Source organism: Bacteroides sp. 4_1_36, from assembly GCF_003466325.1.
GTDB classification, from domain to species: Bacteria; Bacteroidota; Bacteroidia; order Bacteroidales; family Bacteroidaceae; genus Bacteroides; species Bacteroides uniformis.
In genome coordinates, this window is sequence record NZ_QSOX01000025.1 from 1 (window position 1) to 57,671 (window position 57,671).

Below are 57,671 nucleotides of genomic sequence, written 5' to 3' on the forward strand. Positions count from 1 at the left end.
TTTATAAGCTGCGACGATGATAATGAACAGACAAATGAATTAACCCCCGAAGCACTTTATCAGACTTCATGGCGTGGAACAGGGCATTGTGAGGCTTGGACAGTACAAAATATGGGGGTCGGTATGCAATTTGTAGATACTCGGAAAGGGAAAGTAAATTGGGAAGGTTACGATGAAATTGATATTACTTATACAATAGAAGGGAAATATATCACATTTAATAGCAATGCTTTATATTTGGGTGGAGCCCCTTGGATTATCAAAAGCTATACCCAAAAACATATAACCATTATACAGAATGAAATTAGTCCAGATAAAGAGAAAGTAGCTACAATTGAATTAGAGAAAATAGATTAAACTGAATCATGGGAACATTAAGTTGCATAAATGTATGCTACAACAGAACAATGAGAACCGTGAGATTTGCAAATTGAGCAAAGAAAGTCATAAATACCTTGTAAATAAAGGAAAAAATGCAGATTCATCTAATATTCCTTTATGTGCTATTATCGGGCTGGTCTATGGGCTGAAACACAAGGAAAAGAGATTCACCTTGTTCTTTTGTATAGGATTGGTTATTGGGTTAGGATGAGCAATTTATATGCTACTGCTAATAAGGTCAATGTAAATCAAAGGAATATGAAACTGAAATATATATTGAATGCTATACTATTTGTTTTGGCATTATCTTTTTTGTCTATGTGTATATTTAAGACTACAGAGTTAAGTTTAAAATGTATGCATTTTGCTGTATCTATCTCTTGTATAGGAGCAATGATTTCTACAAAAAGATATAGATACATATTTGCATCTATTGCTTTAATCATTATAGGAATATCTTTTTCACTTTAAATGTCCATAATAACGATAATGATTTGATTATTGAATGGTATAATAATAGTCCAGTCTACAGATAGCGACTAAAAACGGGGGCAAGGGATGCCCGAATTTGTCCTGCGGAGCTTGAAATTATCCGGGTGCGGTAAATCTCCAACTGTTGGTTGGAGATTTAAAACGGGTACAGACCGAAGTTAATCGCTTGCTTTAAACGAGCCATTTGTGAGCCATTTGTATATATTGTTTTCGGCTTATAATCAACAGTTTTACAAAAATCGCATTATACTTGTGAGCCATTTGTGAAGCGTTTATGAAGCGTATGGCAAGCCTTTGATTGAGTTTCCGTTATTCTCCTATTATCAGGTGACACGACAAAAAGAAAACATCTTCGGCAAAATCTTTGTTATGTTTTTGCAGGTGATTACATAATATACTATCTTTGCAGATAGAAACAAAGGACATAAATATGGCTTCATTCAGGAAAGAGATACTTGGGCAGATTGAACGGATAGATACCGGGCGTATATTCACGTTCCGGGATTTGTCGTTTGAAACGGAAAAGACCGCCAATGTTGCGGTGCTACTTTCCGAACAGAGCCGCAAAGGGGTACTGGTACGGGTTGAAAAGGGGGCGTACTACCGTCCCAAGAAATCAGTGCTGGGGCTGGGAAAGCTGCCTGTCTATCAGGATGAACAGTTCCGCTACCTGACTGAAAAACTGAACGGCTATATCACGGGGGCTTACATCTATAACAAAATGGGGCTGACCGAACAGGTAGCCACAACCATAACGATAGCCACTCCTAACCCGGTTCGCCGTTTCCGTTTCAAGAACTTGGATATAGAGTGCGTGAAAGCCTACTGCATGGTCTATCCGGATGAAAGCCTTGTCCCGTACTTGCGGCTGCTCGATGCGATAAAGGACATGAAGCGCATACCCGGAACAACCGGGCAGGACATCTACAACCGGGTCAAAAGCCAATATTTCAACGGGTACAGCCTGCCGGAACTGGAAAAAATCGTATCTTTGGCGAAAAGTTACCCGCCACGTGTCAGAAAGGTGGTGGCGGATATACTGGGCGACATCAGACAAACCGTATTGCAAACGGAAATGGCAAAGACCATTCTTCCCACGACACGGTTCAACTTGGATTATAAAACAGCATAGGACAGAAATATGAATTTACATTCGGACAAGGAAGCGTTCAAGGAAATCATCGCACTGGCGGCTGACCATTTCGGCTACGAGCAGTCGCACGTGGAAAAGGATTACTGGGTATCGAAGATACTGCGGGATATTTCCATGTCCGAATATGCGGATAAGACCTACTTCAAAGGCGGAACTTCACTTTCCAAAGCCTACGGGCTGATAGAACGTTTCTCGGAAGATTTGGACTTGTTCGTGTTCACGGGTGATAAAGGTGCGTCCAAGCAGGCAGAAAAGACATTGAACAAGAAACTTTCCAAATACATAGCCGAACTCAATAGCGACATATACAAGGAAGATTTGTCGGAAACGGGCGGTAATTACCGTAAACTGTATTTCTCGTATGACAATGTATTTCAAGGCGTGGGACTGAAAGAACATTTGGAAGTAGAGATAAAATCCTGTGACCTGCCGGACAAAAAACTGATGTTCTACCCGGCGGACAAGCGGGTTATCAAACCGATTGTGACCGCCTTTCTTGAAAGCATCGGGCAAGAGGAACTGATAAGCACCTACGGGCTGGAAAGTTTTGAAACGCAGTGTATCAACCCCCGAAAGACTATCTGCGACAAGGTTTCAAGGCTGGTAAAGCTGTCTTACAATGAGGATGCAGCCGCACTGTTGGCAAAGCATATCCGTGACGTTTACGACTTGTCGGCACTCTACCACAATCAGGAATATAACGATTACCTACATTCGGAAGATTTCTTGGATGCCATGTACCGGGTGACGATAGAGGACGGACTAAATAAAAACTCCCGTTCGCACTTGTCGCTGGCTGATGCACCGATATTCAAGGATGCCGAAGCGGTCATGGCGTTACCCGAAGTGGCTACGGCGTACACTACCGATTTGAAGAAACTGACTTTCGACAAAAGCAAGATGCCGCCGATAGGCAAGGCTGTGGAAGCATTGAAGAACCTGCACGAAATATTAGTGCGTTTTGAAGCCTACCGCACCAAAAAGCAAAATGAAGAACAACCGTAAAGCTACATCGGCTGTTCTTCACTCCATACATTATTATATATAGCTATTCTTCCTCCTTAATCAAGTGGCATAACTCCGGGTCGTTCTTAATCCGGGTTATCTCGTCCTCGACTATCTGCCTGACTTCCTGACGGATGCGGTCATAGTTGGCTTGTATCTCCTCCTGCATCCGGTCGTTGCCGTCCTTGTCGGTGAAGTCGATAATCTGCGGCAACTTCACGTAACGGGCGGTTTCCCGCTTCACCTTTTCATTGTCCACCACGATTTCACAGTGGAAAATCTTCTGCTCTATCCGTTCATCGAAATTGTCCGCTATTGCCCCCACGAACATACCTTGCGTGAGGTTGGATATTTTGCTGGCGGGTATCAGGCTGTCCATTTGGGTGCTTATCGAGGTGGATTTTTCCCGTTGGTTGATTGTCATGCTCTGCCGTTTCTGCAACACCTTTCCGAAACGCTCGGAAAGGATTTTCGCCGTTTCACCGACTACCTGACCGCTGAACACGTTGCCCACAGTATTTTGGATTACCCGGCTTTCCTTGTCCCCGTAGTCACGGGTAAGCTGGCTGTAATCCTGAAAGCCCAGCAGAACCGCTACCTTGTTGCTTCGTGCCGTAGCAATCAAATTGTCAAGTCCACGAAAATAAATCGTTGGCAACTCGTCTATAATCACCGAACTTTTAAGCTGACCTTTCTTGTTTATCAGCTTCACGATACGGGAATTATACAGTCCCAATGCTGCCGAGTAGATATTTTGGCGGTCAGGATTGTTGCCGACAACCAAGATTTTAGGCTCTTTCGGGTTGTTGATGTCCAGTGAAAAATCATCACCTGTCATAACCCAGTAAAGGGCGGGTGAAATCATCCTTGAAAGCGGGATTTTCGCACTGGCAATCTGCCCCTGCAACTGTTCTTGGGCGTCCGATTCCCAAGCATCTACGAACGGGGAAAGGTAATTTTCCAGTTCGGGGTAGCTGCGCAAAATGGTGAATACATCGGCGTATTTCTTGTTCAACAGTTCTATGGCATGGGGGAACGTGCAATACTTACCGCCTTGATAGATACGGAGATACCAAATTATAGCCGCCAAAAGGATAATCGGACTTTCCACGAAGAAATCGCCCTGCTTGCTTATCCAACTTCGATTGAGGTTAAGCATTATCGTGTAGCTTGCTTCGTAGGCATCCGCAATGTCCGACATGAAGCTGGCATTTATCGGGTTGCATCGGTGGCTCTTGCGTGGGTCGTCAAAATTGATAACGTAAAATTTCGGCTTAACCTTGTAGCCGTCCAAGTGGTTAAGTAAATGATTGTAAGCGATTTCCGAAAGGTCAGGAAACTTATAATCATACAGGTAGAGCGCAAAACCTTTCTCGATTTGCTGTTTTATGTAATTATTTACTACTGCGTATGACTTCCCGCTGCCCGGCGTTCCTAACACGATGCTCGCACGAAAAACGTTTACAACGTTAATATAGCCATTGTTCCACTTCTTCTTATAGTAGAACCGGGTAGGCAGATTTACCGAATACTCGTTCTCGATAAGCCTTGTTTCCTGCTGGAAACTTTCGTTCTCGGTATTAAAGACATCATCCATGAGGTTGTTTTTCAACAACCGGGACATCCACGTACCCGCCATGAGCATACAGATATAGCCCACCGAAAGCGTGGCGATATAAAACACGGCATCCGCCGTATGTGGCAGCGGAAGTTCCAGCAGCCACCAGTTCAGGAAAAACAACACGACACCCGCCGCAAGGCTGCAATGTATCTTCGTCCACGTTATCTTTTCCTCTTTCACGCCCTTAGTGCCGATGCACGACAGGGCGAGGAACACCACCGCAAAAAGTTTTGTCCAAAGAACGGACGAGAACAGCCCGGTGGTGCGCTGGAAGTTCCACAGTATCTTGTCTATCACTTCAAAGGTCACTCCCCATTCTTTCAGGGTGGAGTAACAGAACCAGTACACGTTTATTCCCACGAATAGAATACTGACAGCCCGCATAAAGTCCATGACCCTTGCAAGCCCTCTCAAATCATCCTCTTGCTGCATAATTGTATGTTTTTAAGTTAGTCGATGTGCCTTGTGCGCTTCTTTTTCTTCTTTCTCTTTTGGCGGGCGGTGTCCTGCGGCTCGTCACCGCCTGATGCACCGCCGCCCAGCAAACCGCCGAAAGCACCCAGCACGGAAGCCACGCCCGAAACGATGTCGGCTTTCGGCGTGAAGCCCTGCTGTTCCTGATGCGTGGGCTGGTCTTGCTGCGGTGCTGCCACTTCGGGCTGGTGTATCTTTCCGGTTTCGCCCGAAAAACGTTCGTTGAACACGTTCGCCGAATACTCCTTGCCCAAGCGTGAACCGTTCAGCACCACCCGGCTGTCATGGTCGATGAACGTAACGCCATAGATGCGCCCGCTGTCGTTCTGACGGAATACCACGTCAATGCCCCGCTTCCTTAGCTGCTGTTCCAGTTCCTTGCGGCTGTGGGCGGTCTGCATGGCATTGGCTACAATCTTCCGGGTGCGTTCTTTCAATTTCCCGTTCTTGATTGCTTCGCCCGATTTCTCCATTCTGCGCTGCACCGCTTCATAACCTACCGACTTGCCGATGCGGGAAGCCTTTACCGGGTTGCCTGTCTTTTCGCCCTTGTCGTTCATGGCGGAATAGACAATGCCCTGATAGGGCTTGCCGTTTATCTCGCCTTTGACTTCCTCGGCGCACACGTTGTAAGCGGCAAGCAAAGCCTTATATTCCCCGAACGACTGGAAGCGGTAGCCGTAACAAGCCGCTTTCACGGTGTTGCCGATTTGGTGCTTCACGTCCCCGGCGGCATAGTCCACCTTTTTAAGTTCCGGACGTTCGGCACGTTCCTTTCGCTCTGCCGGGTGCAGCCCGTATTTCTTTTCCAGTTCACGGGTGATTTGCTTGCTGCGCCGATGCTCGAACCTGTCATTCAGCGGTCTGCCGTTCTCGTCCACCCGCAACCCCACGATGTGGATATGGTGGCGGTCGATGTCGGTATGCTTGTACACCAAATAAGGCTGGTCGCCATAGCCCAACTTCCGCATATACTCCCGTGCGATGTCGGAAAGCTGCTGGTCGGTCAGCACGTCTTCCGGGTGCGGGTTTATGGAAATATGAAGTATCGGCTTCTTGGTGGAAAGCTGGACGGGCATCTGCATTTCAAAGCTGCGCATACACTCGCCGATAGAGAAATTCCCGTCCTCGCTCAACAGCATTTTGTTGGAAAAAAGCACCTTTGCTTCCTCGCTGTCCACCTTGTTTTGGTTGTACGCCAGTGCGCCGAACATATTGCCGCCAGTGCTTATTTTGGCAACCATAGTTCCTTGCACTCGTTTGTCAGGTCGATAACCTGACGGTTTAACATAGATAATTCAGTGGTCGCCTTTTCCAGTTTATAGAGAAAAGCCAGTGCCTTTTTCTCCGAAAAATTGCTATGCAACGCCTTTACAACTTGGTTATAATTGACCGCCACGGCTCTGAACTGGGCGTAAAATTCGGTCAGCCGGGCGCAATACTCGACCGCCGACTTATCCACTTTCACCACCCGGAACGGCTCGCCGAATAGTCGGGCAGCGATGAACCGGGACTTGCTCGTGACGCCCGACTGCTCCCACTGCGAGAGGAAACGGGCGTTCTCCCGGTCGTTCAGGTAAAGGACATGGCGATGCTTCGCCGGGTCTGCGAGGGCGGGGCGACCGCCCTTGTTGGTTCTTCTTGTTTCCATGCTTCTTTGGATTAAAAAATTACGACTTCGGAGTGATTTTTACCCCCGCAAGGGGCAAGGCGTTTTCAGGCACGGAAAACGGTTTTGTATGCTACAAAACACACCTTGCTATTTTCTGACGAAAATCGAAATCCGTCACGGACGGATTGGGGTTAGCGTGGAACGGTAAGCCCTGCCGTTCACCAGCCCTGTTTTACACCTGCGCCCCCTGCGGTTCGTTACTCCGCTGCAAAGTAACGGTGATTTATAATGCTGTAAAATAGGTGGTTGGTGGACAAAACGGGACAGCGCAGGACAAATCGGGACAAGGTTTTCAGGGGACGTTTTTTCTCCCTTTTTTTGCATCGGATTTCAATATTGAAAGCAAGATTGAAAGAAATATTCCAATCAGGAAAGAATGATTGAAAGCAGGATTTCAATAAAACATGATTGCAGGATTTCAATATTTCAAGAAAGAATGAAAGCAGGAAAACAAGATTGAAATAAAACAATCTTTCAATATTTCAAGATTGCAATATGGAATGAATGATTGAAAGCAATAAACAAATCTATCAACCAATAATGAACGGAAGCAATATGGAAAACGAGAAAACACCCCTTTATGTCGCCTTTTCCACCCAAAAGGGCGGGGTCGGCAAAACCACCTTTACCGTGCTGGCGGCGAGTTACCTATACTACCTCAAAGGCTACGATGTGGCGGTGGTCGATTGCGACTACCCGCAACACTCCATTGCCGGGATGCGCAAGCGGGATGCCGAGCAGGTCGGGGCGGATGAAGATTACAAGCGAATGGCGTATGAGCAGTTCACCCGGCTGGGGAAGAAAGCCTACCCGGTATTGTGCAGTTCACCTGAAAAGGCGATTGCAACGGCTGACGAACATATAGCCGCCGGACACGTGCCGGATATAGTGTTTTTCGACCTGCCCGGCACGGTGAACAGCGAGGGCGTGATAAACTCCCTTGCGGGCATGGACTACATTTTCACCCCCATTTCAGCCGACAAGGTGGTGCTGGAAAGCAGCCTGTCGTTCGCAATGGCTATCCAAAAGCTATTGGTGAGGAATGAAGCCTGCCGACTTGCCGGGCTGTACCTCTTTTGGAACATGGTGGACGGTAGGGAGAAAACAGACCTTTACACCGCCTACGACAAGACCATTAAGGAACTGGAACTGCCGCTGATGAAAACCTTTATCCCCGATACCAAACGCTACAAAAAGGAACTGGTGGCGGATAAAAAGGCGGTGTTCCGCTCCACGCTCTTTCCCGCCAGCCGCCCGCTGGTAAGGGGAAGCAACTTGGAAGAACTGATAACCGAAATAGTGTACTACATCAAATTAAAATGATATGGCAAAGCAAAGCGGCGGGATGCCGAAGATAGACGAGGATTTCATGAAAGAGCTTATCTCGCAGGGTGTTCCCAGTAAACAAGATAATAATAAGACGAATGATGTACCGCAAGAAACACAAACAGAAACGGTGCAAGTAGAGAAACCGACACCCCGCAAGCGCAAGGGCGGTTCGGGCGACTACCGGGAAACCTACTTTCAGAAAGTGGAACTGGCAGACCGACAGCCCTTATACGTGAGCCGTACCACGCACGAGAAGCTGATGCGTATCGTGACGGTGATAGGCGGGCGCAAGGTGACGGTAAGCAGCTACGTGGAAAACATTCTGCTGCGGCACTTCGAGCAGTACCAAGACGAGATAAACACCCTGTACGAAAGCCACTTCCAAAAGCCTGTCTGACTATGATAATCTATTGCATACTTACCGGGCTTTTGGTGTACTATATCGCCCTATGGCTGTGGTATCGCTACACGGACAGCCGGACATCAACGGGCAGAACGGATGATGCGCCACTCCCACGAAACGAGGTTTCAGGCTACACGCTGATAGGTGAAAGCCGATACAAGGGCGGACTAATCGGGACAGCGGCGGACAAATCGGGACACCTCCCGCAAGCGGCTGAAAATGATACTATTTTTGCGCCGCAGGCTGACGGACAGCCGGAAGAAAACATTCCGGAAACAGCAGCCGAAGCGGAAGAAACGCCCGGTTACGAGAATGACGAACCCGACTACGAGGACGAGGAAATAGCCGGGTACATGGACGGTGACGATGATACCGGGCGGGCTACGGGCGTGAGCTTCGATGAACTGGGCGAAGCGGTACGCACGGCGAACGCCGACAACCCCACCGAAGCGGAGAAACGGCAAACCGCCGGGACACTGGCAAGCATTGAGGGGACGAACCTCTACGATGCGGTGGTGGAGAACATCAACGGCGGGCTGGCAAAGGTGGCGGAACTGCTGGGACGCAACGAAGCGGAACGGGCTACGGCTGCTGTCCCTGCCGGAACTGGCGATACAAGCGAGGAACACGAAGCGTTCGACATGAACGATTTCCTATAATATAATAATGTATAAGCCTGACAGTATGAAACAACGGGATTACGGTTGATTGGCAACCTGAAAACAAACAGACAAACGGGACTATCCCCGACCACTAAAATTTCAAATTATTCACCAGCCGGGAAAGGCGGACTATCCACCCGCCGCCCCGGCATTAAAAACAAATCACAATGAGAAAGAAAATCTTCTTGTCGGCGGCTATACTTGCCGCCGTGGTAAGTGCCTACGCACAAGGAAACGGGCAGGCGGGCATCACCGAAGCCACGAACCTAATCACCGGGTATTTTGACCCCGGAACAAAACTGGTGTACGCAATCGGGGCGGTCTGCGGCTTGATTGGCGGGGTAAAAGTATATAACAAGTTTTCAAGCGGCGACCCCGACACCTCAAAGACCGCCGCCAGTTGGTTCGGGGCGTGCATCTTCCTGATTGTCGCCGCCACTATCCTGCGTTCGTTCTTCCTCTAAAAAGGCGGCAATGTCTGAATATCCGGTAAACAGGGGTATCGGGAAGTCGGTAGAGTTCAAGGGGCTGAAAAGCCAGTACCTCTTTATCTTTTGCGGCGGCTTGCTCGCCGTCTTCGTGGTGTTCATCGTCCTGTTCATGGCAGGCGTGAACCAGTGGCTATGTATCGGTTTCATCGTGTCGGCTTCGCTGCTGCTCGTGTGGCAGACGTTCCGGCTCAACGCCAAGTACGGCACGCACGGGCTGATGAAAGCAGCCGCACGCAAAAGACACCCACGCTTCATTATCAGCCGAAAGGCGATACCCCGGCTGTTCAACTACAAAAGAAGAAAGGAAGAAAGAACATGAGGAATATGTTAAAGGCTACCACGCTGGAAAGGAAATTTCCCCTTTTGGCGGTGGAGAACGGCTGCATCATTTCAAAGGATGCGGACATAACGGTGGCTTTCAGGGTGGAACTGCCCGAACTGTTCACCGTCACCAGTGCCGAGTACGAAGCCATACATTCGGCGTGGTACAAGGCGGTCAAGGTGCTGCCCGACTACTCCATAGTACACAAGCAGGACTTCTTCATCAAGGAGAACTACCAGCCCGACACCGAAAGGGACGAGCTTAGTTTTTTAAGCCGCTCCTTTGAACGGCACTTCAATGAACGCCCGTTCCTGAACCATTACTGCTACCTGTTCCTGACGAAAACGACAAGGGAGAGAAGCCGCCGACAGAGCGACTTCTCCACCCTTTGCCGGGGCAGGATTGTTCCGCAGGAGATAGCCGACAAGGAAGCGGCGGCAAAGTTCATCGAAGCGGTCGGGCAGTTTGAAAGGATTATGAACGACAGCGGTTTTGTCACCCTTACCCGGCTGGCGGCATCGGAAATCACCGGGCAGGACGGAAAGGCGGGCATCATCGAGAAATACTTCTCGCTCTCACAAACCGACACTACTTGCCTGAAAGACATCGGGCTGTACCCGGAAGAAATGCGGGTCGGGGACGATATACTGTGCCTGCACACGCTTTCGGACGTGGAAGATTTGCCCGGAAAGGTCGGGACGGACTGCCGATTTGAGAAGCTGTCCACAGACAGAAGCGATTGCAGGTTAAGTTTTGCCGCCCCGGTGGGCGTACTGTTGTCGTGTAACCACGTCTATAACCAGTTCATCTTCATAGACGACCACGCCGAAAACCTGAAGAACTTCGAGCAGACCGCCCGGAACATGCAATCGCTCTCCCGTTACTCCCGTGCCAACCAAGTGAACAAGGAGTGGATAGACGAGTACCTGAACGAAGCGCACAGTAAGGGGCTTATTTCGGTACGCTGCCACTGCAACGTCATGGCATGGAGTGACGATAGGGACGAACTCAAACGCATACGCAACGATGTGGGAAGCCAGCTTGCACTAATGGAGTGCAAGCCACGCCACAACACCACCGACACGCCCACGCTCTTTTGGGCGGGCATACCCGGCAACGAAGCCGACTTCCCCGCAGAGGAAAGTTTCTACACGTTCTTGGGGCAGGCTCTCTGCCTGTTCGTGGAAGAAACGAACTACAAGAGTTCGCTTTCGCCGTTCGGCATCAAAATGGTGGACAGGGTAAGCGGTCGCCCGCTGCACATCGACATATCGGATTTGCCCATGAAGAAAGGCATCACGACCAACAGAAACAAGTTCATACTTGGGCCGAGCGGGTCGGGTAAGTCCTTCTTCACCAACCACATGGTGCGCCAGTATTACGAGCAGGGTGCGCACGTGCTGCTGGTCGATACGGGTAACAGTTACTTGGGGCTGTCCCAGCTTATCCACAACCGCACGCACGGCGAGGACGGGATTTATTTCACCTACACCAACGAGAACCCGATAGCGTTCAACCCGTTCTATGTCGAGGACGGGGTATTTGACATCGAGAAGAAAGAGAGTATCAAGACCCTGATACTCACCCTGTGGAAGCGGGACGATGAAGCCCCCAAACGGTCGGAAGAAGTGGCGTTGTCCAATGCGGTAAGTGCCTATATCGAACTGATAGGCAAAGACCGTTCGGTAACGCCCTGCTTCAACACGTTCTACGAGTTTGTCCGGGATGATTACCGCCAACAGCTTGAACAGAAGAACGTCAGGGAAAAGGATTTTGACATTGACAATTTCCTGAACGTGCTTGAACCGTACTATCGTGGCGGTGAGTACGACTACCTGCTGAACTCCGACAAAGAGCTGGATTTGCTGCATAAACGCTTTATTGTCTTTGAATTGGATAATATCAAAGACCACAAGATTTTATTCCCGGTAACGACTATCATCATCATGGAAGCCTTTATAAACAAAATGCGCAAGTTAAAGGGGATAAGGAAGTTAATACTAATCGAGGAAGCGTGGAAAGCGATTGCATCGGCGAACATGGCGGACTATATCCGCTACCTCTACAAAACAGTCCGTAAATATTTCGGGGAAGCGATTGTAGTCACGCAAGAGATTGAGGATATTATTTCTTCCCCTATCGTGAAAGAGAGTATCATCAATAACTCGGACTGCAAAATATTGTTAGACCAGCGAAAATACCTTAACAAGTTCGACAGTATACAAAACCTGCTGGGGCTGACCGACAAGGAGCGTTCGCAGATATTGTCTATCAACATGGCGAACCACCCCGGACGGAAGTACAAGGAAGTTTTCTTCTCGCTGGGCGGCACACAATCGGCGGTATATGCCACGGAAGTTTCATTGGAAGAATATTACACGTACACGACCGAGGAAAGCGAGAAAATGGAACTGTTCGCCCTCGCCGACAAGCTGGGAGGCAACCTTGAACTGGCTATCAAGCGGCTTGCAGAAAGCAAAAGCCCCCCCAATTACCAACAAACTAAAATCAAGTAACATGAAATGGATTGACAATCTGATATACACGCTATTGTCCGCCTGCCTGCTGGCGGGCTGCGAGGACAGCGGAAGCAAGGAGCTGGAAAGGATGCAGGGCTATTGGGTACACGTCAGGGGACACCCGGCTTTCACACTCTCGGAAACGGGCGGCAGATACACCGTCACCCGGAAAGCGAATGTCAGGGGCAGAATACTGGAAACGGCTTACCCGGTAACAGAACGGAACGGCTGCCTGTTCATCGAAACGGGCTTCCGCATACAGTTCACCTATGACAAAAAGACCGACCGGATAACGCTCATGCCCGGCGGCGAATACAAACGAGTTACAAACCCTGAAAACAAAAGATAATGAAAAGAACAATTCTCCTTATGGCGGTGTGCCTTTGCTTCATCGGCAAGGCATCCGCACAGTGGGTGGTGTCAGACCCCGGAAACTTGGCGCAGGGCATCATCAACACCACCAAGCAGATAGTGCAGACTTCCACCACTGCCAAGAACACGCTGGACGGCTTCATGGAAGCGCAGAAGATTTTCCAGCAGGGTAAAAAATATTACGATGCGCTCAAAGCGGTGCATGACGTGGTCAAGGGCGGCATCAAGGTGAAGAAGTCCATTGAGCTGGTGGCGGAAATATCCGAAATCTACGTGCGAAACTATCAGAACATGCTGGCAGACCCGAACTACACGCCGGATGAACTCACCGCCATTTCAGCCGGGTACGCCAAGCTGCTCTCCGAAAGTGCGGACGTGTTGCAGGACTTGAAGAATGTAGTGAACGTGACGGGCATGTCGCTGACGGATGCCGAAAGGCTGGCGGTAATCAACAACGCCTATAAAAGCCTGCTCAACTACCGCAACCTCGTGAACTACTATACCCGAAAGAACATATCCGTGTCCTACCTGCGGGCGAAGAAGAAGAACGACACCGACCGGGTGCTGGCTCTCTACGGCTCGGCGGATGAACGCTACTGGTAACATATAAATCGGTATGCCTATGTTATTAGCAGCGGTGGATTTTGACAACCTGCACCAAGTGTTGCGGGTGCTGTACGATGAAATGATGCCCTTGTGCAGCAACATGACGGGGGTAGCCAAAGGGATAGCCGGGCTGGGAGCTTTGTTCTATGTAGCCGCCAAAGTGTGGCAGTCGCTCGCACGTGCCGAACCCATAGACGTGTACCCGCTCCTGCGTCCCTTTGCGCTGGGGCTGTGCATCATGTTCTTTCCCACGTTCGTGCTGGGCACTATCAACACGGTATTGTCGCCAGTGGTAAAAGGGTGCAACCAGCTTATGGAAACGCAGACTTTCGACATGAACGAGTACCGGGCGCAGAAAGACCGACTGGAATATGAAGCCCTGATGCGAAGCCCCGAAACGGCTTACCTCGCATCGGACGAGGAATTTGACCGACAACTGGAAGAACTGGGCTGGTCGCCCTCCGACATGGTGACCATGACGGGCATGTACATGGACAGGACGGCTTATAATATAAAGAAGTCCGTCCGGGACTGGTTCAGGGAGTTATTGGAAATGCTCTTTCAGGCGGCGGGGCTGATTATAGACACGCTGCGCACGTTCTTCCTAATCGTGTTAAGCATACTGGGTCCGCTGGCGTTTGCGATTTCCGTCTATGACGGTTTCCAAAGCACGCTGACCCAGTGGATTTCACGCTATATATCCATTTACCTGTGGCTACCCGTGTCGGACTTGTTCAGCAGCGTGCTGGCACGCATACAAACCCTGATGCTACAAAAAGACATCGAGCAGCTTTCAGACCCGAATTTCATTCCTGACGGGAGCAGCACCGTGTATGTAATCTTTATGATTATCGGCATCGTGGGCTACTTCACCATTCCAACGGTGGCAAGCTGGATAGTGTCGGCTGGCGGTACGTCTGCCTATAACCGCAACGTGGCACGGGCTGGTTCAATCGCCGGGGCTGCGGTCGGTGCGGCAAGCGGGAAAGTAACCGGGAAACTACTCAAATAACCAACATCAATATTTAGTATATGGAATTTAAGTCATTAACGAACATCGAAACGAGTTTCCGGCAAATCAGGCTCTTTGCGCTGGTATTCATCTGCCTGTGCGCACTGGTGACGGGCTTTGCCGTGTGGAACTCGTACAGCTTCGCCGAAAAGCAGCGGCAGAAGATATACGTCCTCGACAACGGCAAAAGCCTGATGCTGGCACTCTCGCAGGACATGGCGCAGAACAGACCCGTGGAAGCGAAGTCGCACGTGCGGCGTTTCCACGAACTTTTCTTCACCTTATCACCCGAAAAGGGGGCTATCGAAAGCAACATCAAACGCTCGTTGTTTCTCGCCGACAAGACCGCTTTCAACTATTACAAGGACTTGGCGGAAAAGGGCTACTACAACCGGGTGATTTCCGGAAACGTTACGCAGACGGTGGAGATTGACAGCGTGAAGTGCGACTTCGACCAGTACCCCTACAAGGTGAACACGTATGCCCGCCAGTTGATTGTCCGGGAAAGCAGCCTGACAGTGCGAAGCCTTGTGACCTCGTGCCGGTTGCTTAACGCCACACGAAGCGACAACAACCCGCACGGCTTCATCATCGAAGCGTTCACCATTACCGAGAACAAGGATTTGCAGACCATTAAAAGATAGCCTTATGGAGAGAAAACGAAACCACATCGAAAAGGTGCGGGACTGGGCGGACGACCGCCTGCGCCGAATGTGCGGACGGATTACGCCGGGCAAAAGGCTGGCGGTTATCCTCCTGATGTTCTTCTTTTTCGGCGGCTTGTCTATCTACATCACCGTTTCATCAATCTACAATATCGGGAAACGGGACGGGCAAAGGCTGCAAATAGAACACATCAGACAACTGCCGTTGCACGGCAATGACACAACCCAAAGTATCAACCCGTTAAACAGACCGCAATATGGAAGAAGTACAGAAGAATGAGAACGGCACGACCGCACCGCAGGCGGACGGGAAGCCGAAAAAGGAAAATAAGCCCAAACGGGAACTTACCCCGCAGCAGGTGCAGCAGCGCAGGAAAATGATAGTCTTCCCGCTGATGTTCCTTGCCTTTGCAGGGTGCATGTACCTGATATTCGCACCCTCCGGCAAAGAGGACGTGAATGTGGAAAGCGTGGGCGGCTTCAATGCCGACATACCCCTGCCCGCAGAGGACGGGATTATAGCCGACAAGCAAAAGGCTTACGAGCAGGCGGTGACAAACCGCAAACAGCAGGACAAGATACAATCCTTGCAGGACTTCGGTTTCACGCTGGATGATGATACGGAAGAACCACAAGAGGAAATCAACCTGCTGCCGGAAGAAGATCCGAAGCCACAAAGGGGCGGCGGTGCTTCTTCACGGGCGGCTTACCGGGACATCAACCGCCAGTTAAGCACGTTCTACGAAACGCCCCCTGTGGACGAGGAAAAAGAGGAATTGAAACGGCAGGTGGCGGAACTGACCGACCGACTGAAACAGCAGCAGAACGCCACGCCTACGGCTGACGACCAAATGGCACTCTTGGAAAAGTCCTACGAGCTGGCGGCAAAGTACATGAACGGGCAGGACGGACAAAGGGGGCAGATTGCCCAAATACCGACAGCCGGGCAGAACGGCGGCGGTATCGGCACTCCGGCTATTCCGGTGCAGGCTATCCGGGAAACGACCGTTTCGGGATTGCAGCAGCCCATGAGCGATGCCGACTTCATCCGGGCTTACAGCCAGCCACGAAACTACGGCTTCAACACGGCGGTAGGCACGGGGTACGCTATGGGAAAGAACACGGTAGCCGCCTGCATACACCAAGACCAAACGCTGGTGGACGGGCAGGCGGTGAAACTGCGGCTGCTCGAACCCATGCAGGCGGGAAATATCGTTGTGCCGAAGAATACCCTTGTGGCGGGGACGGCAAAGGTGCAGGGCGAACGGCTCGACATACTGGTGTCCTCGATTGAGTACGCTGGCAACATCATCCCGGTGGAACTCGCCGTGTTCGACACGGACGGGCAAAAGGGGCTTTCCGTCCCGTCCTCTATGGAGCAGGAAGCGTTCAACGAAGCTATGGCGAATATCGGAAGCGGGCTGGGTACAAGCATTTCCTTTGCCCAAAGTGCCGGGCAGCAGGTGGCTATGGACGTGACAAGGGGATTGCTGCAAGGAACGTCCGGCTACCTCGCCAAGAAGTTCCGAACCGTGAAAGTGAAGCTGAAAGCAGGCTATAAAGTCATGCTGTATGCCAAACAACAATAACCATTTTATCAACCGTTAAAATTTCAATTAGCAATGAAACAGATTTTTGGATTGTTCGCCCTCTTGCTGGGCGTGTGTGCGGCAAACGCACAAACCGCTGACACCGTGAAGTATGCGGCTGGCAACGACTTGTACCGGGGGATTACCCGGAAACTCCCGTACCGCCAAATGGTTACGCCCTACGGCGTGGAAGTGACCTTTGCCAAGACGGTGCATATCATCTTCCCCGCCGCCGTCCGCTATGTCGATTTGGGAAGCAACCACATCATAGCGGGCAAGGCGGACGGTGCGGAGAACGTAATCAGGGTGAAAGCCACGACAGAGGGCTTTCCGGGAGAAACGAACTTCTCCGTTATCTGCGAGGACGGCAGTTTCTTTTCGTTCAACGCCAAGTACGCCCGTGAACCGGAAATGCTCAACATCGAAATGAAGGACTTCTTGGAGAATGAAGATACGTCCGACTTCTCGCATACCCGGATGAACATCCATTTCCGGGAACTGGGGAATGAAAGCCCGCTATTAGTGAAGCTGATAATGCAGAGCATCTACAAGAACAATGACCGGAAAGTGCGCCACTTGGGTAGCAAGCGTTTCGGCATACAGTTCTTAATCAAGGGGATTTACACCTATAACGGGATGCTCTACGTGCACACGCAGACAAAGAACAGTTCCAACGTGCCTTTCGACACGGACTTCATCAGGTTTAAGATAACCGATAAGAAAGTGCCCAAACGCACGGCTATTCAGGAAACGGTACTGGATGCGGTACGCAGCTACAACGAGGTGATAGAGATTGCCGGGAAATCGACCGTGCGCACGGTGTACGCCCTGCCGAAGTTTACCATTCCTGACGACAAGCTGCTGGTCGTGGAACTCTACGAGAAGAACGGCGGGCGGCATCAGACCATACGGGTGGAAAACGCCGACATCGTGAACGCAGAAGTGATTGACGAACTAAAAATCAAATAGGGAATGAAAAGACACATCTTTATAATGATGCTCTTTGCGCTGTGCCTGACCTCGTTTCAGGCACACGCACAAAGATACCTGCCGGGCATGAAAGGCTTGCAGGTCACGGCGGGCATGACGGACGGGGTGCATTGGAACGCTGGCAGTGATTTCGCCTACCACATCGGGGCGGCGTACAGCGTTTACACCAAGAACGCCAACCGCTGGGTGATTGGCGGCGAATACCTGCACAAGAAGTATGACTACAAGGATATGCAGATACCCGTAGAACAGTTCACCGCAGAGGGCGGCTATTACCTGAAATTCCTATCGGACAGACGAAAGACCTTTTTCCTTTCATTGGGCTTGTCGGCTCTCGCCGGGTACGAAACAAGCAACCGAAGCGAAAAGCTGCTGCCGGACGGCTCTACCTTGCTGGATAAGGACTGCTTCATTTACGGCGGTGCGCTGACGCTGGAACTGGAAACCTACCTGACCGACCGGGTGGCTCTGCTGTTGAACGCAAGGGAACGGGCGTTGTTCGGCTCGGACATAGGCAAGTTCCACACGCAGGTATCTTTGGGACTGAAATTCATTATCAACTGACCGCTATATAATAATGTATATGAAGAATGTAATGTATAAAATCATCATGGGCTGCTACATCGTGGCCGCCCTCGTGCTTGTCACCGCCTGTAATGACAACTTGGATATTCAGCAGGCGTACCCGTTCAGCATCGAAACACTGCCAGTACCCAAAAGGCTGAAAGTCGGGGAAACCGCCGAAATACGCTGCCGACTGGTGCGTGGCGGCTATTACCAGCCGACTACCTATCAGATACGGTATTTCCAGCCGGACGGCAAAGGAAAGCTGGAAATGGATAACGGCACGGTGTTCCTGCCCAACGACCTTTACCCGCTGGAGAAAGAAACGTTCAGGCTCTACTACACCTCGGCATCGACCGACCAGCAGACGATTGACATTTATATCATCGACAGCTTCGGGCAGATGCAGCAACTTACACTATCATTCAATAATGACAACAGCGAAGAAGGAACGGAAACAATAACCCCCTAATAACAAAACGACATGGTAAAAATAGAATTGGATATAGAAGGCATCTCGTGGTACATAGAAACCACGTTGGAAACAGATACAGTTCCGGCAGTAGGTGACATCATCATTGTGGACAAGGACTGTATTTCCGAACGTGACAGTGCTGAATTATGGAAAACGCCGTCCAATCAGGTTTTCAAATGGGCGGACGAAGAAGATGATGCGCCCGTAATGGTATGGTTCGATTGCGAAACGGAAATGCTTGTCAATAAACGGACATGGAAATATGACATCGAGGAAGAAGAAACCGTGTGCATACTTGGTGTAAAATTTATTCACTATGAGGATTTATAGTTGCGACATCCGTTTTTATCATCCTCTTGGGAAACCGGGTATGGAATGATACGCAAAGCGTAAATATCGGGCAGACAGCCCGCCGGGAAGCATCGGCGGGCTGTTTCCATGATAGGGAAAACGAAAGGCTTCTTTGTTACTTTCTTCACCCGCTGGCAGGCTCACGGAAGAAAGTAACGGCGGCAAGCAGCCGCCGTCCTCTATCAACTGGTTTTAAGGCTCTTTATGGACGTGTATTTCTCTAACCACACCTTTACCTGCTCCATGTTATATTCGCCCGTGATGGTTGCCGTATGGTCGTCTATGGCTACAAACCGGACACTTTCATAGCTGTTTACCCAGCCTTGCAGGGAACAGACGCCCCACGTGTCCACATCTGCAAAAACACTGCGGTCTATCCGGCTGATTGGCTCGCCGAAAACTACCGTCATTATCTGAAAGTCCGGTTTGTCCTCCAACAGTTGCAAATGGTGCAGCGTGCCGAACTCGTCTATTTTGCGCCCCCACGCCCACACATCATTATACAAATCATCGCCCCACTGGTGCGGGTGGTCGAAACGGACTTTTACCTCTATGGTGTGTTCGTTTTCTTCTGTGTCCTCGATAACGCCCGTTACCATTAAGCCCGTAAAAATACACTCGCAACGCCTGCCGATAAGCTCCTTGTTTACTTCTGTCGTTTTCATGTCCCTGAAATTTACTTGTTTATTACTCCGTTCTTCTTCGCTACCCATTCGTCACGCCTGCGGCGGCACTCGTCCAGCGTTTTGGCTACCGTGCTGAAAAGTTCGCCGTCCGTGTGGCGGTAGTCATATTGATAATAAATTTGTCCCCTGAAAGCCCCTAAACGGCATTTCACGAACTTTTCTTCTCCCGGTGTTTGGGTGATGCTTACCCCGTTTTTGTTAAGTGACTGCATGATGTCTTATTTTTTTATGGTTATAAACTTGGTTGTTTTAAGCGGGCAGGGCTTTGACACCCCGCCCGGATTGGTTGTTATGCCGCACGGAACACAAAGCCGTCATCAAACCAGTAATCGCACATGAACAGGTCACGGGCAAACTGTTTGTAATCGAAATAGGTCTTTGCGAACTCCGGCAGGTCGTAACATTCCTCTACAATTTCATAGGCGAAATCTTCTTCATCGTCATATTCCCCTTGATATTCATCCCGGAAATCACGTACAAGGTCGTCCGCATCTTCCTCGCCCAAATCATGGCTTTTATAGTTGCACCACACGAAAAAGGCTTCCTGCTCGGTGTCGCTCAAATCCTCCACCGCATCACGCAGGGCGAAGAAGTTTTCAGAAATCCAGCTTTCGTCGATTAAGCCCTCCGGCACGTTCTCCCAGTCCTGAAACATGTATTCCGCATCTTCCTCGTCCTTGTGAAGTTCCCGGCAGGCTTCATAAAATTCTTCCTTGTCCGAATAGTCCGAAAGGTCGAGCCATGCGCCGGACAATGAACCGTTGTTGTACTTGGCATAAGTGCCTACATAAACTTTTGCTTCCGATAATACCTTTGCTTCCATATTGCTGTAATTTTTAAGTTTTTAATTTTATGCGGATTTGAGAGGTGAGGGAGTTGAAGTTTCACTGAACTTTTTTCCTGTTTCCCGTAAATCCGACTTTTTTTTTATGCGTCTTCCGGTCGGGTCGGTCGTTTTCGTTTCACATAGGCGTAAAAGGGTAGTGTTTAGAGTTTGCAAGGTTTTGGGCAAAAAATACCTCGCAAGGCAGGGAAGATTTTTTCGCCAAACCGGAACGGCTCGACCTTGCAAAATCGTGAAGAACACGTAACTACCTTTGCCTATTGAAATGATTAAAACGACTGTCCCGGCTGGGGGACTGCGTAAGAGGAAGATTTACAGATAGGGAAACAGGGGAAAAGTGCCTGTTCTCTTTCATCTTTTAGGGAACACTCCATGCGGGCGGGAAAGGCAAGGGTGTTGTGAGCTTGCTTGCAATACGCTTGTGCGGGTTTCCAACGGCTCTTTTCACGAAATACAGTCAGCCATGCCACGCACGGCTGGCGTTTCGGGGAATGTGCCAGTTGGAAAAGGATATAAAAAATGCGGGTAGTCGGTGGACTGCCCGCAAGGTGGAAGAATGTACTTTATTGGGATATAGTTTGTTAGGCGGAATTTCGTTACCGAAATCGTTACCTATTCGTTTTTGTCACGGTTATAGGTAACGAAACCTACCGGGCGGCGTTCTTTCTGTTGTTTCGACTGGCTCAAAAGCTGGGTAAGGGCTTGGTACAGTTCGTTGAACTGCGCATCGGTGCTTACCTCCAGTTCCTCGATGCGCCTTGACAGTTCCTCGTAACCGATTGCCATTTGGCGCATGAGGACAAAAGCCCGCATGATTGAAATGTTTACTTCTATGGCTACTTTGGAGCGGAGAACCGAAGAAAGCATGGCTACGCCCTGCTCGGTGAAAGCCATAGGCATAGCAACGCCGAAGTTGTAATCAGGGGGTATCACAAAATGTGATACCCCTATGGATAACAGCAAGTTAGCTTCCTCTCGGGTGAGTACAAACATAAAATCACCCGGAAAACGCTCGATATTGCGCTTGACCGCCTGCTTCAAGGCTCGTGTTTCCACTTGGTAGAGTTCTGCCAAATGATAATCGAGCATCACCCGGCAACCTCTGACCTCAAAAATCTTGTTTTGGATAATCTGCAAATCCATAATCGTATATTTTAGGAGATTTAGCAATGTTGGAATAATAGTAAGGACTGGTCACAAATTGTGACCAGTTCCATATAATCAAGATTACATGGCAACTTCCTTGTAAATCTTCTCGATGCCGACAAACTTCTTGTCAAGCCCCTGCATATCGCTGCCTATCTTGCTGTTGGTGATGCGGGCGTAGATTTGCGTAGTTTCTATGTTTGTGTGTCCCAGCATCTTGGACACCGTTTCAATGGGTACGCCCTTTGACAGCGTGGTGGTCGTGGCGAACGTGTGCCGGGCAAGGTGGAATGTCAGGTTCTTTTTAATACCGCATATATCGGCAATCTCTTTCAAGTAGGCGTTTAGCTTCTGATTGCTGATTACGGGAAGTATCTTCCCGTCCGGCAACTTGCCCTTGTACTTCTTCAAAATCATCTTGGGAATATCCAGCAGGGGGACATTCACGTCCGTATTCGTCTTTACCCGCTTGGTGATTATCCAAAGGTTGCCGTCAAAGGACTTTTGGATATTCTCCTGCCGCAAATTGGCGACATCGCTGTATGCCAGACCGCAGAAACAGGAAAAGACGAACAAGTCCCTGACGTGTTCCAGCCGTTCGGAAACCATTTTCTTTTTAAGGATAATTTTAATCTCGTCCTCTGTCAGATAACCCCTGTCCACTTTCTCCAGCCGGATTTTGTAGCTGGCGAACGGGTCGCCCACCAGTATGCCGTTGTTGCGGGCAATGATGATGATACGCTTGAAGAACTGCATGAACTTGGCGGTGGTGTTGTAGCCGCACTTGCAGGCGGTACGCAAATACAACTCAAAATCGGTAATGAACATCGGGCTTATCTCCTTTATGGATATGTCCGATACGTTGTACTTGCTTTGGATAAATTCAGCGAGGTGGCGGCGGGTCACTTCATACTTGCGGTAGGTCGCTATCGTCTTGGATATGCCCACAAGCTGCTTCACATCGTCATTGTGCTTTTGGAACAATGAAAGGATTGTTTCGTGGCTCTCGCTATGACCTAAAAACTCGTTTTTCACTTTCTCGGCGGTCACGTAGTTGTCACGCCGCTGCATTTCGTGGTAAATGGTATTCAGGGAAGAACGTATGTCGTCCAAAAGGGCGTTTATCCTCCCGGCATCCCTGCCTTTGGCTTTGCCCGCAGCCGTGTTCCAGTTGTCGGGCTGGATGCTCTGTTTCGTACTGAACTGGCAAAGTTTGCCGTCTATGGTGATGCGTGCCATAATCATAACCTCGCCGTTTTTCTTTTCAGAACCTTTCTTCAAATAAAAAAGAACCTTGAATGTCGATTTCATAACTCAAAATTTTTAGTTGCAAAATTAGTTTTTACCTCTCGTTTTCGAGTTATGCAGACTATGGACTAATATAGTCATTATCAGGTCATTTATGGACAATTCGTTACCGTTTTTGTCCGGCAGGGAATAGGTAACGATTTAGTAACGAAACTTTGTCTTTTACCGTACTTTTGAAGTCTTGGAAGCAGGACTTTCGGGCAATAAAAAAAGCCACAAATCATTGATTTGTAGCTTTTTGTCCGTTTGCTGACCATTTCTGTCCAGCACGTTCAGCGGAGAGACAGGGATTCGAACCCCGGGTGCCTCGCAGCACAACGGTTTTCAAGACCGCCGCAATCGACCACTCTGCCACCTCTCCAAAACTTCTTTTTCAGAAGTGCTTTTCTTTTAAAGCGGTGCAAAGATACAAATCATTTTTTATTCTACAAACTTTTCTGCACAAAAACAGAGCAATTATACCAAAATTCTTGTTTATACCCACTACGGAACGAACATAACGGCATTTAGGCTATTTGTTGAAATTTATCAAGGGCAAGACAGAGTTTTATAACTTACTGGCTATCAGTATATTTACAAAGAGCCACATTCAGTATACGATTGAACCCTATTCAGTATACGACTGAATGGCATTCACTATACGACTGAATTAGGTTCAGAATACGACTGTTCCTTAAACCTACATCATTTGTAAATAATGCAGATTATTATTCGGTTCTTGTTTCAATTCATAAACCACATATAAAGAAAGTATTAACATCTCTACTCCCCCGGACATTCACTACCTAATAATAGTTATTTTATGCTGTTCAACATAAAAAGAGAAGTATCTCTTATAAAATTACGGAATTTATTCAGTATTTTTGCGCGCTCTAAAGGATAACATTATCTAACCTACTAACAAAAACAAATTTTATGGAATTGAACAAAACCTTTACCAATGGGCTTTGGAATAAAGAAATCAATGTCAGTGATTTCGTCAGTAAAAACATCGCACCCTATACCGGGGATGCATCTTTCTTGCAGGGACCTACCGAACGTACCAAACGTATCTGGGACATCTGTCTGAAGGCTCTCGAAGAAGAAAGGAACAACAATGGCGTCCGTTCACTGGACAATACCACCGTATCTACCATCACTTCTCATAAAGCCGGGTATATTGATAAGGACAATGAACTTATTGTCGGTTTGCAGACTGATGAACTGTTGAAACGATCCATCAAACCTTTCGGAGGCATCAACGTGGTAGCAAAAGCATGCCGTGAAAACGGAGTGGAAGTGGACGATAAAGTAAAAGACATCTTCACCCATTACCGCAAAACACATAACGACGGCGTATTCGATGTATATACCGAAGAAATCCGTTCCTTCCGCTCACTGGGATTCCTTACCGGATTGCCCGACAACTATGCCCGCGGACGTATCATCGGCGACTACCGCCGATTGGCTCTCTACGGCATCGACCGTCTGATTGAAGCCAAGCAGGAGGACTTGCGCAACCTCACCGGCCCGATGACCGAAGCACGCATCCGTCTACGCGAAGAAGTGGCAGAACAAATCAAAGCTTTGAAGGACATCAAGGTTATGGGCGAATATTACGGACTCGACCTCAGCCATCCGGCTACATCAGCTCAAGAGGCCGTGCAATGGGTATACATGGCATATCTTGCTGCCATCAAAGAGCAGGACGGAGCAGCCATGTCACTGGGTAACGTATCTTCGTTCCTCGATATATTCATTGAATACGATCTGGCTCACGGAAAAATCAATGAGACGTTTGCACAGGAACTGATAGACCAGTTCGTCATCAAGCTGCGCATGGTACGCCATCTGCGTATGCAATCATACAATGATATCTTTGCCGGTGACCCGACTTGGGTGACCGAAGCCATCGGAGGACGCTTCAATGACGGACGCGTGAAGGTCACCAAGACTTCTTTCCGCTTTTTGCAGACGCTATACAACCTCGGTCCTTCTCCGGAACCGAACTTGACCGTATTGTGGAGTCCCGAACTGCCGGAAGGCTTCAAGGATTTCTGCGCCAAAGTTTCTGTAGATACCAGCTCCATCCAGTACGAAAACGACAACCTGATGCGTGAAGTGCGCAACTGCGACGACTACGGCATCGCCTGCTGTGTATCCTACCAAGCCATCGGCAAACAAATCCAGTTCTTCGGCGCACGTGCCAACCTTGCCAAGGCCCTGCTGCTCGCCATCAACGGTGGACGTTGCGAAAATACCGGAACTGTCATGGTGAAAGGTATTCCCGTATTGACCGGTGAGACATTGAAGTTTGAGGAAGTTATGGCCAACTACAAGAAGGTACTGACTGAAATAGCCCGTGTCTACAACGAGGCCATGAATATCATCCACTACATGCATGATAAGTATTATTATGAGAAAGCCCAGATGGCATTCATCGATACCGACCCACGCATCAATCTGGCATACGGTGTTGCCGGCCTTTCCATCGCCATAGACTCACTGTCCGCCATCAAATATGCCAAAGTCACTGCACGCCGCAACGAAATCGGCCTGACCGAAGGTTTCGACACTGAAGGTTCATTCCCCTGCTTCGGCAATAATGACGACCGTGTGGACCACCTGGGAGTAGACCTCGTTTACTATTTCAGCGAAGAACTGAAAAAGCTGCCTGTCTACAAGAATGCCCGTCCCACCCTTTCCTTGCTGACTATCACCTCCAACGTGATGTACGGCAAGAAGACCGGTGCCACTCCGGACGGACGCGCCAAAGGTGTTGCCTTTGCTCCGGGTGCCAACCCAATGCACGGACGTGACAAGAACGGTGCCATCGCTTCCTTGAGCTCCGTAGCCAAATTGCGCTACCGCGACTCGCAGGACGGCATCAGCAATACGTTCTCCATTGTTCCCAAATCACTGGGCCCGACACCGGAAGAACGTGTAGAGAACCTGGTAACCATGATGGACGGCTACTTCACCAAAGGTGCCCACCATTTGAACGTAAACGTACTGAACCGCGAAATGCTGGAAGATGCCATGGAACATCCTGAAAAGTATCCGCAACTCACCATCCGCGTTTCCGGCTATGCCGTGAACTTCGTGAAGTTGAGCCGCGAGCATCAGTTGGAAGTCATCAGCCGTTCATTCCACGAAAGAATGTAATATGATAAATGTACACTCCTACGAAAGTATGGGAACATTCGACGGGCCGGGTCTCCGGCTCGTCGTTTTCCTGCAAGGATGTCCGTTCCGTTGTCTGTATTGTGCCAATCCGGATACGATTGATGTAAAAGGAGGCACTCCCACCACTCCGGAAGAGATTCTGCAAATGGCTATCAGCCAAAAGGCATTCTTCGGGAAGAAAGGAGGTATTACTTTCTCCGGCGGTGAGCCTACCCTGCAAGCAGAAGCGCTGATTCCTCTTTTCAAGGAGCTGAAGGCGAACGGCATCCATATCTGTCTGGACAGTAACGGAGGCATCTGGAATGAAAAGGTGGAAGAGCTCTTTAGCCTGACTGACCTCGTGCTGCTGGACATCAAGCAATTCAATCCCGAACGCCACCGTACGCTGACGGGACGAAGCAACGAACAGACACTCCGCACCGCTGCCTGGCTCGAAGAACATGAACACCCCTTCTGGCTGCGCTATGTACTGGTCCCCGGTTACAGCGATTCGGAAGAAGACACCCGCCTGCTGGGTGAAAGTCTTGGCAAATACCAGCAGATACAACGGGTGGAAATACTTCCTTATCACCGTCTGGGTGTTCACAAATACGAAGCCATGGGATGGGATTACAAATTGAAAGAAGTGAAGGAAAATACTCCGGAACAACTGGAACGGGCAGAAAAACTGTTCAAAGAGTATTTCACGAATGTGATAACCAACTAAAACAGAAAAGCAAGGCTGTCCGGATATGATTCCAGACAGCCTTGCTTTTCATTTATAGGGTAAGAATCCTATTCTTTCAAGTTATAGGTAATCTGCTGTACATCATCACTACTGCCACCCACCATAAAGACGAAATCACCAGGTTCTACCATATAATTCATCTCATTGTCATAGAATCCCAGTGCATCGTCAGTTATCTGAAAAGCTACAGTTTTGCTTTCACCCACATTCAGATGAATTTTCCTGAAGCCCTTCAATTCCTTTATCGGACGCGTAACAGAGGCTACCTTATCCTGCACATACAATTGAACTACTTCCTCTCCTGCACACTTACCGGTATTAGTCACTTTTACCGACACCTCCGTATGGACGCCTGCAGCCTTGCCCGGCAGCAGTTTCAAATCAGAATATCCAAAATCCGTGTACGAAAGCCCATATCCGAAAGGATAGGCAGGCTCAGTGGAAGCATCGATATAAGATGCCTTATAGGTCTGTTTCAATGCGGTAGGGCGGCCGGTGCTCTTATTCTGATAATAAATGGGAATCTGTCCTACGTGTGCAGGAAATGTCATGGGCAATTTAGCCGAAGGATTATACTCTCCCCACAACACATTGCATATGGCATTGCCGGCCTCACTTCCCAGCCACCAAGTACACAGTACCGCATCAGCATGTTCCCTTATCTCATTGAAGATTACCGGACGCCCACACATGACAAGAGCAATGACAGGTTTTCCAGTCTTTGCCAGTTCCGACACCAGCTTCTGCTGCCCCTCGGGTATGGCTATATTCACTTTGGAAGCCTTCTCGCCACTCTGACCGAATCTCTCGCCTACCGCCACAACAATGACATCCGAAGCCTCAGCAGCCTGTAATGCTTCCTGCAATCCGGTCAACTGATTGCTCTTCATATCATAGCCTTCAGCATAGCTCACCTCCAGTCCTTTCCGGACCAATGCATCATATAAGGTCACCACTTTGTTCCGGTCCGTAGTGGCAGCCCAAGCACCTGCCATATCGTACTGGGATTTTGAGAGTCCTCCTATCAAGGCTATCTTCCTCGTCTGTGCCGTCAACGGAAGCACAGATTCCCTATTCTCCAGCAATACAACGGAACGCTCGGCCATACGGAGCGAAGCATTACGGACTTCGGGCGCATTGAGTATTCTGGCCGCTCTTTCCGGATTACAGTAGCGAAAAGGGTCCTCAAACAATCCCAACTCATATTTCTTCTCCAATATACGCCGTACTGCATCATCAAGCACACTCTCCTTTACTTTCCCTTCTTGAACAAGCTCCTTCAGATAAGTCAAGTAGCAGGTACTTACCATCTCCATGTCCAGACCAGCATTCAGCGCTTTGGCTGCGGCATCTTTCTTGTCAACAGCATAACGGTGGTTCACCAATTCCTCTACCGAATTATAATCGGACACAACAAATCCCTTAAATCCCCACTGCTCTCTCAATAGCCGGTTGAGCAAGAAATCATTGGCAGTACAAGGAATATTATTAAAATCATTGAAAGCACTCATCACGGTAGCTGCTCCTACCTTTATGGCCGCCTTATAGGGAGGCATATAAAAATTGGCAAAGTGGCCCATTGACATATCCACACTATTATACTCCTTTCCTGCTATCGGTGCACCATATCCGGCAAAATGTTTCATACATGCCATGACAGTCGTCGTGTCTGCCAAATCGTCTCCTTGCAAGCCTCTGACACGCGCCTCCGCTACCCGAGAACCATAATAAGGGTCCTCACCGGCCCCTTCCATGACGCGTCCCCAACGTGCGTCCCACGAAATATCCACCATCGGGGCAAAAACCCAGTTCAAACCATCAGCGGCACTTTCCAAAGCATTGTAGCGTGCAGCTTCCTCAATCATGGCCAAATCGAAACTTGCAGCCTCGGCAAGCGGAAGCGGAAATCCGGTACGATAGCCGTGGATAACATCCAGTCCGAAAATTAAAGGAATGTGCAAACGCGATTGCAAAGCAAGCTCTTGATAACGGCGTATATCCTTTACTCCTATCACATTCAGCATAGAGCCTATTCTGCCTTGCCGGACATACTCTTCTTTAGGAATATTTCCACCGTCGGGTCCGGTAAAATTCCCTCGGTAGGTGCATTGTGCAAGCTGGCCTATCTTTTCATCCAGCGTCATCTGCTTCATCAAGCTTGAGATGAATTTCTCCTTCTCCGTAGTTTGTGCCGAGGTAAAGGTGTTACCAAGTCCCCACAGACAAACCATCAGTATTATTATCTTTTTCATACTGCCATTCTTGTTTTGATATTTATTTTATCATAAAACAACAGTTGCCTTCAATGGTAAATCAGCTGAAGAAGGACCTGCCAGAATCTCAAAAGTCCCCTTTTCCACTACAAACCGATGTGATTCCACATCATAGTAGGCAAAGGCTTCCTCATCCAGCAATATCCGAACGCGCTTGGTTTCACCCTTCTTCAAGTAAACCTTATCGTAGCCTTTCAACTCCTTCAATGGACGCGGAACAGAACATTCCACATCCCGCACATATACCTGAGCCGCTTCCGCAGCATCCATCTTTCCGGTATTCTTGATGTCAAAGCTTACCGTAACCCGGCTTCCCCCCGTCTTCTCAACACTCAGATTACTATATTCAAAACTACTGTATGACAGTCCATACCCGAAAGGATAGAGCGGCTGCTTTCCGTTCCGGTCATATCCCCTATAACCTACGAAAACACCTTCGGCATACTGCACCCGTTTATGAGGTACATTGCGATTGTCATAATAATTACCATATACCGGATTATCTTCCCATTTTTCCTCGATGCTGACTGGTAGTTTGCCACTTGGCGAAAGCTTGCCCGTAATGATTTCGGCAAGGGCCTTTCCACCCTCCTGCCCCGGATACCATGCCATCAAAATAGCTTGTACACTCTGCCCCCAATTGCGGAAATCTATTCCACCTCCGGCATTCACCACCACAGCCACATTATCATGAAGTGAAGCCACTTTATTAATGAGATATTCCTGCCCGTATGACAATGCAAACGGACGGTCGAACCCTTCACCTTCTGTACTGCTGTTGAACCCGGCACATACAATAACATTCCTGGCATGCTTCAGTGAAGAGGCCAAACGCTCCTCATCCATCATTCCTGCCTGGAAACTGACAGTCGCCTCACCCACATTATCAAAATATTCAATACGCAACCGGTATATCTCCCCTGCACTGACCTGCATAAATGCACTGCGGGTACTGAATGAATGGTTCCCCCAATCTCCGGTAATCAGCTTATCGTTTACAAACAGACGGTATCCGTCATCGCCAGCCAGCTGGAACTTGACAGTTCCATCCTTGTCAGCCTTGTAAACTCCCGTCCAACGGGCAGAAAACTGATCTACCGGCATGCCGTCGAACGGTGCACCGTATTTCCAGGCATGGTCTATGGCAGGCTCTATGGCAGCTTGAAAGAGTTCTCCGGTAAGATTACGAGTATTATAATATTCGCCCTTAAAACCGTTTTGCGTAAAACTGCCATCCGTATAAATCTGTTGGGACATATCCTTATAAAGAATGCTGTCAGACAGCAGCTCTATCTGTCTGCCGCCCTTCAACTGAACCATACCGTCATAGAGTGACACTACCGAATAAGGGGTGACAAATCCGCTTCCTCCTCCTGTGGGAATAATATCGGCATTAGGCCCGATTACCAATGTTCTACCGTTCCGGTAAGGCAACGTACCGTTATCATTTTTCAATAAGACTACTCCTTCTCTCGCCAAGTCAAGTGCAATTTCCTTAGACTGTGCATTGTCTTTATCGATAGATTTATCTTCTCTCGGAGTATCAAGTGCTCCAAAAGCAATCAATGTCTGGAGTATATGCCGGACTTTGGCGTCAATGGTCTCTTCCTTCACGATACCATTCTCTATTGCCGGAATAAGAATTTCCCTGGTCATGAATTTACCGACGGGCATTTCCAAATCCAACCCTCCATTAGCGGCTCCCACACCGGAATATACAGATGTCCAGTCAGACATCAGGATACCTTTAAATCCCCACTGCTTGCGTAATACATCAATGTTCAGCCAGCTGTTTTCGGTGGCATGTACCCCGTTCAGCGGATTATAGCTATCCATAACCGCCCCTACTCCTGCTTCCTGCACAGCTTTTCGGAACGCGGGAAAATAAATTTCCTGCAGCGTGCGTTCATCCACATCTGAGCTGGCATGATGTCTGCTCCACTCCTGGTTATTGGCCGCAAAATGCTTCACCGTAGCCATAACTCCCTCTTCCTGCACTCCCAAGATATATTCTTTAGCAGTTTCGCCCGTCAAATAAGGGTCTTCACCAAAATACTCATAGTTTCGCCCGCATAGAGGAGAGCGGTAGATATTGACTCCAGGCCCCAACAGAATACTTACCCCACGGGCCTTTGCATCCCGGGCCAAACCATGTCCCAGCTCTCTAGCCAACTTACGGTTCCATGTCGAAGCCGACAAGATGCCACAAGGATACAAGGTACTTTGAGTATTGTTACGTATGCCTTGCGGACCATCGGCCATCCTGATTTCGGGTATGCCAAGCCGGGGTACAGCCCGGATATAAAAAGATTTGGGACCGGAAATGTAATCGATTTTTTCTTCCAGCGTCATTTGAGAAACCAACTCCCTGGCACGCTGCTCCACCTGGGGAGTAATACACACTTGTGCTTTTGCCGTGATTGCACAACAAAGCAATAGCCCGCTTAAGGCTACTTTCTTTTTAATCTTCATTTTGTCTATTTTACTACGTGTTTGTTATATTGCCGGGCATGTCCCGACCTACTTTCTTTCTTCTCAATCAATAAAAAACCGTGTCCCTTCATCCACCAACGAAGAAACACGGCCGAAAGTTATTAAGAAAATTCTGAATCTACAAGAAAGTGGACAAAAACATGTCTGTCCTGCTATCAATAAGTAAGACGTATACCGGCCTGCAACGTAAAGTTACACGGGTTCTCCTTGCGTATAGTCTGTATCGACGAACCGTCATCAAAGAAATAAGATACTCCCGGTTCCACATACAGGCCCACCCTATTGCTTATGTTATACTGGGCACCGACAGCACCCATGACAGAAAGCTGTACCGGTTTCACAGTCTCACTCTCAGTACCAATCTTGCCATACACACATTTTTCAATGGCACCCCCCGCCGAAACGTACATCGTAAAGTTCTTTGCATCCACAAAGTTCCAGTTGGCCCGTACCGGAATGCCAATATAATGCAGCTTCTGGCTTATCTTTTCCGAGCTGCCCTCATACCTTACGTCAGAAGCAAGATAGGTATACGTCAGCCCGCTTTCCACAGAGAAACCCTTCGCCAAGTTTTTCCGCACCGAAACACCGAAACTGAGCGGTTGTTTATGGTCTATATCCGCAATTTTCTTTTCGCGTCTTTGCAGATAGGGCATACCATCCTTAAAAACCAGTTCCTGCCCGTCGGGAATAGTAACAATGCCATTGGCCGTAGAGGATAAATCTACGTTACCGCCATAAATAGGACTTCCAGGCATGTAGTCCGACATCACATTCGCTTCCCCTTCATTCGCCAATGAAAAACCTCCCGTATTTCCTACGGACAAGCCAACCGCCCATCCTTTAGCATCCCTACCAGAACTGTTTTTTTCCGGAAGATGCAGTTTGTCCCGGCCTGACGGACGATAGCGGTCTTCCCTTGTCTCCGGTTCCTCGGTCTGCATTGTAGTTTCATGGTCCGTATCTTCCACTACCGGTTCTTCCGCCTGCTGTCCAATACCGACAACCTCATCTGCAGTTTCAACCGGCAGCATTTCCTCCTGCTGTTCTTCGCCAACCGATATTCTGATATGTTGTGCAACCAAAGGGTGACTTGCCTCCTTATTGGGCGCCGATGCATTTCCATGTGCCCGATAAGCAGGCTCTATGGAATTAGTCCGTATGGCAGGTACTGTCTGTTCCGGCAAGACGTCCGGAGCCACAGCCAAAGCGGGCACTGACGTATGCCGCATTTCATTCCCTACCGGACTCTGCAACAGCCACAGACTGACGGACGAAACCGCCACCAGCAACACAGCTGCCGCGGCCACCGCCCAGCGACGGAAAGGTATCATCCTATGCGGTCCGGTTATCGGAGCTCCGGAAACGGACAATTCCTTCTCCAACCGCTCCCATCCGGCAACCGGCAGCGGTTCGGAATAGTCTTCCAGCTTGTCCTTTATCTTTTTCAACCACAATTCATCTTCCATACGTTCCTTCATTTAATCATTTCTTTTCATCCACTCACGTACTTTTGCCGCTAAAGTCGCTTTAGCACGCGTCAACTGCGAGGCAGAGGATTTTTCATTAATTCCCAATAGTCGAGCAATCTCCTTATGGGATTTCTCTTCAAAAATATATAAGTTGAATACGGTACGATAGCCGGCAGGCAATTCACTGATAAACTGCATTAGTACCTTTTGAGGAATGACATCTATTGACGAACCTTCCGGTTCCTCATAAGCTTCAGGTGCATTCTCCAAGGCCGATGACTGATTCATCACATCATTTTTCCGCAAATACTGCAACACCGTATTCACCATTACGCGTTCCATCCATGCCCGCAGAGAACCCTCTCCCCGCCAAGTGAACTTATCGAAAGAATCAAAAAGTTTCAGAAAACCGTCATGCATCAGGTCTTGGGCAGTCTCCCGGTCACCTGCATAACGAAGGCATACGCTGAGCATGCGTCCCGCATAGCGCTCATACAGTTCTTTGCGGGCAAGATTGTCTCCTTGCCTACAGCGTTCTGCCAATTCCTGTTCTTCCATTCTCTCTTTTAACACGTGTTTACCCTATAAATGCAATCGGCGCAAAAATACTGCATCAGGCAGAGAAGAAAATCATACTTTCATTTCTTTAACAGTATACTACGCAGTATTTAGCTTTTCACCGCATTTTCTGAATACAAAAATAAGTTTTAAACAGAAAAGAGCTAAAACCTACCACTTATGAAGAAACTGAGAATGACATTGGCAACATCCATGCTTTTATTCCTGACTGCCATTGTATTGCAATCATGCCTGGACGATTGGGATGACAAATATGACACTTTGTTCGCCGTAGGTACGGTAAAGGTCATCGAAGGAAAAGACTACTATTTCTCACTGGACGAAGGCAGTAAACTATATCCCAGTGACACAACCTATGTTCACGACTATGCCGTAACAGACGGCCAGAGGGCTTTCATCTACTTCCGCGAACTGGAAGAGAAACTTCCAGGCTACGAATACAATGCCCAAATAAAGCACATCGAAAATATTCTGACCAAAGACATCTACTCCATGCCTGCCGAAAAGGCGGACAGTATCGGAGACGACAACATCAACGCCACGGATTTATGGATTACGGGTGAGTATCTGAACATCAAGTATCAATTCTACCACAGTAACAACGAAGATAAGAAGCACATGCTGAACCTGGTCATCAACGAAGCATCCACCGGCGAGAACGACAAACCGGATTACGTCAATCTCGAATTCCGCCACAATGCCTACAATGACAGCCAGCTCACACTGGGCACCGGACTGGCCTCCTTCAAGCTGGACAATATAGCGGAACAGCTGAAAGAGAAAAAAGGACTGAACATCCGCGTCAAAAGTCTATATGACGGTGAACGGTTCATGACCATAGACATTAAAAAAGAAAACAACTAAATCTCCTGAAAACACATTTTTCAACATCTCAATGAGAAGCGGAGTAACATTTCAATATGTTGCTCCGCTTTGTTTTTCCATATCCCGCTTAAATTCATCTTTTTCTTTGTCTATCCACCGGGAAACCCCTACATTTGTAAGAATTTTCACAATAGCAAACATTAAAACGGTCCAAAGGATATGAAATACATACTGGGAACAGTAATTGCAATACTCTGCTCGTTCACCTGCACAGACACCCTATATGGAAAATCTCCCGCAACAGACGTCGACGATATTCTGATAATCAACACTTATACAGAAGCCAATCCCTGGAGTAATGATTTCATCACCTCCATTGTGAACATGGCATCACAGAACAGCCACATCGGAGTATACACCGCACACATGAAAATGCTGACACTTGACGAGGAAAATAAACTGGAGACATTCAAAGAGAGCTTGTTCAAGAGTTACAAGAACCCTAAACTTATCGTGCTTATCGGATGCGGAAGTTTCATCATGTGCGATGAACTGAACCGGCAGTGGCCCGATATCCCCATGATATTATGTGGTGAGAGGGATTATACCGGTCCTAAGGAAACAATGATACGCGAGCACGCCCTGCCCCGCACAGAGCGTATTCCCATCAGTGACCTACAGAAGAAGTACAATCTGACCTTAATGCAATCCAGTGTATACCTGAACGAGAACCTGCAACTCATGAAGCAACTCATCCCCAAAATGGATAAGGTCATGTATATAGGGGATGAAACATACATCTGCCAGCAGAACGACTATGACTTGTCCGAGATTATCCGTGAAAAGTATCCGGAGTTGGATTACCAGTTCCTTAGTGCGAAGGACATCCGAACGGACAGCCTTTTCAATATACTGAACCACGTGAATCCCCATACTACCGGAGTCATCTTTTCATCCTGGCTGTACAAGAGCTCTCCCCATGACAATATCATGAGGAGTAATTCCCACCGGGTCATCTCTACCGCCCCCATCCCTTTGTTTTCGCTAAGGGCCATCGGTATTGAAGAAGAAGGGGGGATTGTAGGCGGCTACATTTACAACAAAGAGAAATATAATGCCCGGCTACTGGAAACCATCCACAAGATATTGGATGGTACCCCGGCACGCAACATCCCGTTATACTATCCCGACGACGGAGCCCCCGTATTCAACTATAAATCCCTTCTGCAGCGTGACCTGAATCCGAAGCTATGCCCCAAGGGTACCATATTCTACAACATGCCTCCCACCTTCTGGGAAAAGTACGAATATGTCATTATCAGTATCACTGCCGCAATCATAACTCTGCTGTTCTTTTTCCAATATCTCCGCCTACAGTCACTGAGTAGAATCAAAAGATTACAGCAGCAACAACTGGACAGCAATCTCAAATACCGAAATCTGATAAACAACATGCCCATCCTATACATGTATGAGAAACTTATAAAAGATGAAAAAGGGCGCATTACTGACACCTTATATATAGATGTCAACAATTTCTTCGAAGACAGATTTATCATGCGCAAAGAGGCTGTCGGCAAGCGGGGAAGCGAATTATTTCCCGAATCCATGAACGAGTTCCTCCATTTCATGAATATGGCATTGAAGGAGAAACGTTCCGTAACTTTCCCCTATTATTACAAGAAGATAGACACTTTCTACGACATTGTAGTCAAGGCTAGCGACAATGGCGAATACATGCACGTCTTCTGCGTTGACAGCACCGAGTTGCACCACACCCAAATACAGTTGAGGTCGACAAACCGGAAACTTTCCATGGCACTCGACGTTGCCAACATCGTACCATGGAAATGGAACCTCCGGACACACACCATACTCTGCGATGTCAACAAGCCGATAGAGCTCAGCAATAATGCCGGTATCATGGACGATGAACAGCTGTCCGTACCCGACAGCCAGTATTTCTCCAAAATACACAAGGAAGACCTGGAAAAAGTGAAACAAGCCTATACAGACCTGATTGAGGGACGTATCCAGAAAGTCAAGGAGGAATACCGCGTCATCAATCATGCCGACGGACACAAACACTTCGACTGGGTGGAGGCCCAGGCCGCCGTAGAAACCTACGACGAGAACAATAAGCCGCTGACCCTGGTGGGCTCTTCGCTGGTTATCACTGAACGGAAAAAGATGGAGACGGAACTGGTTTCCGCCAAGAACCGTGCGGAAGAGTCGAATAAACTGAAATCCGCATTCCTCGCCAACATGAGCCATGAAATCCGTACGCCGCTCAATGCCATTGTGGGATTCTCCGGAATATTGGCTTCCACCGAAGAGGAGGAAGAAAAACAAGAATACGTCAGCATCATTGAGAACAACAATACTTTGCTGCTGCAACTCATCAGTGACATTCTGGACTTGTCAAAGATAGAAGCAGGCACAATGGAATTCATTGATACGGATTTTGAATTGAACAAAGTGATGAGAGAGCTGGAAAGTTCGCTCTGCCTAAAGCTATCGCCCGAAAAGAATGTCACCCTCTCCTTTGAGCCCGGACTGCCCGAATGCCACATTCATTCCGAGCGTAACCGCTTGTCTCAACTCGTCATCAATCTGGTGACCAATGCCATTAAGTTTACCCAAGAAGGCAGTATCCGTTTTGGCTACAAGCTGCAAGACGACAAGATGCTTTATTTCTACGTATCCGATACGGGATGCGGTATCCCCGAAGACAAACAAGAGAGCATATTCGGCCGCTTTGTCAAGCTCAACAATTTTGCCCAAGGCACTGGACTGGGATTATCCATCTGCCAGATGTTGGTACAGCACATGGGAGGCAATATCGGACTGACTTCCAAGCCCGGCGAAGGTTCTACCTTCTGGTTCACCCTCCCCTATGTGCCGGCAAGCCGCATCCGGCAGGCAGAAAGCAAGACCGAACCTATAAAAGTAAAAAAGCAGAAAATCACCGTCTTGGTTGCCGAAGACCATGACAGCAACTTCCGGTTGATTGAGTCCATCCTACGAAAAGACTACAATCTGATACATGCGTGGAATGGTCAGGAAGCCATGAATATGTTCAGGGAATACGACCCGCAGCTTATTTTGATGGACATCAACATGCCGGTGATGAATGGTTACGAAGCGACCAGGGAAATACGCAAATACTCTACACAAGTCCCCATCATAGCCGTCACCGCCTTTGCCTATGCTTCTGATGAACAGCAGGTCATGGAAAACGGCTTCGACGCATATATGGCTAAACCTATCAATGCCAATCAGCTGAGGACACAAATATCAGCTATACTGAAGCAGCATATTATCTTTATGTAAAAAACATCCGGACGGAAGAAGCATGCCAACGTCCGGATGGCGAGTATCAGAATTCATTGTTCAGGCAAGTCAGCCTCAACGAACCGTTGAACGCTTCGGCAGACAATCGCGTCCTGACCTGCACCTGCACGCTGCTCTTCGGCTGGACATCAAAATAATTGTCGCTATACACACTTTCATTGTCGGCAACGGACAAGCATACGGCACGGGCAAACTTGTCTGCCGAAACCATCACTTCATATCCACCTTCAATGGAACGGACTTCAGTCTGCAAATCCACCTTCGGATAATCCATATCCTTCTGCTTGCCCAGACAGTAGTTGTTATGGTACACCCTGCCCGATTTGTCCGTATAGTCTACACGGACATATACCGTTCCTCTATCTGCCCCCTCCAGCAACTTGGCAAGCGGTGCGGAAAAACAGACACGGCTGTCATTACCGGAGATGCCGACAGACTTGCCCCAGTGATGAACCACGGTTCCGTCGAACTGGCAAACCTGGAGCTGCAGCTGGCCGGAAGTATTCTCCAAGCGGTCGGACACTGCATATACTTTCAAATCATCCCCCTCCACTACCGAAGAAATCAGGATGTCATCATAGGCCTTGCGGACATAATAGTGCTGCGCCTTCCAGCGTCCGTAATAGTCACGGCTCGCCCAGGAAGCTACGGGCCAACAGTCGTTGTGCTGCCAGAAAAGCGTCCCCATATTATACGGCATCTGGCGGCGGTGCGACTCGATGGCCGTCTTGATGGCATCTCCCTGCAGCACATGATTCATATAAAGGAATGCCCGGAAATCACGCGGTTTTTTATATTCATTCAACAGGTAAGTCTCAATCAGCCCGTTGGCATGGTCGCCACCACGCTGATGGGACATCATCACCTCGGAACGTATATCCCAGTCTTCGGGGTAAGGAGCATAGCGCTTGACGGACTCGAACTCTGGAAAAGACTGAAAACCGTACTCGCTGAAAAAGCGGGATTTCTCGCTGTCATAATCAGAAATGGGTGCTTTACCATGCCAGACACTCCAATAGTGACGGTCCCCGTCAGTAGTACCGGACATCTCTCCCTCGAATGCGAACGGAGAAGAAGGCCAATAGAAGGTTCCGGGTGCATACTCCCTGACCACCCCGGGTAAGGTGACATGATACTGCTGCCGGTACTGTGCCCAAATCTTGTCGGCATATTCCTTATTCTGCCGTTCTATCTCGCACTTCCAGCCCCAGCCCAGCCAGGCATCCTGGCATTCATTATTTCCACACCACAAAGCAATGCAGGCATGATTGCGCAAACGTTTCACATTGTCCACCGCCTCCTGGTGGATATTATCGAGTAGGGCGCCTTCTGCCGGATACATACTGCAGGCAAACATGAAGTCCTGCCAAATCATGATTCCATACTCATCACACAAATCATAGAAGACATCGTTCTCATAGATACCTCCACCCCAGACGCGCAACATATTCATGTTTACACCGGCGGCATCGAGAATCGTCCTTTTATAATTCTCGGGAGTGACGCGCGGCAGGAAGTTATCCGAAGGGATGTAATTGGCTCCTTTGGCAAAAACCGGACGCCCGTTCAGCTCTATATAGAAAGTATGCCCGTCCTTATCCGGCTGATGCACCACCTTCAAAGAGCGTATGCCCACCCTTTCGGTTTTAGAGTCCAACAATTCCCCACCTGCAATGATATCCGTACGGAAACGATAAAGAAAAGGCTCCCCCAGTCCATTACTCCACCACAGCTTCGGCTTGTGAAGGACAAAATCAACGGTCACCCGATTGGTGCCTCGCTTCAAATCCGCTTGCCACTCGCCAAGCACTCTTCCAGTAACCTCATCCGTTATCGTGACCAACACTCCATTCATATCCTTATCGGCATCCAGCTCCACATGTCCGGCAATCACGGCCCTGCCTGCACCGACTTCCTTCTGCTCGATAAACACATCGTTGATTCTCAAATCGCTCCAAGCCCTGATATACACCGGACGCCAGATGCCGGAGGTAACCAGACGTGGGCCCCAATCCCAGCCATAATGATAACCCGCCTTACGGGCAAAAATGCTTATCTTCTTGTTGAACAAGCCCCCGTTTTCAGACTGGTCATTGGATGCCGGATACTGGTAGGGAAGTGCATCCCATTTGGGGACGTCTATCTTTACCGGCGAATGGAAGTACACCTTCAGTATATTATTCTCCTCCCTGATGTACTGCCTAACGGGGATAGACCAGCGGCGAAACATATTGTCCGCTTTCAGTATACATTCATCATTCAAATAAACGTCAGCGTAAGTATCCAGCCCCTCGAACACAAGCTCCATATTCTCTTTCCGCATCATGTCGGCAGCAAGGGTAAAGCAAGTTTCATAAACCCAGTCTTCCTTGTCAATCCATTGTAATCCCCGTTCGTTCAACCGGAAAAACGGGTCTTCAATAATCTTGTTCTGCAGTAAGTCCGTGTGGACTACTCCCGGAACTGTAGCCGGATACCAATTGGTCAGTCTCGCCTGCCGGAATTTCCAGCCTTCATGAAGGTTCTTTACCACTGTTTTTAGTTTCATACGAGTGTGTTTCATAGCTTTCTTTGACTACTCTAAATTACGGATAGACAAAAATACGACATTCAAAGGATACTTTATAATATCTTCTTAACGAAACATGATACAATCCCGTACACACCTACCGGGTCAGCGTCGCTGCACATCTGCTGCAGTGTGACTGCAAACGTGTTGCAGCGCTACTGCATATATGCTGCAGTGACACTGCATATGTGTTGCAGCGCCACTGCAAAGCTGAATGCAGTAGCACTGCAAAAAGCATGCACTTGCTTTGCAGTAGCAATGCATTATCCCATCGCCTTATTCGGGCTTTCGATAATCCTCGCTTCTTCGCTGTGCCCATCAGTAGGCAGCCTCAGCAACGGGAGATTGATGACACAAATTATACTTCACTGGGCGGAACACCAAACTGCCGCTTGAAGCTGCGCGAGAAGTTGGCCAGCGAAGAAGCTCCCACCTTGTAACACACTTCGCTCACAGTGTATTTGCCCGTCTGCAGCAGTTGCATAGCCGTGTTCATGCGATAAGTGATAAGAAAGTTCTGCGGTGTTTGTCCCGTCAACGACTTGACTCGGGCATACAAGCTGCTGTAGCTCATCAGCATTTCCTTTGCCAGCGAGGTAATGCCGAATGCCTCGTCATCCAAGTGCTTGTCCAGCAACGTGTGCAAATTCTCCAAAAACTGACGGTCTTGTTCATTAAGTATCGCTTCTCGCGCCTCTCCCCTCGGTAGGCTTTCCGAGGTGAGGTTTTGCACAATCCATTGCATCCGTTTACGGTTTTTCAACAGATTGTTTATGACGGCTTTCAGATAGAAGGGGTCGAAGGGCTTGCCCACGTAGGCATCAGCACCACAATCCAGTCCTTTGATACTGCTGTCCATATCGTTCTTTGCCGTTAGCAGAATAACGGGAATACGCCCCCAATCGGCACTTGTCTTGATAGTCTTGCACAACTCGTAGCCGTCTTTCCGAGGCATGACCACATCACTCACAATCAGTTCAGGCAACTCCATCTCTAATCTGTCTATGGCTTCCTCTCCATTTTCCACGACAACGATATTGTAATCTGGCGACAACAGCACTCGCAGGTATTCGCGCACCTCCTGATCGTCTTCTACAATGAACAGCGTGTTCTCCTTAGAGACTACTTTTTCTACGGCATTCGTCTCGACTGCCGGTATGGGTATCTTGTACTCATTGTCTTGTGCCCGTTCCTCGGGACTATATGCTGTCAGCGATTGTGGGATACTAAGAGTGAAGCAAGCCCCCTGAGGGTGCTTGGAAGTGTAGTCTATGTTTCCCTTATGCAGGTGTGCCAAATATTGCGCATAATTCAGACCGATGCCCTTACCATTCACATTGGGGTATTTCTTATCAGCTCCCAACCGTTCAAAGCGATCAAACAGTTGTTTCTGTTTTTCGGGTAAAATACCTTGTCCCGTATCGGCCACGCATATTTGTACGTTTTTCCCGTCGCTTTCCACAGTAATGTCGATACTCCCCTCTTCAGGTGTGTACTTAATGGCGTTACTGAGCAAGTTATAAAATATCTTTTCCACCTTCTCCGTATCAAAACAAGCCACCGTATCCTGCTTCTGTTCAGCGTGCATGTTTATCGTCAGCCCTTTTTCGTGGGCAATAAACCGGAAGTTCGCTATCTGTGCCTGAACGAAAGCTACCGGGTCTACCACGGCAACCCGGAGTTGCTTCTCGTCCTTCTCACCTTCCTTGGGGTCAAGCAACTGCTTCACAAGCCGCAACAAGCGGTCGGCATTGCGCAACATGATATCCACCAAGCCACGCTCATGTTCATTCAGATTGTTTTCTTTCGCCAGTTCTTTCAACGGGGCATATACCATGGCTAGCGGTGTACGTACTTCGTGCGAAATGTTGGTCACAAAGTCTATGTGTGCCTGATTTATCTCCCTTTGGTACTTGACCAATGCCAGTCTCTCCTCTTGTGTCCGCCAACGTATAATTAGCCGGATGACCAGTAGCACCAGCCCGATACCGACCAGCCAGTATAACACAATAACCAAGGGCGTAGCCCATGGTGCAGGGTGAACAACCACCTCCTTGGTCAGTTCGTTCTTGCACCACTCTCCGCTCAGTATGCGAGCTTTCACCTTGAACGTATATTTTCCGGTAGGCAGGTTGGAATAGGCCACCCGCTTGTTGGAACCAGCGTCAATCCAGTTCTTGTCGAAGCCCTCTAGCATATAGGCATAGTTCAGCAGAGAACCCGCCTCTAACTTTAATGCCGAATAGTAGAACGTAACTGTATTCTCCCGATAAGACAACGATAGTTTTTCCTCGCTCTTATTATGTATTCCCCCGTTCACCAATATCATGTCCAGATTCAGCGGGATATCCGGTTCTTTCTCGATGGGTACATCCGGATAAATGACTGTAATGCCACCCGAGCCTCCGAAAAACAAGGTACCGTCTGGTGCCACTGCCGCACAATTCAGCGCATACAGCTTCCCCTTGCAGAAGTAGTTATCATATAAATAAGAAAATGTTTTTTCCTGCACATCATACTTTCCTATATGCGTAGACGAACTAAACCAGATGTTCCCTTCCTTGTCTTCGATTACTGCCTTCAAGCTGTTGTCTATCAATCCCGACGATAAATCAAACCGCTCCAGCCATTGTGTGCGTGGGTCGTAATGCACCAGCCCGGTATTGTAAGTCCCTATCCAGTACGTATTGTTCCTATCGATAATAAGTGAATTCGGGTTGGGCAAATAAAGAGAATCCAACGGGATGAACTGTTGGTCTTCACCAAATTTATAGATACCGTTGGCCACCGTATAGAGAATCATTGTACCCGATGGGCGCAATGTCTGCAACTGCGAAAACGAAATGCTGCCCGGTGCATACCGGTAAGTGAACTTCCCGTCGGCCGCCAGCGTGGCAAATCTATCAGCCAGCGTAACCCAAATACGTCCTTCCTTGTCTTCACTGATGGAAAACACATTGGCCGGGAAGGTATAATGGTTCTCTTCCCGTACGATTTTCCCCTCCCGGATAGCATACTGCCGCACCTCCGAACGGTTCCGGATGACCCACAACCTATTCTTCGAGTCAATAAAAATATGCCCGTAAAGGCCACCATCTGCCAAGTGGAAAGCTATCTTATCACCACCTATATCATAACTGGCAATATCGTGCGAGGAGCGCATCCACAAATAGCCCTCATAGTCGAACAAAAGATTTTTCACGAAGGGGTCTTCCAAGCGTTCGAAGATGGACGACAAATTGTTAAAGGCTGCCTTTTCGGGATAATAGTGAAAGTCGTTCTCTTGATCAGACAGCCATATTCCGTTGTTTGTATCGATGAAACAGACATATCTATCCCCCTTCAACTGTTGCTGCACATGGATACGTGTCAACACCCGTCGAGCCACATCGTAACGGTACATTCCCTCACCCGAAATACCTATCAACAGGAAGTTTTGCCGATAAGGAAGCACGAAGTGTATTTTTTTGTTCTGTGTAGCCTCCATAAAGTCAGTAGGTAAAAGCAGTTCTTCCCACGTCTTTGCGTCATAACACAATAATCCTTTACTTGTAGTCACCCACATGTGGTGGCTGGCGTCTTCCACAATACTTTCTATATAGGTATCCTTAGAGCCATTCAGCGTCCGCAACAAGTTCAAGTCTCTGTCCAATATATAAATATCTGTGGCATGGTGCCTAGCGTTGGCCGTCCACACTTGCTTTTGACTGGAAATGGTAATAGCACCGACTATGCTCATGCCTGGTTGTAGATAATATTTTTCCTCTTTCAGCGTCTGCTTGTTCACCTTGGCCACCCCCTTACGATCAGTAATAATGAGCCACTCGTTATCCAGATCCAGCACACGCCCTATGGGATTGAAGCCTACCTGTTGCGGATGTCTGAATATACCATCCTCCCACACGCACAATCCGCATTCATTTGACATCCACAAACGGTTATTGGCATCAAACATTAAATTATCCACATAGTCGCTATTGAGCGCTGTGGACTCTTCTTGCGCATAATATACAGTATAATTCGAACCGCTGAAACGGTTCAACCCGTGATTGGTCCCTATCCAGATGTAGCCTTTGGGATCTTCGACAAACGAAGTAATGAAGTTACTTGATATCTGTTCTACCAGCGGAAACTGGGCTGGCAGGGGTACAGACCACAACATCAGTAATAAGGCATAAATGCCTTTCCATTGCAGTTTGAGTTTTTTCATACAAGTAGTATGTCATTTAAGGTTCACGTGAAACATCAGTATTCTTTTTCTCTGTACAAAATTATATAAAACGAGCGATAATCAAAATATATCCTTGCTTTTGTCAAAAAGTACATGAGCAATAAATGGGGTTCCAACTTAGAGATTAGCGGTTAGTGATGGGTGGATACAAGTAAGAAAGGCTTATTAGGAATATATAGGTAAAGACTTGTCTCAATGTTGAAATCATACGCTTTAAACAACATTAAGTAGATTTTGATAAATCAATTAAAGATTTTGATAACATCATACAAACGATTTTCACCACATTTGGGGCGATAAAAGACCAAATGTTATGCGAATAAGTAAATCTGGTATTATGAAGTTGAAGACGGTTTCCTTGCTATGTGTAGGAAGCGTTTTGCTGTGCGGCATTTTAGCTTGCTCCAACCAGGCCAAGCAGAGCACAGAGGAAAACAATGATGAACAACAATTGTTCATTGGTGATAACATTGCCGTAGCTCAGACCCAATACGGCAAAGTGAAGGGCTTTATATTAAAGGGTATCTACAATTTCCGTGGAGTGCCTTACGGGGCAAGCACGGCGGGTGAGAACCGCTTCATGCCTCCTCGAGAACCCGAACCGTGGGAAGGCATTCGACCTGCTGTATTCTGGGGTGACACAGCCCCACAAAAGACCAAGGGGAAGTATCGCAACAGTTACAGCACGCTTGTAGACCATTGGAACTATTATGATGTAAGCGAAGACTGCCTTATGTTAAATATTTGGACGCCCGGACTGACGGATAACAAGAAGCGTCCCGTGCTAGTGTGGCTACATGGAGGCGGCTTTACCAACGGTAATGGTATTGAACAAGATGGTTATAATGGCGAAAATATCAGCCGTTATGGTGACATCGTGTTCGTATCCATCAATCATCGTTTGGGGCCTATCGGGTTTTCCGATCTTTCGGTGGCCGGTAAGGGATTCGAAGCATCGGGCAATGTGGGCATTCTCGACCTGGTCGCCGGCTTGAAATGGGTACACAACAATATCGGGCAATTTGGCGGAGACCCCGACAATGTCACTATCATTGGCCAATCGGGCGGTGGTTCCAAAGTGTGTACTCTGGTGGCCATGCCCGAAACGCAAGGGCTTATCCACAAGGCCATAGCTTTGAGCGGAAACTCTACTGATGCCATTGACAAGAATTACAGTGCAGCCGTAGGCAAAGTAATCTTGCAGGAAGCCGGCTTGAAGCCTTCCGAAGCAAATAAATTACAGCAGATGCCGTGGCTCGACTATATTGAGTTAGCAAACCGTGCTATGGCCAAGTATAACGAACAAGCTGGCATTACCGGTCGCCGCAGCAACTTCGGTCCTATCGCCGACGGTACACATATTCCTATGGGCGGATTTTTTACCAATCCCTCAGCCCCCTCGGCCAACATCCCAATGATTTTCTGCACTACCAATTGCGAATTTTCCCTGAGTCGTGACAACTCCACTTTGGAGCAGATAGACAAGAAACAATTAGTTGAAATGATAAACCAGATGAAAGGTGGGAACGGTGACAAGATAGTCGACGCTTATGCCAAAGCCTTCCCAGACAAAAAGCCTATCGAGTTGCTTGGTTTAATATTGAGTTCACGTGAAAATGTCATTGCTACAGCCAACCAGAAGCTGACACAAAAGGCCCCGGTCTATTTGGCATGGTTCGGTTGGAATCCTCCCTTGTTCGACGGCCGCATGCGCGCCTTCCATTGTCTGGACATCTGCTTCTGGCTGAAGAACACCGACTTAATGATTACCCATACAGGCGGTGGTAAGCGTCCGCGCGACCTTTCTATGAAAATGACCGATGCTTTGTTGAACTTCATGCGCATCGGCAATCCCAATTGTGCAGGCCTGCCCGAATGGCCACAGTACACAGCTGAGAAGGGTGCCACGATGATGCTCAACGATGTCTGTGAGGTGGTTTACGATCCCGATAGGGAAGCACGTGAATCCTTAAAATAAAGCTCTTCATTTTTTATTTAAAGATTGTTGCACTATACAACGTGAGAGATATGTTGAAAAGTAGTTTTGTGTGAACCCTAAAACACGAAAGAGAATGTATTATCCTTAATATTAACCTTATAATTAAAATGTGAGAAATGCATATGAAAAAAAGTGTAATTTTATGTTTTTGCAACGTAGTTTTGTCACTCGTACTAACACTTGCTTGTATACAAGCAGTTCCGGTACAAGCATCTCCTCTGCAGTCAAAGACGATTACGGGAGTAATAACATCGGGTACGGACGGTTTTCCCTTGATTGGAGTAAGTGTCCAAGTACAAGAAAATTCTACCGGTAGTATCACTGACCTTGATGGTCGATACTCAGTGCAAGCCAGCGAAGGGCAGACCTTGGTCTTCTCTTACATTGGCTTTAAGTCGCAAACCATCAAGATAGGCACATCTTCTATCATTAATGTGGTACTGATAGAAGACAATGAAATGTTGGACGAAGTCGTGGTTGTGGGCTATGGTGTCCAAAAGAAAAAGTTAGTGACAGGTGCCACCGTCCAGGTAAAAGGCGACAAAATCGCCGAGCTGAACACCACCAATCCTTTGCAGGCCATGCAGGGACAGACACCTGGTGTAAACATCACTTCTATTTCCGGCCAACCGGGTGAAAGCCTCAAGGTTAGCATCCGTGGTTTGGGTACCATAGGTAATGCTGAACCATTGTATCTGATTGATGGCGTTCGCGGTGACATCTCCAACCTGAACCCTGCCGACATCGAAAGTATCGACATCTTGAAGGATGCCGCTTCCGCTGCCATCTACGGTGCGCAGGCAGCCAACGGTGTAGTGTTGGTGACGACCAAGAACGGTAAGGAAGGTAAGGCTGTAGTGTCATTCGACGGTTACTTCGGTGTACAGAACGTGGCAAAAGAAGTGAACTTATTGAATACCGAACAGTACATCATGATTATGGACGAGTCGCACCGCAACTCTACCGGTTCTGGATATAATTGGAGCGGCTATAAGTCTATTTATGATGCAAACGGTAATCTCTATGATGTAGATTGGCTGGACAAAATGTTTGAAGACAATGCTCAAATGCAGAGTTATACCCTTGGTATTACGGGTGGTTCAACGGTTTCCCAATATGCCATTTCGTTGGGTTACATGTCACAGGAAGGTATTGTTGGCGGTAAGGACGTGTCTAACTTCTCCCGTTACAACTTCCGCATCAACTCTGAGCACAAGTTATTCAAAAATCTACTGAAGGTGGGAGAACAAGTTAGCTTCGTTTACCGTGATAAGACTGGTGTCGGCGTAGGCGGCCAATACGATAACTCGTTGCGTGGCGCTTACGAAATTGCTCCATTTGTTCCCATTTACAGCGATAACAACATTTACGACATGCCCTACAATGATACCTCCAATTCCGATTGGAATCAGGAAAGCGGTAACCCTTATGGTTTAATGATGATGCGCCATAATCAAAACAAAAACGTCTTCTTCTCCGGCAACGCTTATGCCGAATTGCAGCCCATCAAGAACCTAAAAATTCGTACTGTATTCGGTGCTAACTACAGTACCAATGAATACCGCAACTTCAACCCGATATACCAATTCGGTTCTACAAGCCGTAATACTAATACCAGTGTTACCCAAAATATGCAGCATGTATTGGAACTTACATGGACCAATACGGCTACTTATGACTGGAAAGTTAATGACCATGCCTTCAAAGCCTTGATCGGTATGGAGTCCTACCAATACAATGGCACTTACTTAAGTGGTAGCAATTCTTCCTTGAAAGAAGGATTCGACGATTGGGAACATGCTTACATCAGCAATGGTACAGCTTCTTCTACTGCCAGTGGTTTAGGTGTCAGCGGTTATCCATTGGATGAAAACCGTACGGTCTCTTACTTCGTCCGCTTTGGTTGGAACTGGAAAGAGACCTACATGCTGAACGCTACGGTACGTGCCGACGGTTCTTCCAAGTTTGCCCGTGGCCATCGTTACGGTTATTTCCCATCCATCTCCGCAGGCTGGATCATGACCAACGAGAAATTCATGGAAAGTACCCGTAGCTGGCTCGACTACTTTAAGCTACGTGTCAGCTGGGGACAAGTAGGTAACCAAAACATTGATAACTACCAATACTTAGCACCTATCACGTCGCAATATATATATTACTATTTCGGTAACTCGCATCAAAATTCGTCTACCGAAGCTGCGGCATTAGGTAACAACTGGGGCGCTTATCCCAGCCGTTTGGCCAATGAAAAGTTGACATGGGAAACTTCTGAACAGACCAATATCGGCTTCGACGCTCGCTTCTTCGACAGCCGTTTTGGTGTGAACTTTGATTTCTATATGAAGACAACAAAGGATTGGTTACTCACAGCTCCTATTCTGAATACGGCTGGTACAGGCGCACCTTACATCAATGGTGGCGATGTAAAGAACACCGGTGTGGAACTGGCTTTGACTTGGGATGACACGTTAGGTAAGGACTTTAAATATAACATCTCACTGAACGGTTCCTACAACAAGAATGAGGTAGGTAACATTCCTACCAGCGATGGTATCATCCATGGTGCAGGCGATGAGTTGTACAACAATGCCAGCGAATTCTACCGTGCAGAAAATGGCCAACCTATCGGTTATTTCTGGGGCTATAAAACTGCCGGTATCTTTCAAAATACACAGGAAATAGATGAATGGCGTGCCGCAGGCAACGGTATCCTGCAGTCTAATGTACAGCCGGGCGATGTGCGCTTTGTGGACCGAAACCATGACGGTCAAATCAACGACAAAGATAAGGTGAACTTAGGCAACGGTACTCCTGATTTCACGTTGGGTTTGAACTTGGGCTTCGTTTACAAAGGCTTCGATTTCTCCATCGTGGCAAACGGCGCCTTTGGCCAGCAGATTGTGCAGTCTTACCGTAACCACACCCGTCCTACACCAAACTACACCACAGCTATCCTTGACCGGTGGCACGGTGAAGGCACCAGTAACCGGATTCCGCGCGTTACAGATAGCAACATCAACTATCAGTTCTCTGACTTATTTATACAAAATGGTGACTACCTGCGCCTAAGTACCCTTACGTTGGGTTATGATTTCGCCAAATTATTCAAGGGCAAAGCAGTCAGCCAAGCTCGCCTATACTTTCAGGTACAAAACCTATTCACCATTACCGGGTACGACGGTATGGATCCAGAAATCGGTTTCGGTTCTTCCAACAATTCTTGGGTATCGGGCCTAGATTATGGTTATTATCCGCGCCCCCGTACTGTTCTTGTAGGTGTAAATCTTAAATTCTAATTTATAAAAATACGTATGAATATGAAAAATATTAGGTCTAACATAATTGCAGCAGGCATTTTATGCCTGAGTTTGGGAATGACTTCTTGCACTAAGGGCTTCTTGGATGTGGAATCAAAGACCGAATCTACGACAGGAAATTTTTATAAAACAGAGCAAGATGCCTATCGTGCCTTGTTGGGCTGCTACGATGGTTATAGACGTGCAACATGTGGTAGCGCTGTCAATTTCTTGGTTAGCGCCGAAGTAATGGGGTATGAATGTTTCGGCGGTTCCGGTGCTTCCGATGGTAACGGTATGCGTGTGACCGATCGCTTTGACCTCTCAGAAATGCCTTCTTCTACAGGTTCCAGTTGGTCTGGTTATTATGCAGGCATTTATCGTTGCAACGAATTAATCACACGCGAAAATAGCATTCAATGGAACGAAACGGGTAGCATGCATACTCAGTATATGGCCGAGTGCCATGCCATCCGTGCCTTCTTATATTTCGATGTGGTACGTCAGTTTGGTAACATTCCTTTGCTTACCAAACCTACTGATGAAAATATACCGCAGGCAGATCCCGCTGACGTGTATAAGCTGATTTTCGATGACCTGAAGTTTGCCATCGAAAATATTCCGGCAAACGCTTATCCCAAAGCTGAATCGGAAACAAACGATGGCAAGATTACCAAATATGCTTGCGAGGCCATCTTGGCACGTGCTTATTTGTACTACACCGGTTATTATGGTCAAGAGCCTGAAGGCGTGACCAAGGCTGATGCGTTAGCCGCTGTGGAAGACATTATTTCTTCAGGTCAATACGCTTTGATACCCGAATACCGGCGTTTGTGGCCTGCCGCTTGTGCCCAAAAAGCAGAAGTAGGTGATATGACTACCCTATATGGCGATTATGCCGGTGATGGTAATAACGAGACAGTATTAACCGTAAAATGTACAGCCAGTGTTAACTGGTCTGGTTTGGACGGTAACCGTTGGCAAGTAAACATTGCTTTGCGTACCTCAACAGGTGTGGCTCCTTATGCACAAGGTTGGGGATATGCTACAGTAAATCCTAAATTCGTTGAGGAATATGAGGATGGCGATACTCGGCGTACAGCTTCTGTGATTGATATAAAAGGCGAGGGATTGGAAGACAATCAGTTGGTTCAAACTTGTATTGTCCAATCGCAGGAATACACCGGTTACTATATCAAGAAGTATGCTCCATTGGCCTTTGCCGATGGTACACATGCTGGTATGGAAAACGGTACGGGTAACTTGATGATTTCAAACCACCAGGATTATGTTCAAGTTCGCTATGCCGACGTGTTACTAATGGCAGCTGAGTTGGGTAGCCCTAATGCGCAACAGTATTTCAACATGGTTCGCGAACGTGCCTTTAAGGATAAAGATGGCAACACCTCTCCGTTATACACCGAAAAACAAGCTACGAAAGAAAACATAATGCGCGAACGTCAGTTTGAATTTGCTTTCGAAGGCATTAACTATTACGACTTGCTACGCCAAGGCATAGACTATGCGGCTGCCCAATTAGCCAAACAAAACGGCGTTGAAGTGATGACAGCGGGTGCTCCTGCTACCATCTCGTTCAATCCTCAGAACTTTATAAACAAGGCAGGTTTGATGATGGTCAACACGAACCAGATTCTATTATCTGACGGTGTTTTGAAACAAAATCCTGGTTGGTGATAAGAGCCATATGCTTATAATATGAAATTAAAACAGGAATGCCGTTTGCGACTGGTTGTCATTTTGACACCTTCATCAAGACTATCCGTTTCTGTACATTTTTAAAGTGAGAAAACAAAATTTGCTACATATTAAGGTTTACAAACTCAATTTATGTAATCATGAAAATGAAATCTTTATTTGTTGTGTTGTGCCTCACGATGGCTTATCTATCGGTCGGAGCGCAGAAAATTTACAAATTTCAGAACACGAAACTATCGGACGAAAAGCGTATTGACGCCTTGCTGGAAGAACTTATGCTGGAGGAAAAAATTGCTTTACTCGGCAGCGACCTAGCGGTGCCCCGTTTGGGCATACTTTCTTGCCGCCACCACGAGGGCCTACATGGATTGGCCTTGGGTGGTCCTGCTGCTTGGGGAGGACGTAAGAAAGGTGAAGATGGAAAAATAATTCCTACTGATAGACCTACGACTATTTTCCCACAATCATATGGACTGGGCGCTACGTGGGATGTGGACTTAGTGAAAAAAGTAGGTGAGCAGGCTTCCCTTGAAGCGCGCTACTACATGCAACGTCCTGAAGACAAGCGTACAGCCTTGGTAATGCGTGCTCCGAATGCCGACTTGGCACGCGATCCGCGCTGGGGACGCACGGAAGAAAGCTACGGAGAGGATGCCTTCCTTACTGCCAGACTGACAGTAGCCAATATCAAAGGCTTGCAAGGTGATAACCCACGCTATTGGCGTACTGCCGCCCTGATGAAACATTTCCTGGCCAACAGTAACGAAGATCGCAGAGACAGCACATCAAGCAACTTCGATATGCGCCTATTCTACGAATATTATGCTTATCCCTTCTACAAAGGCATTACCGAAGGCGAAAGCCATGCTTTTATGGCTGCCTATAACGGATGGAACGGCCCGGCCATGTGCGTACATCCTTGCTTGAAAGAAATTACTCGCGACAAATGGGGCAACAACGGCATTATCTGCACGGATGGCGGAGCACTGAAGCTGCTAGTCAATGCCCACCATGCCTATCCCACTATGGCCGAAGGAGCGGCTGCGGTGGTAAAGGCTACTACAGGACAATTCTTGGATGTTTATAAGCCCTATATTGAGGAAGCTTTAGAAAAGGGTTTACTGACTGAGAAAGACATTGACAAAGCTATTCGTGGCAACCTATACGTAGCCTTAAGGCTAGGATTGCTGGACGGAAAAGATTCTGCAGACCCTTATAAGAACATCGGTACCATCCCCAACGAAGTGCCTCCTTATGAACGTGAGGAAGCCAAACAATTAGCACGCGAGGTGACGGCCAAGTCGGTGGTGCTGCTGAAGAACAGTAAGAATCTTCTGCCCCTCAATGCCTCCAAGCTGAAGAAGATAGCCGTAATAGGCCCTTATGCCGATAAGATTGTGCAAGACTGGTATAGCGGCACACCGGCATATGAGATTACTATCTTAGAGGGCATTCGCAACGCCATGAAAGATGGACAAACAGAAGTGATTTATGCTACCAACAATGCAATAGATGAAGCCGTAAATGCGGCCCGGGAGGCTGATGTAGCTGTGGTATGCGTAGGAAACCATCCGTATGGCACACGTCCTGACTGGTTCTTCTGCCCCGTGCCGAGCGACGGACGAGAAGCTGTGGATAGAAAGTCGCTGATGCTGCCCGATGAAGACTTGCTGAAGCAGGTGTACAAGGCCAATCCCAACACTATCTTGGTACTAGTTAGCAGCTTCCCATACACCATCAACTGGAGTCAAGAAAATCTGCCAGCCATTTTGCACATTACGCATTGCAGTCAAGAACAAGGCAACGGTTTGGCCGATGTCTTGTTTGGTAAGGTCAACCCCTCTGGACATACCACTCAAACATGGGTGAAGGACATTACCGACCTACCCGACATGATGGATTATGACATTCGTAACGGACGTACCTACATGTACTACAAGGATGATGTGCTTTATCCCTTCGGCTATGGCTTGAGTTATACTACATTCGACTACCAGCAAATCAAGTCTGTCAAGCAGGACAAGGATAAGGTTACCGTAACCGTGTTGGTAAAGAATTCGGGTAGCCGCGACGGTGAGGAAGTGGTGCAGCTGTATGCCAGCTATCCGGAATCAAAGGTAGAACGCCCGATGAAGCAACTGAGGGCATTCAGTAAGGTGCCTATCGCAGCCGGTGATACAAAGGAAGTGGTGCTTGATATTCCCAAGGAGGATTTCGCTTATTGGGATGAAATTCAAGATAAGTTCGTTGTGGAGCCCGGTAAGGTAAAACTACTTATCGGTGCCTCTTCAGCAGATATCCGTCTGGAAGGTGAAGTTACTTTATAGAACAGTTATTAGAGTTGAGTAAAAAGATTGTGATAGACAATGCAGAATCCGCACGCAGTCTGTCCTTTGCATAACTGTGTGTGGATTCTTTTCTATGCCTGCCTTTGAATATACAGACAACCTGAATGAAGAAACAGACAAGTATCAAGTGAACCATTGACAAAAACAACGAAGCTGGTGAAAAGCAGCTTTGCCGACAAATGTTCATCTTTGTAATAAAAAAATTCATTGCGTATGAAAACAGTTAAGTTGAAAATCAGGAAAGGCATCTCCCTGCTTTACGCGGGTATTTTCGTGTATACCTTTTCCGCTTGCTCTGCCGGAAGGACGGAGCAACAACCGAATAGTGTTTCGCAAGACGAACAACAGTTATATATAGGAGATTCCATTGCCGTAGCACAGACTCAGTATGGCAAAGTGCGCGGCTATCTATTAAGAGATATATACACCTTTTGTGGCATACCGTATGGGGCAAGCACGGCGGGCGAAAACCGTTTCATGCCTCCCCGCGAACCCGAGCCTTGGGAGGGCATCCGTCCAGCGGTCTTTTGGGGCGATACGGCTCCGCAGATTACGACAGGCAAGTACCGCAACACATACACTACATTTACCGACCATTGGAATTACTATGGCGTCAGCGAGGACTGTCTGATGCTAAACATTTGGACGCCCGCCTTGGCCGACACGAAGAAACGCCCTGTGCTGGTATGGATTCATGGAGGCGGTTTTACAAATGGCAATAGCATTGAGCAAGACAGCTATCGGGGCGAGAATCTTAGCCGCTACGGAGACATTGTATTTGTTTCATTAAACCATCGACTGGGCCCTATCGGCTTCAGTGACTTTTCAGGGGTGGATGAGAAGAAGTTTGCCGAGTCGGGCAATGTTGGTATCCTCGATTTGGTGGCCGGCCTGAAGTGGGTACACAACAACATCGCACAATTCGGAGGTGATCCGAGCAACGTCACCATCATGGGCCAGTCGGGCGGCGGAGCTAAAGTGTGCACGCTGGTAGCCATGGCCGAGACAAAGGGTTTGTTGCACAAGGCCGTAGCCTTGAGTGGAAACATCACGGGGGCAATAGATAACAATTACAGTACCGAACTGGGTAAATACATCCTAAAAGAGGCAGGTTTACCACCTTCGCAAATAAATAAATTGCAAGAAATACCTTGGCTCGACTACATCGTCCTGGCCAACCGAGCAGCCGCTAAGTATGACAAGCAACTAGGCGGCAATGGCATGATGCGTGGTTCTTTTGGGCCTGTGGGTGATGGCTTCCACATCCCGATGGATACATTTTATACCGATCCGGAAGCTCCCTCGGCCCATGTCCCCATGCTATTCAGCACCACTACATGCGAGTTCTCCATAAGCCGCGACAATGCTACCCTCGAAAAAATGAATAGAACGCAACTGGTGGAAATGGTGGACAAAATGAAAGGTAAAAACGGTCAGAATATTGTATTGGCTTATGAAAAAGCATTTCCCGACAAGAAACCTATTGAATTGCTCGGCTTGATAATGAGCTCCCGTGAGAAAGTAATTGAAGCCATCAATGCCAAGGCACAACAAAGCGCACCGGTCTATTTAGCATGGTTCGGCTGGGAGCCACCCTTATTCGACGGGCGCATGCGTTCCTTCCATTGTCTGGACATCAGTTTCTGGCTGAAGAATACCGACGTTATGCTTACCCATACGGGGGGAGGCAAGCGTCCGCGCGACCTCTCCACGAAGATGACCGACGCTTTACTGAGCTTCATGCGTACGGGTAGCCCCAATTGCGCAAGCCTGCCTGAATGGCCGCAATATACACCGGACAAGGGAGCCACGATGATGTTGAACGACCAGTGCGAAGTAGTCTACGACCCTGACCGCGAAGCACGCAAAGTGTTAACAGAGTAAACCAAGCATTTTTCCTATTGTTCTATTAGAGTAGGACAATAGGAAAGGCAATACATATCGGCTACCATCCGGTTGCTTCCGCACCATGAGATAGCTGTCTTATTTATAATCTTAAAATTAATTCCAATGAAGAGTAAATTCATTTTAACAGCATTTTTTTGTGTTTGCGGCATAATGCCTATGGCAGCACAATGGCAACGTACGCCTACCCCTAACGACACGCTCCAATCAGTCAAAGTGCTGAGTGACGGCAGGATAGCATTGAATATCTACGCACCCCAAGCCAAGAAAGTAGACATCGAGGGTGACATTATTCCTTGGGGAAAGAAGCCAGATGTGATGAAATCGGTCTCTGGTGTATGGACGGTGACCGTACCTCCAGTAAAAGCTGGAGCCTACCGCTACCACTTTATAGTAGATGGTGTGAAAGTGTTCGATCCCAAGTCTCCCGAGGCACATGAAATCTCAGCCGTACTGAAAGTGGAGGCAAAAGATGGCGATTTTTTCTCCATGAAGGAAGATGTTGCCCATGGTGCAATAGCTCAACGTTATTATCACTCAAAGACTCTGAAGACTACCCGTCGCCTGCACGTATGGACGCCAGCGGGTTATGAGAAAAGTGTGGAAAAATTGCCGGTGCTCTACCTGATACATGGCGGAGGTGATACTGACCTTGCTTGGCCTACGGTAGGCTGCGCAGGCAACATACTCGACAATTTACTAGCCGAGAACAAAATGCAACCCATGATTGTGGTGATGCCCAACGGCTCCATTGCCACAGAAAACCTAATGGACGAAGTACCTCTATTTGCCAAAGACCTGATGAATGACATCATCCCTTACATCGAAGCCAACTACCGTGTACTGACCGACAAAGACCATCGTGCCTTAGCAGGCCTCTCCATGGGCGGCATGGAAACTTTGGAAGCAGGCTTGAATCACTACAAAGAATTCGGCTACTTATGGGTATTGAGCTCTGGATGGTTTGAGACGAACAAGAAAATGTACGCCGAACGCAGCACCTACCTCAAGACCATCGCTCAAGACTTCAACCACACAGTGCACGCCTTGCATTTCACGCAAGGTGGTCCAGAGGACATCGCTTACAACAATTGTAAAGCCATGCTGAAACTGTTTGACGCAGCAGGTATCAACTACAAGTACAGCGAAGCCCCCGGTGGACACACGTGGTACACGTGGCGCAATGACTTGTACAACTTGGCACAACAGTTATTTAAGTATTAAACATGACAATTATCATTGCAAAATACCGAATTACATCCTATTATTAACTTTAATCCCTCCCAGCAGTTCTCCATCCCAAGCTATAAAATTAAGTTTGGAAAATTATATCGTATATATACACATCACGTCACTTACTTACGCAACTACGCACTCCATTCAGATACATTATTAATAAATGAGAAAATAATTTCTAACATAAGTAACTTGAAACACTAATTCTTTCTTCTTTTTACAGAACTCCTAAAGTCTTCTGCTATGAGGTATCCTAAAAAAGAGGGAGTAACAGAAAAAAGAAAGTCCCTGAACCATTAAAATTCAGAGACTTACGATTTTAATTTTTCTATTTTAGCGGAGAGAGGGGGA

General features: G+C 48.0%; 43 protein-coding genes and 2 tRNA genes (1 of these 45 running past the window's edge). 29 read left to right on the forward strand and 16 right to left on the reverse strand.

Going from position 1 to position 57,671, the window contains the following annotated elements; genetic code table 11:
* The 3 genes from DXD65_RS18220 to DXD65_RS18240 all read left to right on the forward strand — a co-directional run.
* Positions 1 to 357, forward strand: a 357-nt coding sequence (locus DXD65_RS18220; RefSeq protein ID WP_117887850.1) for a hypothetical protein, incomplete at its 5' end; no start/stop codon positions are given.
* Positions 358 to 1,303: 946 nt separating this feature from the next.
* Positions 1,304 to 2,005 carry a DUF6088 family protein gene (locus tag DXD65_RS18235; protein ID WP_004309978.1) on the forward strand — a complete coding sequence of 234 codons (702 nt, stop codon included), beginning with the start codon at positions 1,304 to 1,306 and terminating at the stop codon, positions 2,003 to 2,005.
* 9 nt (positions 2,006 to 2,014) lie between these two features.
* A complete protein-coding gene (locus tag DXD65_RS18240) occupies positions 2,015 to 3,031 on the forward strand; it encodes a nucleotidyl transferase AbiEii/AbiGii toxin family protein (protein WP_004309977.1) in 1,017 nt (338 codons plus the stop codon).
* A 43-nt stretch (positions 3,032 to 3,074) separates the two neighbouring features.
* On the opposite strand, the gene mobC is transcribed toward DXD65_RS18240, so the two are convergent.
* From mobC to mobA, 3 genes are read right to left on the reverse strand one after another with little or no spacing between them, the layout of a single operon-like run.
* The gene (gene mobC / locus DXD65_RS18245) at positions 3,075 to 5,084 is read right to left on the reverse strand and encodes a conjugal transfer protein MobC (RefSeq protein WP_032535948.1); all 2,010 of its coding nucleotides are present in this window, start codon (positions 5,082 to 5,084) and stop codon (positions 3,075 to 3,077) included.
* Between the two features lie 17 nt (positions 5,085 to 5,101).
* Complete coding sequence (mobB, locus tag DXD65_RS18250) at positions 5,102 to 6,370, reverse strand: conjugal transfer protein MobB (RefSeq protein WP_080714515.1); 1,269 nt, start codon at positions 6,368 to 6,370, stop codon at positions 5,102 to 5,104.
* Positions 6,355 to 6,777, reverse strand: coding sequence for a conjugal transfer protein MobA (gene mobA / locus DXD65_RS18255; RefSeq protein WP_032535946.1), 423 nt, complete (start codon positions 6,775 to 6,777; stop codon positions 6,355 to 6,357). The genes mobB and mobA overlap by 16 nt, the downstream gene beginning before the upstream one ends.
* A 561-nt stretch (positions 6,778 to 7,338) precedes the next feature.
* On the opposite strand from mobA, the gene DXD65_RS18265 reads away from it, so the two are divergent.
* From DXD65_RS18265 to DXD65_RS18340, 16 genes are all read left to right on the forward strand, one after another.
* The gene (locus tag DXD65_RS18265; RefSeq protein WP_005924189.1) at positions 7,339 to 8,121 is read left to right on the forward strand and encodes a ParA family protein; all 783 of its coding nucleotides are present in this window, start codon (positions 7,339 to 7,341) and stop codon (positions 8,119 to 8,121) included.
* A gap of 1 nt (position 8,122) precedes the next feature.
* A complete protein-coding gene (locus DXD65_RS18270) occupies positions 8,123 to 8,524 on the forward strand; it encodes a DUF3408 domain-containing protein (protein ID WP_074857163.1) in 402 nt (133 codons plus the stop codon).
* 2 nt (positions 8,525 to 8,526) lie between these two features.
* Entirely contained in the window at positions 8,527 to 9,189 is a 663-nt protein-coding gene (locus tag DXD65_RS18275) for a hypothetical protein (RefSeq protein ID WP_117543785.1), read from the forward strand.
* A gap of 170 nt (positions 9,190 to 9,359) precedes the next feature.
* Positions 9,360 to 9,656, forward strand: coding sequence for a DUF4134 domain-containing protein (locus DXD65_RS18280; protein WP_004308755.1), 297 nt, complete (start codon positions 9,360 to 9,362; stop codon positions 9,654 to 9,656).
* Positions 9,657 to 9,666: 10 nt separating this feature from the next.
* The gene (locus DXD65_RS18285; protein ID WP_014298470.1) at positions 9,667 to 10,002 is read left to right on the forward strand and encodes a DUF4133 domain-containing protein; all 336 of its coding nucleotides are present in this window, start codon (positions 9,667 to 9,669) and stop codon (positions 10,000 to 10,002) included.
* Positions 9,999 to 12,521 carry a TraG family conjugative transposon ATPase gene (locus DXD65_RS18290; protein ID WP_117887852.1) on the forward strand — a complete coding sequence of 841 codons (2,523 nt, stop codon included), beginning with the start codon at positions 9,999 to 10,001 and terminating at the stop codon, positions 12,519 to 12,521. Before DXD65_RS18285 ends, DXD65_RS18290 begins: the two co-directional genes overlap by 4 nt.
* A 1-nt stretch (position 12,522) precedes the next feature.
* Entirely contained in the window at positions 12,523 to 12,873 is a 351-nt protein-coding gene (locus DXD65_RS18295) for a DUF3876 domain-containing protein (protein ID WP_004326111.1), read from the forward strand.
* On the forward strand, positions 12,873 to 13,499 hold the full coding sequence (locus DXD65_RS18300) for a DUF4141 domain-containing protein (RefSeq protein WP_008648479.1): 627 nt from the start codon (positions 12,873 to 12,875) through the stop codon (positions 13,497 to 13,499). Before DXD65_RS18295 ends, DXD65_RS18300 begins: the two co-directional genes overlap by 1 nt.
* Positions 13,500 to 13,518: 19 nt before the next feature.
* A complete protein-coding gene (traJ, locus tag DXD65_RS18305; protein WP_007478208.1) occupies positions 13,519 to 14,514 on the forward strand; it encodes a conjugative transposon protein TraJ in 996 nt (331 codons plus the stop codon).
* A 20-nt stretch (positions 14,515 to 14,534) separates the two neighbouring features.
* Entirely contained in the window at positions 14,535 to 15,158 is a 624-nt protein-coding gene (gene traK / locus DXD65_RS18310; RefSeq protein WP_004308760.1) for a conjugative transposon protein TraK, read from the forward strand.
* A 4-nt stretch (positions 15,159 to 15,162) separates the two neighbouring features.
* Complete coding sequence (locus DXD65_RS18315; RefSeq protein ID WP_007845742.1) at positions 15,163 to 15,459, forward strand: TraL conjugative transposon family protein; 297 nt, start codon at positions 15,163 to 15,165, stop codon at positions 15,457 to 15,459.
* On the forward strand, positions 15,437 to 16,768 hold the full coding sequence (gene traM / locus DXD65_RS18320) for a conjugative transposon protein TraM (protein WP_117887853.1): 1,332 nt from the start codon (positions 15,437 to 15,439) through the stop codon (positions 16,766 to 16,768). Before DXD65_RS18315 ends, traM begins: the two co-directional genes overlap by 23 nt.
* A 33-nt stretch (positions 16,769 to 16,801) precedes the next feature.
* Positions 16,802 to 17,737 carry a conjugative transposon protein TraN gene (traN, locus tag DXD65_RS18325; protein ID WP_053398660.1) on the forward strand — a complete coding sequence of 312 codons (936 nt, stop codon included), beginning with the start codon at positions 16,802 to 16,804 and terminating at the stop codon, positions 17,735 to 17,737.
* Between the two features lie 3 nt (positions 17,738 to 17,740).
* Positions 17,741 to 18,322 carry a conjugal transfer protein TraO gene (locus tag DXD65_RS18330; RefSeq protein WP_007845747.1) on the forward strand — a complete coding sequence of 194 codons (582 nt, stop codon included), beginning with the start codon at positions 17,741 to 17,743 and terminating at the stop codon, positions 18,320 to 18,322.
* A 13-nt stretch (positions 18,323 to 18,335) separates the two neighbouring features.
* Positions 18,336 to 18,794, forward strand: a complete 459-nt coding sequence (locus tag DXD65_RS18335) for a DUF3872 domain-containing protein (RefSeq protein ID WP_004329653.1) — start codon at positions 18,336 to 18,338, stop codon at positions 18,792 to 18,794.
* 12 nt (positions 18,795 to 18,806) lie between these two features.
* Entirely contained in the window at positions 18,807 to 19,127 is a 321-nt protein-coding gene (locus DXD65_RS18340; RefSeq protein ID WP_004308767.1) for a hypothetical protein, read from the forward strand.
* Positions 19,128 to 19,330: 203 nt separating this feature from the next.
* Here DXD65_RS18340 and DXD65_RS18345 read toward each other — a convergent pair whose 3' ends face one another.
* From DXD65_RS18345 to DXD65_RS18380, 6 genes are all read right to left on the reverse strand, one after another.
* Complete coding sequence (locus tag DXD65_RS18345) at positions 19,331 to 19,813, reverse strand: DUF6956 domain-containing protein (RefSeq protein ID WP_007845751.1); 483 nt, start codon at positions 19,811 to 19,813, stop codon at positions 19,331 to 19,333.
* A gap of 11 nt (positions 19,814 to 19,824) precedes the next feature.
* Positions 19,825 to 20,046 (reverse strand): DUF3873 domain-containing protein, encoded by a 222-nt coding sequence (locus tag DXD65_RS18350; protein WP_005924228.1) that lies wholly within the window; start codon positions 20,044 to 20,046, stop codon positions 19,825 to 19,827.
* A gap of 77 nt (positions 20,047 to 20,123) precedes the next feature.
* Positions 20,124 to 20,657 carry an antirestriction protein ArdA gene (locus DXD65_RS18355; RefSeq protein WP_004329650.1) on the reverse strand — a complete coding sequence of 178 codons (534 nt, stop codon included), beginning with the start codon at positions 20,655 to 20,657 and terminating at the stop codon, positions 20,124 to 20,126.
* A gap of 633 nt (positions 20,658 to 21,290) precedes the next feature.
* On the reverse strand, positions 21,291 to 21,821 hold the full coding sequence (locus tag DXD65_RS18370; protein ID WP_117887854.1) for an ORF6N domain-containing protein: 531 nt from the start codon (positions 21,819 to 21,821) through the stop codon (positions 21,291 to 21,293).
* Between the two features lie 84 nt (positions 21,822 to 21,905).
* Entirely contained in the window at positions 21,906 to 23,135 is a 1,230-nt protein-coding gene (locus tag DXD65_RS18375) for a site-specific integrase (protein ID WP_117887855.1), read from the reverse strand.
* 273 nt (positions 23,136 to 23,408) lie between these two features.
* Positions 23,409 to 23,493, reverse strand: a tRNA-Ser gene (locus DXD65_RS18380).
* Between the two features lie 554 nt (positions 23,494 to 24,047).
* On the opposite strand from DXD65_RS18380, the gene pflB reads away from it, so the two are divergent.
* Both pflB and pflA read left to right on the forward strand, forming a co-directional pair.
* Positions 24,048 to 26,276 (forward strand): formate C-acetyltransferase, encoded by a 2,229-nt coding sequence (pflB, locus tag DXD65_RS18385; protein WP_005831658.1) that lies wholly within the window; start codon positions 24,048 to 24,050, stop codon positions 26,274 to 26,276.
* A 1-nt stretch (position 26,277) separates the two neighbouring features.
* Positions 26,278 to 27,003 (forward strand): pyruvate formate-lyase-activating protein, encoded by a 726-nt coding sequence (gene pflA / locus DXD65_RS18390; protein ID WP_005831659.1) that lies wholly within the window; start codon positions 26,278 to 26,280, stop codon positions 27,001 to 27,003.
* A 68-nt stretch (positions 27,004 to 27,071) separates the two neighbouring features.
* Here the strand turns inward: pflA and bglX are convergent, their stop codons facing one another.
* The 4 genes from bglX to DXD65_RS18410 form a co-directional block, all read right to left on the reverse strand.
* On the reverse strand, positions 27,072 to 29,276 hold the full coding sequence (gene bglX, locus DXD65_RS18395; RefSeq protein ID WP_117589639.1) for a beta-glucosidase BglX: 2,205 nt from the start codon (positions 29,274 to 29,276) through the stop codon (positions 27,072 to 27,074).
* 30 nt (positions 29,277 to 29,306) lie between these two features.
* On the reverse strand, positions 29,307 to 31,769 hold the full coding sequence (locus DXD65_RS18400) for a beta-glucosidase (protein ID WP_005832495.1): 2,463 nt from the start codon (positions 31,767 to 31,769) through the stop codon (positions 29,307 to 29,309).
* Between the two features lie 176 nt (positions 31,770 to 31,945).
* On the reverse strand, positions 31,946 to 33,271 hold the full coding sequence (locus tag DXD65_RS18405) for a porin family protein (protein ID WP_005831667.1): 1,326 nt from the start codon (positions 33,269 to 33,271) through the stop codon (positions 31,946 to 31,948).
* Positions 33,272 to 33,820 (reverse strand): RNA polymerase sigma factor, encoded by a 549-nt coding sequence (locus tag DXD65_RS18410; RefSeq protein WP_005831669.1) that lies wholly within the window; start codon positions 33,818 to 33,820, stop codon positions 33,272 to 33,274.
* Positions 33,821 to 34,000: 180 nt separating this feature from the next.
* On the opposite strand from DXD65_RS18410, the gene DXD65_RS18415 reads away from it, so the two are divergent.
* A complete protein-coding gene (locus tag DXD65_RS18415) occupies positions 34,001 to 34,705 on the forward strand; it encodes a NigD-like protein (RefSeq protein ID WP_005831671.1) in 705 nt (234 codons plus the stop codon).
* Between the two features lie 180 nt (positions 34,706 to 34,885).
* Complete coding sequence (locus tag DXD65_RS18420; RefSeq protein WP_117589637.1) at positions 34,886 to 37,999, forward strand: ATP-binding protein; 3,114 nt, start codon at positions 34,886 to 34,888, stop codon at positions 37,997 to 37,999.
* A 46-nt stretch (positions 38,000 to 38,045) separates the two neighbouring features.
* On the opposite strand, the gene DXD65_RS18425 is transcribed toward DXD65_RS18420, so the two are convergent.
* On the reverse strand, positions 38,046 to 40,583 hold the full coding sequence (locus tag DXD65_RS18425) for a beta-mannosidase (RefSeq protein ID WP_117589636.1): 2,538 nt from the start codon (positions 40,581 to 40,583) through the stop codon (positions 38,046 to 38,048).
* 364 nt (positions 40,584 to 40,947) lie between these two features.
* Positions 40,948 to 44,799, reverse strand: coding sequence for a hybrid sensor histidine kinase/response regulator transcription factor (locus DXD65_RS18430; RefSeq protein WP_117589635.1), 3,852 nt, complete (start codon positions 44,797 to 44,799; stop codon positions 40,948 to 40,950).
* Between the two features lie 358 nt (positions 44,800 to 45,157).
* Here DXD65_RS18430 and DXD65_RS18435 point away from each other — a divergent pair, with 358 nt between their 5' ends.
* The 6 genes from DXD65_RS18435 (at position 45,158) to DXD65_RS18460 (ending at position 57,308) form a co-directional block, all read left to right on the forward strand.
* Positions 45,158 to 46,798: a carboxylesterase/lipase family protein gene (locus DXD65_RS18435; RefSeq protein WP_233556160.1), complete on the forward strand. Its 1,641-nt coding sequence runs from the start codon at positions 45,158 to 45,160 to the stop codon at positions 46,796 to 46,798.
* A gap of 143 nt (positions 46,799 to 46,941) precedes the next feature.
* A complete protein-coding gene (locus DXD65_RS18440) occupies positions 46,942 to 50,115 on the forward strand; it encodes a SusC/RagA family TonB-linked outer membrane protein (protein ID WP_117589650.1) in 3,174 nt (1,057 codons plus the stop codon).
* Positions 50,116 to 50,136: 21 nt separating this feature from the next.
* Positions 50,137 to 51,810 (forward strand): RagB/SusD family nutrient uptake outer membrane protein, encoded by a 1,674-nt coding sequence (locus DXD65_RS18445; protein WP_016272722.1) that lies wholly within the window; start codon positions 50,137 to 50,139, stop codon positions 51,808 to 51,810.
* Positions 51,811 to 51,971: 161 nt separating this feature from the next.
* The gene (locus DXD65_RS18450; protein WP_117588487.1) at positions 51,972 to 54,158 is read left to right on the forward strand and encodes a glycoside hydrolase family 3 C-terminal domain-containing protein; all 2,187 of its coding nucleotides are present in this window, start codon (positions 51,972 to 51,974) and stop codon (positions 54,156 to 54,158) included.
* A 234-nt stretch (positions 54,159 to 54,392) separates the two neighbouring features.
* On the forward strand, positions 54,393 to 56,063 hold the full coding sequence (locus DXD65_RS18455) for a carboxylesterase/lipase family protein (RefSeq protein ID WP_117589633.1): 1,671 nt from the start codon (positions 54,393 to 54,395) through the stop codon (positions 56,061 to 56,063).
* A 180-nt stretch (positions 56,064 to 56,243) separates the two neighbouring features.
* Positions 56,244 to 57,308, forward strand: coding sequence for an alpha/beta hydrolase-fold protein (locus DXD65_RS18460; protein WP_229075395.1), 1,065 nt, complete (start codon positions 56,244 to 56,246; stop codon positions 57,306 to 57,308).
* A 349-nt stretch (positions 57,309 to 57,657) separates the two neighbouring features.
* Here the strand turns inward: DXD65_RS18460 and DXD65_RS18465 are convergent.
* Positions 57,658 to 57,671 (reverse strand) — tRNA-Ser (locus tag DXD65_RS18465); it runs 74 nt beyond the window's last position.

Bases quoted from the DNA above. Each gene is read 5' to 3' on its own strand.
- DXD65_RS18430 (WP_117589635.1), bottom strand. From the start codon at position 44,799: ATGAAAAAACTCAAACTGCAATGGAAAGGCATTTATGCCTTATTACTG.
- DXD65_RS18420 (WP_117589637.1), top strand. From the start codon at position 34,886: ATGAAATACATACTGGGAACAGTAATTGCAATACTCTGCTCGTTCACC.
- DXD65_RS18290 (WP_117887852.1), top strand. From the start codon at position 9,999: ATGAGGAATATGTTAAAGGCTACCACGCTGGAAAGGAAATTTCCCCTT.
- DXD65_RS18460 (WP_229075395.1), top strand. From the start codon at position 56,244: ATGGCAGCACAATGGCAACGTACGCCTACCCCTAACGACACGCTCCAA.
- traJ (WP_007478208.1), top strand. From the start codon at position 13,519: ATGTTATTAGCAGCGGTGGATTTTGACAACCTGCACCAAGTGTTGCGG.
- traK (WP_004308760.1), top strand. From the start codon at position 14,535: ATGGAATTTAAGTCATTAACGAACATCGAAACGAGTTTCCGGCAAATC.
- DXD65_RS18270 (WP_074857163.1), top strand. From the start codon at position 8,123: ATGGCAAAGCAAAGCGGCGGGATGCCGAAGATAGACGAGGATTTCATG.
- mobB (WP_080714515.1), bottom strand. From the start codon at position 6,370: ATGGTTGCCAAAATAAGCACTGGCGGCAATATGTTCGGCGCACTGGCG.
- DXD65_RS18340 (WP_004308767.1), top strand. From the start codon at position 18,807: ATGGTAAAAATAGAATTGGATATAGAAGGCATCTCGTGGTACATAGAA.
- traN (WP_053398660.1), top strand. From the start codon at position 16,802: ATGAAACAGATTTTTGGATTGTTCGCCCTCTTGCTGGGCGTGTGTGCG.
- DXD65_RS18315 (WP_007845742.1), top strand. From the start codon at position 15,163: ATGGAGAGAAAACGAAACCACATCGAAAAGGTGCGGGACTGGGCGGAC.
- DXD65_RS18440 (WP_117589650.1), top strand. From the start codon at position 46,942: ATGAAAAAAAGTGTAATTTTATGTTTTTGCAACGTAGTTTTGTCACTC.
- DXD65_RS18235 (WP_004309978.1), top strand. From the start codon at position 1,304: ATGGCTTCATTCAGGAAAGAGATACTTGGGCAGATTGAACGGATAGAT.
- DXD65_RS18275 (WP_117543785.1), top strand. From the start codon at position 8,527: ATGATAATCTATTGCATACTTACCGGGCTTTTGGTGTACTATATCGCC.
- pflA (WP_005831659.1), top strand. From the start codon at position 26,278: ATGATAAATGTACACTCCTACGAAAGTATGGGAACATTCGACGGGCCG.
- DXD65_RS18335 (WP_004329653.1), top strand. From the start codon at position 18,336: ATGTATATGAAGAATGTAATGTATAAAATCATCATGGGCTGCTACATC.
- DXD65_RS18435 (WP_233556160.1), top strand. From the start codon at position 45,158: ATGAAGTTGAAGACGGTTTCCTTGCTATGTGTAGGAAGCGTTTTGCTG.
- DXD65_RS18285 (WP_014298470.1), top strand. From the start codon at position 9,667: ATGTCTGAATATCCGGTAAACAGGGGTATCGGGAAGTCGGTAGAGTTC.
- DXD65_RS18450 (WP_117588487.1), top strand. From the start codon at position 51,972: ATGAAAATGAAATCTTTATTTGTTGTGTTGTGCCTCACGATGGCTTAT.
- DXD65_RS18410 (WP_005831669.1), bottom strand. From the start codon at position 33,820: ATGGAAGAACAGGAATTGGCAGAACGCTGTAGGCAAGGAGACAATCTT.
- traM (WP_117887853.1), top strand. From the start codon at position 15,437: ATGGAAGAAGTACAGAAGAATGAGAACGGCACGACCGCACCGCAGGCG.
- DXD65_RS18455 (WP_117589633.1), top strand. From the start codon at position 54,393: ATGAAAACAGTTAAGTTGAAAATCAGGAAAGGCATCTCCCTGCTTTAC.
- DXD65_RS18445 (WP_016272722.1), top strand. From the start codon at position 50,137: ATGAAAAATATTAGGTCTAACATAATTGCAGCAGGCATTTTATGCCTG.
- DXD65_RS18400 (WP_005832495.1), bottom strand. From the start codon at position 31,769: ATGAAGATTAAAAAGAAAGTAGCCTTAAGCGGGCTATTGCTTTGTTGT.
- DXD65_RS18405 (WP_005831667.1), bottom strand. From the start codon at position 33,271: ATGAAGGAACGTATGGAAGATGAATTGTGGTTGAAAAAGATAAAGGAC.
- DXD65_RS18240 (WP_004309977.1), top strand. From the start codon at position 2,015: ATGAATTTACATTCGGACAAGGAAGCGTTCAAGGAAATCATCGCACTG.
- DXD65_RS18345 (WP_007845751.1), bottom strand. From the start codon at position 19,813: ATGAAAACGACAGAAGTAAACAAGGAGCTTATCGGCAGGCGTTGCGAG.
- DXD65_RS18370 (WP_117887854.1), bottom strand. From the start codon at position 21,821: ATGGATTTGCAGATTATCCAAAACAAGATTTTTGAGGTCAGAGGTTGC.
- DXD65_RS18280 (WP_004308755.1), top strand. From the start codon at position 9,360: ATGAGAAAGAAAATCTTCTTGTCGGCGGCTATACTTGCCGCCGTGGTA.
- bglX (WP_117589639.1), bottom strand. From the start codon at position 29,276: ATGAAAAAGATAATAATACTGATGGTTTGTCTGTGGGGACTTGGTAAC.
- DXD65_RS18375 (WP_117887855.1), bottom strand. From the start codon at position 23,135: ATGAAATCGACATTCAAGGTTCTTTTTTATTTGAAGAAAGGTTCTGAA.
- DXD65_RS18350 (WP_005924228.1), bottom strand. From the start codon at position 20,046: ATGCAGTCACTTAACAAAAACGGGGTAAGCATCACCCAAACACCGGGA.
- mobA (WP_032535946.1), bottom strand. From the start codon at position 6,777: ATGGAAACAAGAAGAACCAACAAGGGCGGTCGCCCCGCCCTCGCAGAC.
- DXD65_RS18265 (WP_005924189.1), top strand. From the start codon at position 7,339: ATGAACGGAAGCAATATGGAAAACGAGAAAACACCCCTTTATGTCGCC.
- DXD65_RS18355 (WP_004329650.1), bottom strand. From the start codon at position 20,657: ATGGAAGCAAAGGTATTATCGGAAGCAAAAGTTTATGTAGGCACTTAT.
- DXD65_RS18295 (WP_004326111.1), top strand. From the start codon at position 12,523: ATGAAATGGATTGACAATCTGATATACACGCTATTGTCCGCCTGCCTG.
- DXD65_RS18415 (WP_005831671.1), top strand. From the start codon at position 34,001: ATGAAGAAACTGAGAATGACATTGGCAACATCCATGCTTTTATTCCTG.
- DXD65_RS18330 (WP_007845747.1), top strand. From the start codon at position 17,741: ATGAAAAGACACATCTTTATAATGATGCTCTTTGCGCTGTGCCTGACC.
- mobC (WP_032535948.1), bottom strand. From the start codon at position 5,084: ATGCAGCAAGAGGATGATTTGAGAGGGCTTGCAAGGGTCATGGACTTT.
- DXD65_RS18300 (WP_008648479.1), top strand. From the start codon at position 12,873: ATGAAAAGAACAATTCTCCTTATGGCGGTGTGCCTTTGCTTCATCGGC.
- pflB (WP_005831658.1), top strand. From the start codon at position 24,048: ATGGAATTGAACAAAACCTTTACCAATGGGCTTTGGAATAAAGAAATC.
- DXD65_RS18425 (WP_117589636.1), bottom strand. From the start codon at position 40,583: ATGAAACACACTCGTATGAAACTAAAAACAGTGGTAAAGAACCTTCAT.